The 57,671-nt window shown below is 42.1% G+C and carries 54 protein-coding genes (1 of these 54 running past the window's edge); 34 read left to right on the forward strand and 20 right to left on the reverse strand.

The features are described 5' to 3' along the window. The first annotated feature begins 180 nt into the window (after positions 1-180). Positions 181-831 (forward strand): DUF3016 domain-containing protein, encoded by a 651-nt coding sequence (locus NLF92_RS02760; protein WP_254098645.1) that lies wholly within the window; start codon positions 181-183, stop codon positions 829-831. Positions 832-843: 12 nt separating this feature from the next. Here the strand turns inward: NLF92_RS02760 and NLF92_RS02765 are convergent, their stop codons facing one another. Further along, the gene (locus NLF92_RS02765) at positions 844-2,604 is read right to left on the reverse strand and encodes an acyl-CoA dehydrogenase family protein (protein WP_254098647.1); all 1,761 of its coding nucleotides are present in this window, start codon (positions 2,602-2,604) and stop codon (positions 844-846) included. Between the two features lie 453 nt (positions 2,605-3,057). On the opposite strand from NLF92_RS02765, the gene NLF92_RS02770 reads away from it, so the two are divergent. Next, complete coding sequence (locus NLF92_RS02770) at positions 3,058-4,116, forward strand: efflux RND transporter periplasmic adaptor subunit (protein WP_254098649.1); 1,059 nt, start codon at positions 3,058-3,060, stop codon at positions 4,114-4,116. A gap of 2 nt (positions 4,117-4,118) precedes the next feature. Then, positions 4,119-7,229: an efflux RND transporter permease subunit gene (locus tag NLF92_RS02775; protein ID WP_254098651.1), complete on the forward strand. Its 3,111-nt coding sequence runs from the start codon at positions 4,119-4,121 to the stop codon at positions 7,227-7,229. Positions 7,230-7,402: 173 nt separating this feature from the next. Here NLF92_RS02775 and rpoD read toward each other — a convergent pair whose 3' ends face one another. The 4 genes from rpoD to rpsU form a co-directional block, all read right to left on the reverse strand. Then, on the reverse strand, positions 7,403-9,229 hold the full coding sequence (gene rpoD, locus NLF92_RS02780; protein WP_254098653.1) for an RNA polymerase sigma factor RpoD: 1,827 nt from the start codon (positions 9,227-9,229) through the stop codon (positions 7,403-7,405). A 350-nt stretch (positions 9,230-9,579) separates the two neighbouring features. After that, a complete protein-coding gene (dnaG, locus tag NLF92_RS02785; protein ID WP_254098655.1) occupies positions 9,580-11,361 on the reverse strand; it encodes a DNA primase in 1,782 nt (593 codons plus the stop codon). Between the two features lie 5 nt (positions 11,362-11,366). After that, on the reverse strand, positions 11,367-11,810 hold the full coding sequence (locus tag NLF92_RS02790; protein WP_254098657.1) for a GatB/YqeY domain-containing protein: 444 nt from the start codon (positions 11,808-11,810) through the stop codon (positions 11,367-11,369). Between the two features lie 100 nt (positions 11,811-11,910). Further along, positions 11,911-12,126 carry a 30S ribosomal protein S21 gene (rpsU, locus tag NLF92_RS02795; protein ID WP_010180998.1) on the reverse strand — a complete coding sequence of 72 codons (216 nt, stop codon included), beginning with the start codon at positions 12,124-12,126 and terminating at the stop codon, positions 11,911-11,913. Between the two features lie 293 nt (positions 12,127-12,419). On the opposite strand from rpsU, the gene tsaD reads away from it, so the two are divergent. After that, positions 12,420-13,433 (forward strand): tRNA (adenosine(37)-N6)-threonylcarbamoyltransferase complex transferase subunit TsaD, encoded by a 1,014-nt coding sequence (tsaD, locus tag NLF92_RS02800; RefSeq protein WP_254098659.1) that lies wholly within the window; start codon positions 12,420-12,422, stop codon positions 13,431-13,433. A 39-nt stretch (positions 13,434-13,472) separates the two neighbouring features. Here tsaD and plsY read toward each other — a convergent pair whose 3' ends face one another. Then, positions 13,473-14,051 carry a glycerol-3-phosphate 1-O-acyltransferase PlsY gene (plsY, locus tag NLF92_RS02805; RefSeq protein ID WP_254098661.1) on the reverse strand — a complete coding sequence of 193 codons (579 nt, stop codon included), beginning with the start codon at positions 14,049-14,051 and terminating at the stop codon, positions 13,473-13,475. A gap of 77 nt (positions 14,052-14,128) precedes the next feature. On the opposite strand from plsY, the gene folB reads away from it, so the two are divergent. From folB to NLF92_RS02830, 5 genes are all read left to right on the forward strand, one after another. Then, a complete protein-coding gene (gene folB, locus NLF92_RS02810; RefSeq protein WP_254098663.1) occupies positions 14,129-14,500 on the forward strand; it encodes a dihydroneopterin aldolase in 372 nt (123 codons plus the stop codon). Positions 14,501-14,515: 15 nt separating this feature from the next. Next, positions 14,516-15,019 carry a 2-amino-4-hydroxy-6-hydroxymethyldihydropteridine diphosphokinase gene (gene folK, locus NLF92_RS02815; RefSeq protein ID WP_254098665.1) on the forward strand — a complete coding sequence of 168 codons (504 nt, stop codon included), beginning with the start codon at positions 14,516-14,518 and terminating at the stop codon, positions 15,017-15,019. An 82-nt stretch (positions 15,020-15,101) separates the two neighbouring features. Continuing rightward, positions 15,102-15,899 (forward strand): undecaprenyl-diphosphate phosphatase, encoded by a 798-nt coding sequence (locus NLF92_RS02820; protein WP_254098667.1) that lies wholly within the window; start codon positions 15,102-15,104, stop codon positions 15,897-15,899. 9 nt (positions 15,900-15,908) lie between these two features. Beyond that, positions 15,909-16,274: a histidine triad nucleotide-binding protein gene (locus NLF92_RS02825; protein ID WP_254098669.1), complete on the forward strand. Its 366-nt coding sequence runs from the start codon at positions 15,909-15,911 to the stop codon at positions 16,272-16,274. 54 nt (positions 16,275-16,328) lie between these two features. Beyond that, complete coding sequence (locus NLF92_RS02830; RefSeq protein ID WP_254098671.1) at positions 16,329-17,168, forward strand: HDOD domain-containing protein; 840 nt, start codon at positions 16,329-16,331, stop codon at positions 17,166-17,168. Positions 17,169-17,363: 195 nt separating this feature from the next. Here the strand turns inward: NLF92_RS02830 and rdgC are convergent, their stop codons facing one another. Further along, the gene (gene rdgC / locus NLF92_RS02835) at positions 17,364-18,266 is read right to left on the reverse strand and encodes a recombination-associated protein RdgC (protein WP_254098673.1); all 903 of its coding nucleotides are present in this window, start codon (positions 18,264-18,266) and stop codon (positions 17,364-17,366) included. Positions 18,267-18,423: 157 nt separating this feature from the next. Here rdgC and phoB point away from each other — a divergent pair, with 157 nt between their 5' ends. The 3 genes from phoB (at position 18,424) to NLF92_RS02850 (ending at position 21,703) form a co-directional block, all read left to right on the forward strand. Continuing rightward, positions 18,424-19,110, forward strand: a complete 687-nt coding sequence (phoB, locus tag NLF92_RS02840; RefSeq protein WP_254098675.1) for a phosphate regulon transcriptional regulator PhoB — start codon at positions 18,424-18,426, stop codon at positions 19,108-19,110. Between the two features lie 15 nt (positions 19,111-19,125). Next, complete coding sequence (phoR, locus tag NLF92_RS02845; protein WP_254098677.1) at positions 19,126-20,439, forward strand: phosphate regulon sensor histidine kinase PhoR; 1,314 nt, start codon at positions 19,126-19,128, stop codon at positions 20,437-20,439. Positions 20,440-20,806: 367 nt separating this feature from the next. Further along, positions 20,807-21,703 carry a hypothetical protein gene (locus NLF92_RS02850; protein WP_254098679.1) on the forward strand — a complete coding sequence of 299 codons (897 nt, stop codon included), beginning with the start codon at positions 20,807-20,809 and terminating at the stop codon, positions 21,701-21,703. 156 nt (positions 21,704-21,859) lie between these two features. Here the strand turns inward: NLF92_RS02850 and NLF92_RS02855 are convergent, their stop codons facing one another. Together NLF92_RS02855 and NLF92_RS02860 are read right to left on the reverse strand one after the other, a co-directional pair. Continuing rightward, positions 21,860-23,434, reverse strand: a complete 1,575-nt coding sequence (locus NLF92_RS02855; protein ID WP_254098681.1) for an AMP-binding protein — start codon at positions 23,432-23,434, stop codon at positions 21,860-21,862. 113 nt (positions 23,435-23,547) lie between these two features. Further along, positions 23,548-24,030: a hypothetical protein gene (locus NLF92_RS02860; protein ID WP_254098683.1), complete on the reverse strand. Its 483-nt coding sequence runs from the start codon at positions 24,028-24,030 to the stop codon at positions 23,548-23,550. 48 nt (positions 24,031-24,078) lie between these two features. Here NLF92_RS02860 and NLF92_RS02865 point away from each other — a divergent pair, with 48 nt between their 5' ends. The 4 genes from NLF92_RS02865 (at position 24,079) to lysC (ending at position 29,671) form a co-directional block, all read left to right on the forward strand. Further along, positions 24,079-25,278 carry a PQQ-dependent sugar dehydrogenase gene (locus NLF92_RS02865; protein WP_254098685.1) on the forward strand — a complete coding sequence of 400 codons (1,200 nt, stop codon included), beginning with the start codon at positions 24,079-24,081 and terminating at the stop codon, positions 25,276-25,278. An 84-nt stretch (positions 25,279-25,362) separates the two neighbouring features. Next, positions 25,363-27,633 carry a hypothetical protein gene (locus NLF92_RS02870; protein WP_254098687.1) on the forward strand — a complete coding sequence of 757 codons (2,271 nt, stop codon included), beginning with the start codon at positions 25,363-25,365 and terminating at the stop codon, positions 27,631-27,633. A 6-nt stretch (positions 27,634-27,639) separates the two neighbouring features. Continuing rightward, the gene (locus NLF92_RS02875) at positions 27,640-28,098 is read left to right on the forward strand and encodes a DUF192 domain-containing protein (RefSeq protein ID WP_254098689.1); all 459 of its coding nucleotides are present in this window, start codon (positions 27,640-27,642) and stop codon (positions 28,096-28,098) included. A gap of 223 nt (positions 28,099-28,321) precedes the next feature. Beyond that, a complete protein-coding gene (gene lysC / locus NLF92_RS02880) occupies positions 28,322-29,671 on the forward strand; it encodes a lysine-sensitive aspartokinase 3 (RefSeq protein WP_254098691.1) in 1,350 nt (449 codons plus the stop codon). A 71-nt stretch (positions 29,672-29,742) separates the two neighbouring features. On the opposite strand, the gene NLF92_RS02885 is transcribed toward lysC, so the two are convergent. From NLF92_RS02885 to NLF92_RS02915, 7 genes are all read right to left on the reverse strand, one after another. Next, positions 29,743-31,752, reverse strand: coding sequence for a methyl-accepting chemotaxis protein (locus NLF92_RS02885; protein ID WP_254098693.1), 2,010 nt, complete (start codon positions 31,750-31,752; stop codon positions 29,743-29,745). A gap of 95 nt (positions 31,753-31,847) precedes the next feature. Further along, positions 31,848-32,654, reverse strand: coding sequence for a symmetrical bis(5'-nucleosyl)-tetraphosphatase (locus NLF92_RS02890; protein WP_254098695.1), 807 nt, complete (start codon positions 32,652-32,654; stop codon positions 31,848-31,850). Positions 32,655-32,658: 4 nt separating this feature from the next. Next, positions 32,659-33,036, reverse strand: coding sequence for a Co2+/Mg2+ efflux protein ApaG (apaG, locus tag NLF92_RS02895; protein WP_254098697.1), 378 nt, complete (start codon positions 33,034-33,036; stop codon positions 32,659-32,661). A gap of 84 nt (positions 33,037-33,120) precedes the next feature. After that, a complete protein-coding gene (gene rsmA / locus NLF92_RS02900; RefSeq protein WP_254098699.1) occupies positions 33,121-33,954 on the reverse strand; it encodes a 16S rRNA (adenine(1518)-N(6)/adenine(1519)-N(6))-dimethyltransferase RsmA in 834 nt (277 codons plus the stop codon). Further along, positions 33,951-34,934, reverse strand: a complete 984-nt coding sequence (gene pdxA / locus NLF92_RS02905) for a 4-hydroxythreonine-4-phosphate dehydrogenase PdxA (RefSeq protein ID WP_254098701.1) — start codon at positions 34,932-34,934, stop codon at positions 33,951-33,953. The genes rsmA and pdxA overlap by 4 nt, the downstream gene beginning before the upstream one ends. Beyond that, the gene (gene surA, locus NLF92_RS02910) at positions 34,934-36,229 is read right to left on the reverse strand and encodes a peptidylprolyl isomerase SurA (RefSeq protein ID WP_254098703.1); all 1,296 of its coding nucleotides are present in this window, start codon (positions 36,227-36,229) and stop codon (positions 34,934-34,936) included. Before surA ends, pdxA begins: the two co-directional genes overlap by 1 nt. Before the next feature lie 32 nt (positions 36,230-36,261). After that, a complete protein-coding gene (locus NLF92_RS02915; protein WP_254098705.1) occupies positions 36,262-38,580 on the reverse strand; it encodes an LPS-assembly protein LptD in 2,319 nt (772 codons plus the stop codon). Between the two features lie 242 nt (positions 38,581-38,822). Between NLF92_RS02915 and djlA the strand changes: the two genes are divergently transcribed. From djlA to NLF92_RS03005, 18 genes are all read left to right on the forward strand, one after another. Next, positions 38,823-39,755, forward strand: a complete 933-nt coding sequence (gene djlA, locus NLF92_RS02920; RefSeq protein WP_254098707.1) for a co-chaperone DjlA — start codon at positions 38,823-38,825, stop codon at positions 39,753-39,755. After that, entirely contained in the window at positions 39,755-40,672 is a 918-nt protein-coding gene (gene xerD / locus NLF92_RS02925) for a site-specific tyrosine recombinase XerD (protein WP_254098709.1), read from the forward strand. The genes djlA and xerD overlap by 1 nt, the downstream gene beginning before the upstream one ends. Positions 40,673-40,767: 95 nt before the next feature. Next, complete coding sequence (locus NLF92_RS02930; RefSeq protein ID WP_254098711.1) at positions 40,768-41,505, forward strand: thioredoxin fold domain-containing protein; 738 nt, start codon at positions 40,768-40,770, stop codon at positions 41,503-41,505. Position 41,506: 1 nt separating this feature from the next. After that, complete coding sequence (gene recJ, locus NLF92_RS02935; RefSeq protein WP_254098713.1) at positions 41,507-43,288, forward strand: single-stranded-DNA-specific exonuclease RecJ; 1,782 nt, start codon at positions 41,507-41,509, stop codon at positions 43,286-43,288. A 4-nt stretch (positions 43,289-43,292) separates the two neighbouring features. After that, positions 43,293-43,592 carry a hypothetical protein gene (locus NLF92_RS02940; protein WP_254098715.1) on the forward strand — a complete coding sequence of 100 codons (300 nt, stop codon included), beginning with the start codon at positions 43,293-43,295 and terminating at the stop codon, positions 43,590-43,592. Positions 43,593-43,627: 35 nt separating this feature from the next. Beyond that, complete coding sequence (gene recO / locus NLF92_RS02945) at positions 43,628-44,353, forward strand: DNA repair protein RecO (RefSeq protein WP_254098717.1); 726 nt, start codon at positions 43,628-43,630, stop codon at positions 44,351-44,353. Positions 44,354-44,399: 46 nt separating this feature from the next. After that, complete coding sequence (gene pdxJ, locus NLF92_RS02950) at positions 44,400-45,152, forward strand: pyridoxine 5'-phosphate synthase (protein WP_254098719.1); 753 nt, start codon at positions 44,400-44,402, stop codon at positions 45,150-45,152. Between the two features lie 3 nt (positions 45,153-45,155). Continuing rightward, a complete protein-coding gene (gene acpS / locus NLF92_RS02955) occupies positions 45,156-45,569 on the forward strand; it encodes a holo-ACP synthase (RefSeq protein ID WP_254098721.1) in 414 nt (137 codons plus the stop codon). Further along, positions 45,553-47,049, forward strand: coding sequence for a methyltransferase domain-containing protein (locus NLF92_RS02960; protein ID WP_254098723.1), 1,497 nt, complete (start codon positions 45,553-45,555; stop codon positions 47,047-47,049). Before acpS ends, NLF92_RS02960 begins: the two co-directional genes overlap by 17 nt. Positions 47,050-47,060: 11 nt before the next feature. Then, complete coding sequence (gene relA / locus NLF92_RS02965) at positions 47,061-49,208, forward strand: GTP diphosphokinase (protein ID WP_254098725.1); 2,148 nt, start codon at positions 47,061-47,063, stop codon at positions 49,206-49,208. A 39-nt stretch (positions 49,209-49,247) separates the two neighbouring features. Then, positions 49,248-50,096: a nucleoside triphosphate pyrophosphohydrolase gene (gene mazG / locus NLF92_RS02970; RefSeq protein WP_284700349.1), complete on the forward strand. Its 849-nt coding sequence runs from the start codon at positions 49,248-49,250 to the stop codon at positions 50,094-50,096. A gap of 178 nt (positions 50,097-50,274) precedes the next feature. Then, a complete protein-coding gene (rplM, locus tag NLF92_RS02975) occupies positions 50,275-50,703 on the forward strand; it encodes a 50S ribosomal protein L13 (protein WP_254098727.1) in 429 nt (142 codons plus the stop codon). 11 nt (positions 50,704-50,714) lie between these two features. Next, entirely contained in the window at positions 50,715-51,107 is a 393-nt protein-coding gene (rpsI, locus tag NLF92_RS02980; RefSeq protein WP_254098729.1) for a 30S ribosomal protein S9, read from the forward strand. A gap of 242 nt (positions 51,108-51,349) precedes the next feature. Next, positions 51,350-51,970: a ubiquinol-cytochrome c reductase iron-sulfur subunit gene (gene petA, locus NLF92_RS02985; protein WP_254098731.1), complete on the forward strand. Its 621-nt coding sequence runs from the start codon at positions 51,350-51,352 to the stop codon at positions 51,968-51,970. Positions 51,971-51,980: 10 nt separating this feature from the next. Beyond that, a complete protein-coding gene (locus NLF92_RS02990) occupies positions 51,981-53,243 on the forward strand; it encodes a cytochrome b (RefSeq protein ID WP_254098733.1) in 1,263 nt (420 codons plus the stop codon). Continuing rightward, positions 53,243-53,980, forward strand: a complete 738-nt coding sequence (locus NLF92_RS02995; protein ID WP_254098735.1) for a cytochrome c1 — start codon at positions 53,243-53,245, stop codon at positions 53,978-53,980. Before NLF92_RS02990 ends, NLF92_RS02995 begins: the two co-directional genes overlap by 1 nt. A gap of 126 nt (positions 53,981-54,106) precedes the next feature. Beyond that, positions 54,107-54,739, forward strand: coding sequence for a stringent starvation protein SspA (sspA, locus tag NLF92_RS03000; RefSeq protein ID WP_254098736.1), 633 nt, complete (start codon positions 54,107-54,109; stop codon positions 54,737-54,739). Positions 54,740-54,850: 111 nt separating this feature from the next. Then, on the forward strand, positions 54,851-55,291 hold the full coding sequence (locus NLF92_RS03005) for a ClpXP protease specificity-enhancing factor (RefSeq protein WP_254098902.1): 441 nt from the start codon (positions 54,851-54,853) through the stop codon (positions 55,289-55,291). 11 nt (positions 55,292-55,302) lie between these two features. Here the strand turns inward: NLF92_RS03005 and NLF92_RS03010 are convergent, their stop codons facing one another. From NLF92_RS03010 to NLF92_RS03025, 4 genes are all read right to left on the reverse strand, one after another. Beyond that, positions 55,303-55,887 (reverse strand): BON domain-containing protein, encoded by a 585-nt coding sequence (locus NLF92_RS03010; RefSeq protein ID WP_254098738.1) that lies wholly within the window; start codon positions 55,885-55,887, stop codon positions 55,303-55,305. 73 nt (positions 55,888-55,960) lie between these two features. After that, positions 55,961-56,548, reverse strand: a complete 588-nt coding sequence (locus tag NLF92_RS03015) for a phosphoheptose isomerase (protein WP_254098740.1) — start codon at positions 56,546-56,548, stop codon at positions 55,961-55,963. Positions 56,549-56,561: 13 nt separating this feature from the next. After that, positions 56,562-56,921 (reverse strand): YraN family protein, encoded by a 360-nt coding sequence (locus tag NLF92_RS03020; protein ID WP_254098742.1) that lies wholly within the window; start codon positions 56,919-56,921, stop codon positions 56,562-56,564. Next, positions 56,908-57,671 carry the final stretch of a penicillin-binding protein activator gene (locus NLF92_RS03025; protein WP_254098744.1) on the reverse strand. It continues 1,147 nt past the right edge of the window, so the window shows 764 of its 1,911 coding nt (coding positions 1,148-1,911); its start codon lies off the right edge, out of view — the gene reads right to left on this strand; it ends in the stop codon at positions 56,908-56,910. The genes NLF92_RS03020 and NLF92_RS03025 overlap by 14 nt, the downstream gene beginning before the upstream one ends.

Consider the following 57,671-nt stretch of genomic DNA (forward strand, 5'->3'; position numbering starts at 1 on the left):
AGCTTTACAGCCGAAGCCCCGTGATCAGACTTGCTCTGTCGCGGGGTAGTTCACAGGTATTTTGTTGGATTTTTGTTAATAAAATGTGACGTTCAGTAATTTGTTTTTTTCTTTCTGAACCTTCACGCATTCACCCTATCAAATACATATGCTACATTATGAAAAAACTAGGAGATAATTATGCGTCAACATTTTTTGGCAAACTTACCTGCGAGAAAATCTCATGGCTCATTTAATAGTGCCATAGCTTGCACATTTGATTTGGTATCTATGGCTTCTCGTTTCACTAAATATATCCTCGGTATCACATTATTTACGCTAGTGACGACGGCTTCAGCTTTTGCTGAAAACACACCTGAAGAGAAGCCAAATGTCCAAACTATTACCGTGGATAATGTCTCTGTGGTTTGGGGGGATTATCGAGACTTTACTGATATACGTTCACCTAATAGCTCAACAAAACGCTTTGCAAACCACACATTTAACCGCTTAACGAAATATTTAGCGAAATTAGCGTCAGATTTACCAGACGGACAACGCTTACAGTTATCAGTCACAAATCTAGATTTAGCTGGCCGAGTTTTACCCTTAAGCTTTGCAGGCTTGGGCAACAACATGAGTGAGCAACGAATAATTAAACGTATCGATATTCCCCGGATGAGTTTTACATATACCCTTGTCGATGCCTCAGGAGCGACCTTGAAGCAAGGAGAAGTCAATTTAAAAGATATGAATTTTATGGAACGTCACAATCCGTTTTTTCGCAGTGAATCATTAAAATATGAGAAAAATATGCTACGAGAGTGGTTTGTTGATTTAAACCACTCTTAGGCTATTTCAGAGTTAAGCAAAGACAAAATCATCTACAGCGCAGGCATTGATTGTTGCATGTCCAAACGTCATAGCTGTTTTGTGCTGTTCAGCTCTGGGTAATAAATACGCTAAATAAAACTCACCTGTTTTCTGTTTGCCTTGGGCAAATACTTGATTAGCGGTATTGGGTAATTTATCTAGCATCGACAGCCACAATATCCCTAGCAAGGTATACGCAACATAGTTGAGATAATCACAAGCTACCGCAGCACAATATTCTGGTGAGTTTCCTAGTAAGTCATTGGACGTTGCCAGCCAATCAGATAGGAGTACTTCAGCTTGTTCTTGATAACTTGGATCAGTGATAGCCGCCACGATTTTGCTAAATTGTGCATGAGTGGTATGCATGAGTGTTCCATTGGAGCGAGTGAGTTTTCGACCGATTAAATCTGCAGCTTGAATGCCATTGGTTCCTTCATATAACTGAGCAATTCGAGTGTCTCTCACTAATTGTTCCATACCCCATTCACGAATGTAACCATGTCCACCATAAACCTGAATACCATAATTAGAAACTTCGGTAGCCATATCAGTAAAAAAGGCCTTACAAACAGGCGTTAAATAGGCAATGACGGCTTCTGCATCTGATTTAGCAGAATCTGTTGCATATTTTTCAACATCCATTTGCTGAGCATAGAGCATAGCCAATGCTCGAGAGCCTTCGGTGAGTGCACGTTGCATGAGTAACATACGTTTCACGTCAGGTTGGCATAAAATCGGGTCAGCTTTGCTATCTGGTTGTTGTGGACCTTGTGGTGCACGAGACTGCAAACGTTCTACTGCATAGCTTAGCGCACCTTGATATGATGCTTCTGCTACGCCTAAACCTTGTAAACCTACTTGAAAACGCGCATCGTTCATCATGGTAAACATACAAGCCAGACCGGAATTTGGTTCGCCGACCAAATAACCTTTGGCAGCATCATAATTCATAACGCATGTAGGCGAACCTTTTAAGCCCATTTTCTTTTCAATGCTACCTACGGTGAGTGAATTCAATTCACCTAAGCTACCATCAGCGTTGACCATGACTTTTGGCACCAAAAATAAACTAATTCCTTTTACACCTGGGGGAGCATCAGGCAAGCGGGCAAGTACCATATGAATGATATTATCTGTCCAGTTATGGTCTCCAGCCGTAATGAAGATTTTGTTTCCGGTGATGAGATAGGTACCGTCGGCTTGTGGTTCGGCCTTAGTCGCTAACAAACTTAAGTCGGTACCAGCGTGAGGTTCAGTTAAATTCATTGTACCTGTCCACTCACCAGAGATCAGTTTGGCGAGGTAGGTATCTTTGAGTGTTTGTGAACCGTGTTTATTTAGTGCGAGCACCGCACTTTCAGTCAACATGGTAGTTAAACGCCAACTTAGATTCGCTGAATTCAGCATTTCATGAACGGGGATCGCCATCGTGTAGGGGAGATCTTGACCATCATAATCAGGGTTACCGAGCATCGCATTCCAGCCATTGGCAATATATTCATGATATGCTTCGGCAAATCCATCTGGAGTGGTTACTACGCCAGCATTGAGTTGGCAACCTTGCTCATCGCCGGTTTGATTCAATGGAGCGACGGCTGTCTCGGCGAATTTGGCTCCTTGTGCCATAATTTCTTGAGCCAATTCAGAATCCATTCCAGCGACATCTAAAGCAGTGTAATGAGCGTCGATATCTAGCCAATCGTTTAATAGAAATGAAAAATCAGTTAAAGGGGCTGTGTATTGCGGCATAATAACTCCAAGTGGTGGTTTGACCAGTTATGGGTATTGTATGCTAAATGAACGAATTTTTAAATGTAAACAATGCGTTAATTTAGTGATAAATAATTATCATTGTATTTCATATGTGTGATTGGGCGCTTAAGTTGAGCCACTTCACTTCTTGTACTTTAAAAAAGTAATAGTGAGAGAGGCAAAGTATTGAGTACAAAATTATCAAAACTTAGCTAGAAAATCCCGTGAACGGAACGGTTGTGTCGTCGCGGGGTAGTTCACATATCATCAATACAAGTAATGTGTTACAAAACTTGTCAGTTATCCGAAATTCGAGATGTAATTAAGATATGGAGCCGTACTTAAGGTATGATCGAAATATAAGATAAAAAATATAAAAATAATAAAAATCCTGTTGTAAAATCAGGTTTTTCAAACTGACTAAAATATAATTGATTCTGGAAATCCTACATGACTCGTTTACTGCGTTTCTCACCGCTATGGATAGGCGTTATTGCCTTACTTGCTTTTATCATTTACATCAATCTACCCAACGACGGACCATCCCAAAAACGGGGTGGCGGTGCGACCCCGGTAGTCACTGAAATCTTGGCACAAAAACCTTTTGCAATTACGATTGAAGCGTTAGGGACAGCCACTGCAAACGAATCCATCAACTTAACCTCACGGGTGGCTGACATAGTCACGGATATTCGTTTCGAAGATGGTCAAAAAGTCCAAGCGGGAGATGTGTTGTTGACTTTGGACTCTCGCCAACAACAAGCCAGAGTAAATGAAATCACCACTAACTTGGGTGAAGCGAAACGCCAACTACAGCGGATTAAAAATTTAGCAAAATCAAACTCGGCATCTAAGCAATTATTAGATGAGCAAAAAGCACGCGTAGATGCATTAACTGCACAACTCGAAGTCGTGCAGGCAAACCTCGCTGAAACACAAATCAAAGCGCCATTTTCAGGAACACTAGGCCAGCGCAACATTAGCCTTGGCGCTTATGTGAAGGCTGGGGAAGTCATTACTACCTTGGATGATACAGCTACAATCAAATTGGATTTTTCGGTAGCGGAAAGACACCTTCCATCAATTTCTAATGGCCAACAAGTATTTGCAAAATCCATCGCTTATCCTGACGAAGTATTTACCGGAGAGATTTTCAGCATTGACTCTAGGATCGACCCGGTAACTCGCTCAGTCGGTGTGCGCACCAAAATTGCTAATGCTGAGGGCAAGATTAAACCTGGTATGCTGCTAACAGTGACGTTACAAAAGCAGGTACTTGACACGCTGGTACTCGATGAAAAAGCACTGGTGCCCATCGAAGACAAACAATTTGTATTTGTCGTTCAAGAAGACAAAGCGATGCAGACTGAAGTCCAAATTGGTGCTAGAAAGCCAGGACAAGTCCAAATTTTGTCCGGTATTAGTGCCGGTGCAGAAGTCATTACCCAAGGCACCTTAAGAGTGCGTAACGGTTCTGCAGTAAAGGTCTTAAATAGGGCTGGAGAATAAACATGTGGTTATCTGATGTTTCTGTGAAGCGTCCAGTTTTTGCTTCAGTCGTAAATTTGATTCTTTTGGTATTTGGTTTAGTCGCCGTGACGCTGCTCTCCTTACGCGAATACCCTGATATCGATCCTCCTATTGTTTCAGTTAACACGAGTTACCCAGGTGCATCTGCCGCTATTGTAGAAACTCGCATCACCCAGTTACTCGAAGAACGCATCAGTGGTATAGAAGGTATCAAAAATATTTCTTCTTCGTCTCGCAATGGTCGTTCGAGTATTTCGATAGAGTTTAATTTATCTAGAGACATCGATGCTGCTTCTAATGATGTGCGTGAACGTATTTCTCGAGCGTTAAATAATCTTCCTGATCAGGCTTTTCCTCCAGAAGTTGCTAAGTCAAACTCTGATGAAGATGTCATTGTTTGGTATAACTTACGCAGTACGAATCTATCGGTTATGGAATTGACCGATTATGCCGACCGTTTTGTGGTGGATCGTTTATCTATTGTTGATGGTGTCGCTCGGGTTCGCTTGGGTGGTGGGCGCAGTTATGCTATGAAAGTATGGTTGGATCGCAATGCCATGGCGGCTCGAGGGGTTACTGTCGCTGATATTGAACGAGTGATTAGAGCTGAAAATGTTGAGCTGCCGGCGGGTCAAGTTGAGTCCACATCTCGAGATTTTGAAGTCCGGGTAGCGCGATCATTTTTAACCCCAGAAGACTTTTCTCGTTTAGCAGTTAAATCCAATGCAGATGGTTATATTGTGCGTTTGGCTGAAGTCGCAGAAGTGGAACTCGCCGCGGAAGATGATGAGACCGATTTCCGAGGTGATGGCGTTAACATGATTGGTTTGGGTATTGTCAAACAGTCTAAAGCGAATACCTTAGAAGTGGCTAAAGCGGCTAAAGCTGCCATTGCAGAGCTTGCGGAGACATTACCAGATAATATTTTTATTGTCCCAAGCTATGATTCATCAGTCTTTATCGAACAATCAATCAAAGAAGTATATGAAACCCTAGCGATTGCGATGTTTATGGTGGTACTCGTTATTTATATATTCTTAGGGAATATGCGTGCCACCATTATTCCAGCAGTAACTGTACCGGTATCATTGCTAGCAGCATTTATTGTGATGTACATGTTAGGGTTCTCGATTAATTTATTAACTTTGTTAGCTTTGGTACTCGCTATTGGTCTAGTCGTGGACGATGCTATTGTTGTTTTGGAAAACATTTACCGTCGCATCGAGATGGGCGAGCCACCATTACTTGCGTCCTATCGAGGTACTAGAGAAGTCGGTTTTGCAGTGATTGCGACAACATTAGTATTGATTTCGGTATTTGTGCCGCTCGTGTTCTTGGAAGGCAACATAGGTCGCTTGTTTACCGAATTTGCGCTGGCTATTGCTGCTGCAGTGGCTTTTTCTAGTTTTACCGCGTTAACGCTATCGCCAATGTTGGCCTCAAAATTACTGAAACGCAGAAGTCGCAGTAGTGGCTTTGGCGCAATGGTTGAGCGCGCATTCAAATCAATAGAGCAGCGATACGCAAACCGATTAGGGCAAACCATTAAACAACCTTTCATTGTTGTGCTATTGATTGCGCTGAGTTGTGGTGTGCTATATCAATTAAATACTAAATTACCCCAAGAATTTGTGCCAAAGGAAGACCGTGGTAATTTCTTTATTCTGATGCAGTCGCAACAAGGGGCAAGTTATGAGTCAAACGCTGAGAACTTGAAAAAGGTAGAAGACTTATTGCTCCCTTATCTGGAAACTGGTGAAGTCCGTCGTGTCCTCGTTCGTACACCAGGGTTTGGTGGCTCTGCAGGGATCGCAATTGTCGGTATGGCAGACTGGGAAGACCGGACTCGCTCTACGTTTTCACTGATGGGTGAAGTCACCGGTAAACTACAAAGTATTCCCGATGTTCGAGCTTTTGCCATTATGCGCTCATCTATTGGTGGTCGAGGGTTAGGGCGACCAGTGCAGTTTGTGTTGCAAGGGAATACGTATGAAGAACTCGTAGCATGGCGTGACATTGTTCTGGATAAGGCACGTGAAAACCCTAAGTTGCTCAGGTTAGATTCTGATTATAAAGAAACGACACCGCAGTTATTAGTTAATATAGACAAAGAGCGAGCAGCAGATCTAGGGGTATCGATATCGGATATCGGACGTACTCTGGAGACAATGTTGGGACAACGCAGAGTGTCTCGTTATTTAGATCGTGGGCAAGAATATGATGTGATTATGGAAGGGCGGGAGTCCGACTATATGAGCCCAAGTAGCATTGATAACATCTTTGTGCGCTCAGCAAGCAGTGGTGAACTCATCCCCATGGATAATTTACTATCGGTTTCTGAACAAGCGACTTCATCGACCCTGAATCGTTATAACAGGATGCGTGCAATCACTATATCTGCCAATTTAGCAGATGATTATACAGTAGGTGAAGCACTGACTTATTTAGAGAATATTGTCGCCACTGAACTTCCAGACGGGGTAAGTATTGATTACAAAGGCCAATCTCAGTTGTATCAAGATTCAGGAAATTCATTCATCTTTATCTTTGCTATGGCACTAGCGATTACGTATCTAGTATTAGCTGCGCAGTTTGAAAGCTGGATCCATCCTTTGGTGATTATGTTGACGGTTCCTTTAGCGTTAGTTGGGGCCTACATTGGCTTGTATTTAAATGGCATGTCGTTAAATATTTATAGTCAGATTGGTTTGGTCATGTTGATAGGTCTAGCTGCGAAGAACGGTATTTTGATTGTTGAATTTGCCAATCAACTACGTGATGCCGGTCAAGAGTTTACAGACGCCTTAATTACCGCAGCGACGCAACGATTAAGGCCCATCGTAATGACGGGCTTTACGACGGTATTTACTGCTTTGCCTTTGGTGCTGGCGATCGGACCTGGCTCTGAAAGTCGTGCGGTTATCGGTATGGTCATATTCGGTGGTGTGTTGTTTTCAACCTTTTTAACTTTATTCGTGGTACCTACTATTTATTATTATATGGCTCGTAATACGACTTCTCCAGAAGCATTAACCCAAGCTTTAGAGAAGCAAGATGCTGATATTCCGTATAAAAAGGGGGATGGGGTATAAGTCAGCAATAGTCAAAGTACTGCGTTTTATGCTTTGACTACTCCCCCCTCATTCGTCTTTGACATTGCTGTAACAATTAATTTAAATAGATAAAAAAAGCCCTTCATTATGAAGGGCTTTGTATTTTTCTGAATGCTCGATACATCAAGTACCAAGTAATAATTTGTGTCGGTTTACTCGTCTAAGAAACTACGCAGTTGTTCAGAACGACTTGGGTGACGTAGTTTACGTAAAGCTTTAGCTTCAATCTGACGAATACGCTCACGAGTGACATCAAACTGTTTACCAACTTCTTCCAAAGTATGGTCAGTATTCATATCAATGCCGAAACGCATTCTCAAGACTTTAGCTTCACGTGCTGTCAAACCAGATAATACATCTTGGGTAGCATCTTTCAAACTACCACCAGTAGCAGAGTCTAGAGGCTGAATAATCGTATTATCTTCGATGAAGTCACCTAAGTGTGAATCTTCATCATCACCAATTGGTGTCTCCATTGAGATAGGCTCTTTAGCGATTTTCAGCACCTTACGGATCTTGTCTTCAGGCATTTGCATGCGTTCTGATAATTCTTCCGGTGATGGTTCACGCCCCATTTCTTGAAGCATTTGACGAGAAATCCGATTTAACTTATTGATGGTCTCAATCATATGCACTGGGATACGAATGGTTCTGGCTTGGTCAGCGATAGAGCGAGTAATCGCCTGACGTATCCACCATGTTGCATAAGTAGAGAACTTATAACCACGGCGGTATTCAAATTTGTCAACTGCTTTCATCAAACCAATGTTACCTTCTTGGATAAGATCCAAGAATTGTAAACCGCGGTTGGTGTATTTTTTCGCGATAGAGATTACTAGACGAAGATTTGCTTCGACCATTTCTTTTTTGGCACGTCTCGCCTTAGCTTCACCGATAGACATACGACGGTTAATATCTTTGATATCGACAATGTCTAAACCCGTTTCATTTTCTACCGCAACCATTTTACTGATACTGCGTTCAATATCTTCCGTAAATGTCTCTAACACTGGTACATAAGGTTTCGTTGAGTTAAGGATCTTGTGAAACCATTCTGAAGACGTTTCGTTACCAGCAAATGCTTTGATAAAGTCTTTTTTGGGCATTTTGGCTTGGATAACACAGTGTTTCATAATCAAACGTTCTTGAATACGAATACGGTCCATCATACCGCGCATATTTTTAACCATACGGTCAAATTGCTTTGGTACTAAGCGAAATTCTTTGAATAATTCAGAAAGCGCTGCAATTTGTCTTTTGGCAGCAGCACTTGAACGACCTTTAGCTTCAATAAGATCGCGTGTTTTTGCATACTGACTACGCAAGGCTTCGAATTTTTCACGAGCGAGCTCTGGATCGACACCAGTATCTTCTTCTTCCTCGTCACCTTCAGAGTCATCGTCTTCCTCATCGAGCTCTTCTTCGGAAAGTTCAGAACCAATATGAGTAGCAGTAGGTGCAATATCATCTGTTTCGTTCGGGTCAACAAAACCAATAATGATATCGGATAAGCGAATTTCTTCTGCTTCGAATAAGTCCCATTGGTCAAGTAAATAAGTAATAGCTTCTGGGTATTCGGCTACAGAACCTTGAACTTGGTTGATACCGTCTTCAATACGCTTGGCAATTTCGATTTCGCCTTCACGGGTCAAGAGTTCAACGGTCCCCATCTCGCGCATGTACATGCGAACAGGATCGGTTGTGCGACCAATTTCACTTTCAACAGTTGCTAATGCTTGAGCGGCAGCTTCCGCAACTTCCTCATCAGTCGTTGTTTCGGCCATCAGAAGTTCATCAGAGTCAGGGGCGGATTCAAATACTTGAATACCCATGTCATTAATCATTCGGATGATGTCTTCAATTTGGTCTGAATCTACGATGTCATCAGGAAGATGGTCGTTGACTTCAGCAAAGGTTAAGTAACCTTGTTCTTTACCTTTGGCAATCAGGAGTTTAATCTGAGACTGCTTACTTTGCATAAATATATACACTTCTCATGCAAATCAATGTACTGCTTTTTCTACTAGCATCCTGCTTTGAGAACATTGACTCGTTGAAATTAGAAACGATACTCTTCACTGAGACGTTATCGGATAGCGAATTATAGCTAAAAACCATAAAAATGGCTAGTTAGTGATGATTTTTTTCGCATATTTAATCGGTATTTTTACAACCGGATGTGATAACTATCGACCCAAATTGGTAAAAGTCAAATCAAATTGCAAATTTAGATGCTGTCTAACGAATTTTTACCCAATGAAAATAAGGCCCTTGGGGGATATAACTTGTTACCAAAGATCCAAAAACTAAACGTTGTTGACTGGAGTTTTTACCCCTGCAATAACAATTTATTAAGTTCTTCTTTTTCGGATTGGGTGAGACCTGCGCCTCTCGATTTGGCGATTAAGCTTTCTTTGCGAGCATCCAGGTACTGAGAGATAAGACGACTAAAGCAATCTCTATACACTGTGGCATAATCCTCCGGCTGGACTAAACATTCGGATTGTAAAAGTTTGGTCAAATGTTGGATAAAAGGAGCGTCTTTAAAGTTCTCAAATAACAAAGCGGTATTCGCATGGGGCTTTGCCTGACAATAGGTAAAAACTTGATTTAATATATCAATACCTGCAATACCCGTATCAGCCAAAATCAGAGGGTTTACTTCGTTAGCTTGGACCGCAACAGGTGGGTGTTCAAGTAGCAAGCGGAGCATCATTCTTACTGGGGACTGCGATAGTTTCTGAGGGGTTTGGTATTGTATTTTACGTGGCCGCTTGTTTTGTTTGGCCTTTGCCATATCCACTTGTAGTTGATACTCATCTGAATTACCCATGTACTTGGCTAATTCTTTGGCTAGAATTTCTTTTAGATTGTCGCCCGCAACGGCTTCAATAAGAGGGCTTGCTTCCTTCTTGAAGGCCGCTTTTCCTTCCCCAGTAGAAATGTCGTGACGTTCGATTAAATTATTAAATAAAAACTGTGATAGCGGTAAGGCTTTATCAAACATTTCTTCTAGCGCTTCTTTACCAACCTGACGGACCATCGTGTCTGGATCTTCACCATCAGGTAAAAACATGAACTTAATGATTTTACCGTCTTTGAGTTGTGGCAGCGCATTTTCTAAAGTTCGCCAGGCCGCAGAGCGACCAGCTTTGTCACCATCATAGCAACACACTATTTCATCGGTGTTACGCAGCATGAGTTGCACGTGTTCTGGTGTGGTTGATGTGCCTAATGAAGCCACTGCATAATCAATTCCAAATTGGCTTAAGGCTACTACATCCATATAACCTTCAACCACGACCAAGCGACGCAAATTCCGATGTAGCTGTCTAGCACGATATAAACCATAAAGCTCAGAACCTTTGAAAAATATGCGCGTTTCAGGTGAGTTTAGGTATTTGGGACCATTATCATCAGACTCGATAACACGACCACCAAAACCAATCACACGCCCTCGACGGTCGCGGATAGGAAACATTAAGCGATTCCGAAAAAAATCAAATGTTTTGCCGTTATCGTTTTTGGTCATGAGTTTTAAATCAAGACATTGCCCGGTGGCGTGTGCGTTTACAGCCAAACGATCTGCGAGGCCTTGCCACTCATCAGGCGCAAAACCAATTTCCCAGTCTTTGACTGTTGCACCGGAGATATCTCTGTTTTTCAAATAGTCGATGATTTGTTGTTTTTGAGGATGATTACGCAACTGGTATTGGAAATACTTGGCGGCTTTTTCCATTAACGCATAATCATCATCTAACTGTTGTTTTTTCCGTTGTGATTCGGCTGGGTTATGTGGTTTCCCAGTATTTTCTCGCGGCACTTCAACACCGTGATATCGCGCGAGTTCTTCCACGGCTTCGACGAACTCCAAGCGGTCAAATTCCATGATAAAGCTCAATGCATTACCATGTTCACCACAGCCAAAACAATGATAGAACTGTTTATCTGGAGAAACGCTAAAGGAGGGGGTTTTTTCGTTATGAAAAGGGCAGCAGGCCTGATAATTACGACCTGCTTTTTTGAGTTTGACACGGTTATCCACTATATCAACGATGTCGCTACGTGCGATCAAGTCATCAATGAAATCTCTTGGGATTCTACCGGCCATAGGGGTTAACCTAGCTGTGCTTTGATCAGCCCGCTGACTTTACCCATATCAGCTCTACCTTGCATTTGGGGCTTTAACACGCCCATAACTTTACCCATGTCCTGCATGCCTGCTGCACCGGTTTGTGCAATCGCTGCAGTGATCAATGCCGTTATTTCATCGGCTGTCAGTGGTTGTGGTAAAAAGCTTTCGACAATCGCGATCTCAGCTAACTCGACGTCTGCTAAGTCTTGGCGATTCGCAGCCACATATTGTGCCGCAGATTCTTTCCGCTGTTTCACCATTTTCGTCAAGATAGCCAGTACATCTGTTTCAGTAACCTCAACTCGCTCATCCACTTCTTTTTGTTTTACTGCAGCAAGTGCCATACGAATGGTACCCAAACGGACTTTATCTTTGGCGCGCATTGCTTCTTTTTGGGCATCTTTAAGAGTAGCTAATAAAGACATTTCGATTCCTTAATAAACTGACAAAAACACAAAAAGCGGTTTAAACCGCTTTAAGTTATCCAACACTGTGATAGTGCTGTTAATATATACGAGCTAAAACTTAGTAAAGTTTTACGCGACGTGCATTTTCGCGAGAAAGCTTTTTAAGATGACGCTTTTTCGCTGCAGCTTTTTTGCGCTTACGTTCCCACGTAGGCTTTTCAAAAAACTCACGCTTACGTACTTCTGATAATACGCCAGCTTTTTCACATGAACGCTTGAAACGGCGTAGTGCAACGTCAAATGGTTCGTTCTCTCTAACTTTAACGATAGGCATTTAAATATAAACCTCAATATTAATAAAATCTTCAATCCGAGTTGTCTGACTGACCTTGGTGAAATATTAAGTTCATCAACCAGGGTATTTTATCGCCAAAAACAAGTCGTCTTGTCTAAAAAATGGTGCGCAATTCTAATCATATTTAAAACCTTTGTAAAGGCATTTATCTAGATAAGTTGTAGTTTCTGTGCTTTTTGTTGCAATACATAACGAGATGGCGGTTAAATATTGGTACTGGTATTAAATCACAGTACAATAGGTTTATATATGAGTATTTGGTAGAAGTAAGTATGCGTATTTTGGGTTTTGAAACATCATGTGATGAAACGGGTATTGCCGTGTATGACAATGAGCAAGGTTTGTTGGCACATCAATTGTATAGCCAAGTTAAACTCCATGCTGATTATGGTGGTGTGGTTCCTGAGTTAGCATCCCGTGACCATGTGCGCAAAATCATTCCTTTGATCCAAAAAACGCTTGCCGAAGCGAAGACGACAGCTGAAGACTTGGACGGTATCGCTTATACCCGTGGTCCTGGACTTATTGGGGCACTTTTGGTGGGTTCTTGCGTGGCGCGAAGTCTGGCATTTGCTTGGGATTTACCGACCGTTGGTGTGCATCATATGGAAGGGCATTTGCTCGCCCCTATGCTTGAAGATGAAATCCCTGCTTTTCCGTTTATCGCATTACTGGTATCCGGTGGTCACTCGATGATCGTTGATGTACAGGGGATTGGTCGATACAAGGTTTTGGGTGAGTCCATTGATGATGCCGCCGGAGAAGCCTTTGATAAAACTGCAAAATTAATGGGGCTAGATTACCCGGGTGGCCCTTTATTGGCAAAATTAGCCGAACAAGGTGAACCTGGGCACTATAAATTTCCTCGCCCAATGACCGATCGTCCTGGTTTAGATTTAAGTTTTTCTGGCTTAAAAACCTTTGCTGCGAATACGATTAGGGCTAACGCAGACGACCCTCAAACCCGAGCGAATATTGCTTATGCTTTTCAAGAAGCCGTAGTAGATACCTTATTAATTAAAAGTAAACGAGCCTTGCAACAAACCGGCTACAAACGTGTTGTTATTGCTGGAGGGGTCAGTGCGAATACCATGTTGCGTACACGTTTTGACTCAGAGTTAAAAAAAATAGGCGGTGCAGTCTTTTATCCAAGTTTAGGCTTGTGTACAGATAACGGTGCGATGATCGCTTATGCGGGTATGCAGCGTTTACAAGCAGGTCAAATCGAAACAGATAATGTACGTTCCTTACCGCGCTGGCCACTTGAGGATTTACCCCCAGTGTGATTCACCATTAAATACCTTAGCACAGCTGTTTATAGTGGTTTAGGTTTTCGGTTCGGTGCCTTGCACTAAGCGTAGGATGTTACTTCTGTGTTGGAAAACAATTAATCCGCTGAGCATGGCTACTGGATAAGTGAAGTCAGGTTGGAGCCAATACGCTAGGCTAGGAGCAACACCAACGGTCACTAGTGCAGCCAATGAAGACCATCTAAATATTCGATAGATAATGATCCATAGCGTAATTAAGATTCCGACAAAATCAAATCCCAAAGGGAGAAAACACCCTAAAGCTGTCGCGACACCTTTGCCACCTTGGAACTGAAAATACACCGGATACATATGTCCTAGACAAGCACCGAGAGCAACAAACCCCAATGCTAAAGGCGTTAGACCGAGATAAAAACCGACGTATACTGGCACCGTTCCTTTCAATATATCAGCACACAAAACTAGTAAAGCAGGACGTTTTCCACCCAAGCGATAGATATTGGTTGCCCCAGCATTGTTTGAGCCTTGAGTTCTGGGATCAGGGAGATTAAATAGCTTGGCAATAGGCAAAGCACTTGTGATGGAACCCAGTAGGTACGCAACAAGCACCATGAAAAGGCTTGTAATAAGCATATACTTCTCCGCCTGCTTTGCTGTAAACTATACCTCAATTTACCCCTTTTATTGTGCAATTACCACAGAGAGTCAACATGTCCGACAAGGTTCTTATCCGCAATTTACAGTTACCGGTTTTGATTGGTGTGTATGATTTTGAGCGAGATGCAAAACAACGGGTGATTTTTGAATTAGATTGTCATGTAGATTGTCGCCCAGCAGGACTGTCTGATGCTGTCTCCGATGCAGTGGATTATGCGAAGGTCACTGAAGTAATAACGCAGATTTGTGATGCTTCAGCGTATGCCTTATTGGAAGCCCTAGCGGAACATGTCTGTCGGGATTTATTGGCACAATTTACGGCAATCCAACAGATTGATTTGACCTTGCACAAACCCGATATTATGCCAAATGATGTACAGGTGGCTATTCATATTCAACGTCGTCGGACTGAGATTAATCTTTAAGTTTTTGGAATACGGATGCCGCAACAACATCACATTTTAATTAGTATTGGTTCGAATATAAATCGCGAATATTATACGCAAAGAGGATTACAAGCTTTGCATAATGCATTTGCTGAACTGACCTTATCACCCACGTATGAAACTGCTGCCGTTGGGTTTAATGGCTCACCTTTTTACAATTTAGTGGCCAGTGCATATACGGATTTATCCATTACAGAAGTTAATGCGGTATTTAAACAAATTGAACAAGACAATGACCGAGTACGCAGTGAGGAAAAATACGCAGCTCGTACTTTAGATATTGATTTACTCACTTATGATGATGTGGTCAGTATTGAACCTATTGTGTTACCGCGACCTGAGATCACTTTTCATGCATTTTGTTTACGCCCTATGGCTGACTTAGTACCAGATCTGATTCATCCAGGAACCGGGCAAACTTATCAAGCGATGTGGGACGCTTTTAGTGCTCCGGAACAAAAATTATGGCAAGTCGATATACAGTGGTCGATAAGCTAATTATCACATATTTAAAAATGACAAAAGCATGGACTGATCAACAGTTCAATAAGATATAGCAATGCAACAGGGAAGCTAACCAATGACAATGTTCGAAATTATTATCTTGGCGATAATTCAAGGGATAACCGAGTTTTTACCCATTTCTTCTTCAGCACATCTGATCTTACCCGAGACGATTTTAGGTTGGGACAGCCAAGGTTTAGCCTTTGACGTAGCAGTCCATGTGGGTAGTTTACTCGCCGTGATGATTTATTTTCGAGATGACATCATGAATATGCTGATTGACTGGTGCAAATGTGGTTTTACCAAACAACAAACAGCCAATAGCCGACTGGCGTGGTGGGTGATCATAGGGACTATTCCTGCTGTGGTGATCGGTTTTACACTGAAAGACTTCATCGAGGTTTATGCGCGTTCCGGTGAGGTAATTGCTGTCACCACCATCGTTTTTGGTTTGTTGTTATGGTACGCCGACAAACAAGCTCACTTAGTTAAAAATATTGGTCAAATGACTTGGCAACACACGCTCATTATCGGCTTTGCTCAGGCTGTGGCTCTGATTCCGGGAACGTCTCGCTCAGGTATCACGATGACGGCTGGTTTGTTGTTGGGCTACGATAGAGAATCTGCTGCACGTTTTTCTTTCTTGCTGTCGATTCCTGTTATTTTAGGGGCCGGTTTATTAGCAACATTAGATTTATTACAAGACGCTGCCGCAGTTGATTGGTCGGCATTGGCCTATGGCGCGTTGTTTTCTTTTGTATCGGCATATGCGTGTATTGCTTTGTTCCTGAATTTTATTAATCGTATTGGTATGACACCTTTTGTAGTTTATCGTTTATTACTGGGTGGCATACTTATCATTTTATTGGTCTAGGAGATAATCATGGCTGCAACCATTTTTGATAAAATCATAGCAAAAGAAATTCCAGCAACAATCCTGTATGAAGATGACGATGTCCTCGCATTTGAAGATATAGCTCCCCAAGCTCCTATCCATTTTTTGGTGATCCCCAAAAAACAAATCGTGACAATTAACGATATTACGCCAGATGATTACCCTGTCGTTGGTAAATTGTCTGCGGTAGCGGCACAAATAGCTAGAGAACAAGGATTTGCCGAACAAGGCTATAGAACTGTCATGAATTGTAACGAATACGGTGGGCAAACCGTATACCACATTCATTTACATGTACTTGCTGGTAAGCCTTTAGGTTGGCCACCGTATCAAGAAAAATTAAAAACAGTATAAATAATCATTCGGTAGGGTCGATACAGTTTTTACTTATGTAAATGGACCTTACTTATGCTCAATAATGCGCTTGCGTTAGTCATTAACGAAAAACTAGAACAGGACCTTCTAGTTTTACCTACATTACCCAATGTGGCTTTAAAAATTCGCGAAGCGACTGAAAACCCAAACACCAATGTTACGGCTATGGCTGAACTGATTACCTTAGATCCTGCACTTTCTGCACGGATTATTAAAATCAGTAACTCCGCTTTTATGGGCCGTCAGGTAAAAGTCCAGACAGTTGCCCAAGCGGTGACTCGTATCGGTTTAAGTCAAATAAAAAACATCACCACTGCATTGGCTATAGAGCAACTTTTTGAAGCTCAACATCCCCTTATTACAAAATTAATGGACCGGGCGTTAAAAGACATTATAAATGTTACGACAACAGCACTAGCAGCCCTGACCCTATATCAAACCAACAGTCAAGACAAACGTTTGAATATCGACACGATGACGTTAGCTGCGATGGTGCATAACATTGGTTATTTACCCATTCTTGCGGAAGCAGAACGCAATCCAGAAGTGTTTGCAAACCAAAAGTTTATCGATACTTTATCGCCTGCAGTGGTCTCAGCGGTATCAACCAAGATCATCGCACAGTGGGAATTTGATGCCTTGTTCGCACAAATCTCGCGCCATGCCTTTGATAGTCAAGTTACGAATACTCATGTCGATTATATCGACTTTATTCGTTTAGCTTATTTGCTGAATGGAAAACTCGATAACGACATCGCTGAGTCTGTGCGCAACAATCTACAATTAAAGAAAATTACCGAAGATTTTTCGGAGTTTGATACTCCAGAGTTCAATGATCTTGTGGCAAAAGGTAAATCAATTTTTAGTGAGTAAAGCTAGAAAAGTGGCGTAATTTCATCAACGGATGATGATTTACAATACTGATATACAGCTCGAGAGGCCGTATAGTAAAAAGGCGTAATATTTGATATTACGCCTTTTTTATTGCGCAAAGCTCGGAATCTATACTTTTATAAGAATTTAGCGAGAAAACCCCGTGATCAGAGCGAAGCAATGTCGCGGGGTAGTTCACTCTGCAGCGTCATCCAGAGCAAAGGTTTTTTGTAAAAACTTCGCCAGTTCTATCAGCTCTGCTGACATCAATGCATAATCAGCATCAAAGCGAGCTGCTTGTTGATCTTTGGGAATGTCTTGGTTTTCTTCTTTTAGAATATCCGCGTATTTAAGACGCTTGACACTACAATCTTGTTCTAGCAATAGCGTGACTCGCTCAGCGTAACCTACCGCGATTTTTTCAACCATTTTGCCATTGTCGATATGTTGGATAATTTCTTCGCTGGTCAAATCTTGGTTTTTGCAACGAACAATAGCACCTTCATCATCATGTGCTTTTAATTCTGCTTCTTGTAAGAGTTCGATTTCGGCCGGTGGAGTCTCAGTAATCCAATGGGTTAATTGTGCATGGATTGCACTGCGACACAAAGGTACCACAGGTAGAGAACCCAATGCTTTTCGCAACATCGCTAGTAACACTTCTGCTTTGCCATCCGCCGAAGCGTCGACAATGACGAGATTCTCTTTTAGGCTAATAAAACCAAACGTAAAACTATTTTTGGTAAACGCTTGAGGCAGCAAGCGCTGTACGATTTCTTCTTTCAGATCTTGTTGGGCTTTTTTACCCACTGGGGAGCCTTGTTCTTGTTCAATTTGTAATACTTTGTCAGCGAGTTCGGCATTGATCACTGCAGCAGGTAAAATACGTTCTTGTTTTTTTAAACAAAATAAGTAATTCTCGCCAACAGCATGAAATAACTCTTTGCCCCCAGGCATGGGTGGAGCGAAGCCCATAGTGGCTAACTCTTGTGAACCACAAGGACGGAACACAACGTTGTTCAAGCATTCTTGGAGATTTTCATCATCAAATGATAAGGGTTGTGTGAGTTGGTAGAGTTTGGCATTTTTAAACCACATTGTAAGCCTCATGGAAAACAGGGAAAAGGGCGCGAACCATATCAACAAAATACGGAACTGACAATTTAAGTTTTATTTTTCACGATTAGTAGTTATGTTTAATAAAACTGTCACAATAAACATGAATAATAGCACTTAGTTAACAAGGAGTAATTGTGTGCCAAAGAAAATATTGTTGGTAGAAGATGAATTGTCTATCCGTGAGATGTTGAAGATTGTCCTCGATCATTCTGGGTTTGATGTGCTAGAAGCTGCTGATTATGATGCAGGTTTGGCGCAAGTGGTAGAACCGTATCCAGATTTGATTTTGTTGGATTGGATGTTGCCAGGTGGAAGCGGCGTTCAGTTTGCAAAACAACTGAAAGAAACTCCCCAAACGAGCACAATTCCGATTATTATGTTGACGGCTCGGGGCGAAGAAGAAGACAAAATCCGTGGCTTGGGAGCAGGAGCCGATGATTATATCACGAAGCCATTTTCTCCCAAGGAGTTAGTCGCTCGTATTAAAGCCGTATTACGCCGTGTTGCCCCGACGAATAAGGAAGAACCTATCCATTATGAAGGGTTAACACTGGAACCGGTGTCACACCGTGTGTTTGCGCATGATGATCCTTTGGATATGGGCCCAACTGAATTTAAATTATTACATTTTTTTATGACGCATCCAGAACGAGTGTATTCTCGTGAGCAACTGTTAGATAATGTATGGGGAACGAATGTGTTTGTCGAAGACCGTACGGTGGATGTCCATATTCGTCGCTTACGCAAGGCCATCGAATTACATGGGCATGATCGTTTAATTCAGACTGTACGTGGTGCAGGTTATCGTTTTTCAACCAAATAGAGAGCAGCACTTCTTTTGTATTATCCTATTTCACTCACTTCGTTGATAATAAAAACGTTGATATTACTGGTTATTGCCGGATTACTAGGGCTCTGGTTTGGTGATTTTTTATTAAGTGCGGTCGTTATACTCAGTGCTGTTGTTATTTATCAGCTATATCAAATGCATAAATTTAATCAATGGGTCTGGCATCGTAAGCAATTATCTCCGCCTCGGATAAGCGGTGCTTGGGAGCGCCTATATGAGGGAGTCTTCCATGTTAATAAAAAACACCGCAAACAAAGAAAAGAATTAACCGAACTAGTGAAACGTTTTCGCGAAGGTGCTGAGGCGCTTCCGGATGCAGTCGTGATTATGGATAACGCAGGTAAAATAGTTTGGTGTAATCGGCTAGCGCGAATTGAGTTAGGTATCAAATGGCCTAATGATAAAGGCTTACGTATTGACCATCTTATTCGCAATGAAAAATTTGCTAGATACTTCCACAATCAAAGTTTCGCTGAACCGATGCAAGTCCCATCTCCCGTCAATGATAAAAAAATTAATGAATTTCGGATGATGCCCTATGGTAAAGAAAATGTATTGTTGATTTCTCGAGATATTACGCGCATAGCTCAACTCGAAGCAATGCGCGGTGATTTTGTGGCGAATGTGTCACATGAACTGCGTACGCCTTTGACCGTGATGAACGGATATATAGAAATGCTTCCATATAGTGAACTCGCTGAAGATTCTCTTGCCCAAAAAGCGTGTGTGGAAATGCATAAACAAAGTAAGCATATGCAAGACTTAGTCGATGATTTATTAATATTGTCGAGGATCGAATCCAGTGCTGAAAAGATTTATGACAATGTCATTGATATGGCTAATATTATGCGCCAGATCGAGATTGATGCCCAACGCTTAAACAGTGATAAAGGTCATACGATTACGTTTCATGTGGATCCAAATCTACAGGTTTATGGCGTTGCTACCGAATTGCGCTCGGCGATTTCTAATTTAGTATTTAACGCGTTAAATTACACGCCTAATAATGGTGAGATAGAAGTGCATTGGTATCGTTATGCAGGAAAAGCCGTATGTAAAGTGATTGATAATGGTCAAGGGATTGAGCGAAAGCATATCCGGCGCCTCACTGAACGATTCTATCGGGTTGACCAAGCACGTTCTCGCCAAACTGGGGGCTCAGGTTTAGGATTGTCCATTGTGAAACACGTTTTAAATCACCATAATTCTAGTCTAAACGTGAAAAGTCGTCTAGGACACGGAAGTGAGTTTTCCTTTTCTTTACCCCATCAATTAGTCATTCCCTTCTCAAAAACAAAATAAATTGTCTTGGTTGAGGTATGTCAATGAAGTAGGTACGACAGTGCCTATCGACAATACACTAAATTTGACTTTACCCAAACATTGGGCATAGACAAACGACCGTTCGTCATACCCGAACATCTTCGTGCATTTTAACTCAGTTGCGAAACAACATTTACAACTAAAGTTTACACTTGTTTACCGCTAATATAAGTACAAAATAACGAATTTTTCGAATTTTGCTACAGTATATATATACATGTTATGTACTTCAGTGAGACGGAGTACTGACTTCTAGCCAACCACACAAGAGTATAATGATGTTTAAGTATAATGTTACACAGGTGCCCCTGAACCGTCTTTTTTTGAGCCGTTTAGGTGCTCTAGTATGAATACTCCTAGCCTAATTATCTTTGACAAACCCGCTCTATTAGAGCCTTTATATACACAGTTCACGACGCTATTTGATATCCAAATGGTCCATTCGTTAAAAGAAATATTGCATGGTTTAAATCTGAACCATGCTGATGTGATTATCCTTACTGAAAATACTGCAACACAGAACGCCGTGGATTTAGCGTTGGAGTTGAAGCAAAGTATCGTAGCCAAAGATCTTCCTATTCTAGTTATGACATCACAAGTTACTCCAGAACGACATGCGCCATACTTGGAATACTTTGGTATTAGTATTTTAGATCTTAGTCGTGCAAGCACTCATTTATTTGAGAAAATTACAGAATTAAAAAAACGTTATCATATGGCAAAAGAGTTTCAAAAAACGTCACAAGCGACAATTCAGTCACACAAGATTGCCATTAATGCACGAATTAATGCACTTTTTGAGACGACTACAAATTCTCAAAAAAAGGTTCAATCATGTTCACTTCTTTTGTTCCAACTCAACTTGCAGAAAGTCAAAACCTCCCTGTGTAATCATAGCCAAGTCAATCAAGAGTATTTGGATACAATCATACATGCTTGTATTGTTCAGTGTATTAATGAGGGGGGGGATTATTTGGTACCTGCTGAGCAGGGACGATTTTTTGTTATCAGCCCTATGGTTGAACCTGAGCAGGTCACTCATTTGGCTGAGCGAATCAATGAATTACTATATTACACAACAAAGAGCGAAACCGCCAAGATTAGTCTAGATAAATGTGCTTTACATGTTGGCATTGTTACGACGCATTGTAATGATACCAAGGGGCGGCAAAATGTATTCGAATCAGCGGAACTAGCATTAGAAAATGCCATAAAGAATGCTGCTTTGTATTTCAGAGTGTGACGATAAAAATTTAGCGAAGAAACTTGTACACGTTAAGCAATAACATGATTTATTTGGAGGCAGTGCCCTTTTAAAACCACCGATAACCATCTATGGTAAACGTAGTTTAAAAGGGCGTTTAATATCTCGCGAAGAGACCTTGGGACAAAGAGCCTCTTACTTATCGCGTAATTCTCTACGTAATAGTTTCCCAACGCTCGATTTAGGGAGTTCCTTTAAGATATGAAATTCTTTAGGTACTTTATATGCCGTCAATAGTTTGCGACAGTGTGCTTCGATGTCTGCAATATCGACTTCACCATTGACGGAAATGTAAGCACAGACACGTTCGCCTGATTTGTCATCTTCTTTGCCGATCACTGCTGCTTCGATGACTGTGGGGTATTGCGTTAAGACATCTTCAATTTCATTTGGGTAAACATTAAAACCAGAGACAATCACCATATCTTTGAGACGGTCTACAATTTGGATATTACCATCTTCGTTATAGACACCAATATCCCCAGTTCGAAAATAGCCGTCTGCGGTCATTACTTCTGCTGTCGCTTCAGGACGTTGCCAATAGCCTTGCATCACTTGTGGGCCCTTTACCGCAATTTCTCCAGTTTCACCTGCCGGTAAATGTGTTCCATCAGGGCTTAGAATAGCAATATCAGTGCCTATCACTGGTTTACCAACGGTGCCATAGGCGACATTTGAGGCGTCGTTGAACGCTGCGACTGGGGCTGTTTCAGATAAACCATAACCTTCGGTAATTTCACAACCGGTCACATTTTTCCAAGCATCGACTGCAGCAGAAGTGAGGGCGGTGCCTCCCGAAACAGTCAATTTGAGTTTACTAAAGTCACATTTTTTGAATTCTGGGTGTTGGGATAAACCAACAAATAAAGTATTGATCCCAGCAAAAGTGGTAAATTGATATGGTTTAATCGCAGAAATAAATGCGTCAGGATCACGTGGATTTGGGATTAAAACGATAAGTGCACCACGTGAAGCGAACGCCATCATACATACGTTAAATGCATAAATATGATACAGAGGAAGTGGGCAAATCACGACTTCTTCCTTGGGGATAAAGTTTGCCCCTAATCGTTCCAACGTCTGCATACAGTTGGCTACCACGTTACGATGGGTTAAGGCCGCTCCTTTAGAAACACCTGTTGTGCCTCCTGTGTATTGTAAAATTGCGACGTCTTCGAGGTCGATAGTCGGTCGCGGCGGCATGGTATGTTTGGCACCTTCAGCTATGGCTATTGAGTAAGATGTATATTCTGGGTGTTCCGGCGCCGTATCTGGCATTAAACACTCCGTAGCAGCGGTGATGATGACCTTTTCGACAGGGGTATTGGCTTTGATTTCTTCATATTTAGGTAAAAAATCGGCCAAAATTACCAGAGCTTTGGCACCTGAGTCTTTAAATTGGTGTTCCATTTCTCTTGGGGTATACAGTGGGTTAGTATTTACTACCACCAAGCCTGCTCGCAATGCGCCATAAACCGCAACAGGGTTTTGTAAAATGTTGGGTAGTTGAATGGCGATACGGTCGCCGGGCACCAAGCCCAAACCATTAATAAGATAGCTGGCAAAGTGACGCGAAGCTTCCTCTGTTTCTGTAAAGGTAAAAGTTTGCCCAAGAGAACTAAAAGCTTGCTGTTCAGGATGTTCTGCAAAACTCTGTTCGATAAAATCGGCGATTGAGGTAACGCCTTTAGGGATGAGGGTATCAGTCATTATTCTTATTTCCTTTAAATTGCAAACATTTATCAGGTACGTATGATAAGTTAAAATAGATGAATTATTTTACAAGTAATTTACATTTAAAATATATATAAGAATAGATTTATTTACCTTTGTGATCGATATTTGACACTAGCAAAGATAATCCCACCCATGACACCAGACAATACTTGCAACACTGTGCCAACCAATCCTCTCGCGCCAGCAATAACCGTAATCTCTAAAATGGGGTACATTGCTTGTATAACGATGAACATCATTGTACCTGTAGCAAATGCATACCACTTGAGTTGTGTGAAGGGTGTATTACTTGGTTCGGTGCGCCAGGTGTCTATCCGTTTTTTTATCGGTAAAGTAAAACTCAACGACAGCAGTAGGCCCAGCAATATAATCACGCCATAAGTACCGACCAATCCGAGCCAGTCATGCCCAACAAAGCTCAGTCGAGTCGCTATGTCGATTTTGACCTCAAGTCCGGTGAGTTCGCTTAGTACCATGCTTGAATGAAAAAAAGAGGCAAGTGTAAAGGTTGTCAGCCATGCAGCAAAAAAGGCGAGGTAGGGAAGGTTAGACAAATACCGTAACATCATGACAGAATCCAAATGATTATTTAAAAATAGCATAAAGGTGAGGATTCAATGAAGCAAGTTATATGGCTGTGTTTAGTTATATTAGTTGGGCAAGTTTTTGCTACACCTCTTCCACCATCCAGCGCCACAAAAAGTGATACTAAATACGATACAAAGACACTAGTTACTGATCTATATTCACCGTGGTCTCTAAAAGTGGATGGGGCGGGACGCCTTTGGGTAACTGAAAAACAGGGTAGTTTGGTGATTGTTGAACCGAATTTACAACGACAAAGATTGGATCTCCAACTGCCTGATTTGTATCCAGCAGGGCAAGGCGGATTACTCGATATTATATTACTGGAGCCAACACTGTCACAGAAAGAGGCTCAAAATTCGGGAGCGATAGTTCAGCAGTCCATAGTACTTTCTTATGCCAAAGGGACCGCTCAGGAGAATGCGTTAACTATCGTTGTGGTAGATTTAGCGAAAATACTGGAGCCAGATGGTTCTGGATTATGGGAAGTACAAACACGCACCGAGATTTTCCAAGTATCGCCCAAGAAATCTTCCCCTGTGCATTATGCTGGACGAATGTTACTACTCTTGGATAACACCTTACTCATCAATAGTGGTGATGGGTTTGATTGGCGCGAAGATGCGCAAAGGCTGACGTCTCTGCTCGGTAAATCGTTGCGTATGACGCTGACGGGTGAAATACCGTTTGATAACCCTTTTGTGAACGCAGAAAACGTCAATCAACGCTACATATATACCTATGGTCATCGCAATGCTCAAGGTCTTACTTTGGGGCCACAAGGTACCATATGGCAACATGAACATGGGCCTGCTGGTGGCGATGAAATCAACATACTGGAACCGCAGATAAATTATGGCTGGCCGGTTATTACCTATGGCAAAGACTATTCAGGTGCCCAAATTTCTCCGTTTACCGAATATGCAAATATGCGCCAACCAGAACTGCACTGGACCCCATCGATTGCACCTTCTGCATTAATCTATCAAGGCCCAACCAAACAGTATCCTGAACTCGCGAATAGTTTGTTAGTCGCCAGCCTTAAATACCGACGAGTACACAGCGTAAAATTGCCTGAATCTGGTCAACAAGCCGGTGGCTATGACGACATCATTATTGATATGCCTCTTAGTGAGCGCATACGCGATATTTCTCATCATACTGATGGGCATATATTGTTACTAACGGATGGCGAAAATGCTAAGGTTGTTCAGTTACTAGCGCCAGAATAGGGTTTTTTATCTCTAACTTTTACAAATTCAGGTTATCAAGTATAGTTATGCAGAGATTATTAGATATTTAAATAGGTTACTAAAATGCGTGCAGGAATTTTGTTAGTTATAGGGATATTTACACTTTCGGCCTGTGGTGGTGGGGGTGGCAGTACGATTCTTCCCGCACCCGTGACACCGGACACGCAACCAGTCATTCCTTCTGTTGATATTGAAGGCCCTTATGATGTAATGGAAGGCGAGCAAGTTGTACTAACCGGTTTGACCAATATTACTGGCAACGTTGAGTTTACTTGGGTACAAACAGAAGGGCCAACGGTTACTGCTGAGACCCGTGAAAACCAACTGATTTATACCGCGCCTAAAGTGAATGTTAACGACGCTCAAAATGTATCGTTTACATTAAAAGCAACGGCCGCTGGGCAAACTAGTAGTGAGATTTGGTTTACTACAACCGTGAGAAATGCATTTACGTTTGAAGATTATGCACCTGATACATCGGCATTGGTCATGGCGGCTACGGAAAGTTATGTGCAATTAGGTGAAGTCACACGTGACACGTTGGCAAAAATAATGTCACCAGACGGCAACCCGATTCAACGTTGTTCAGGTTTTGGAACACGCGAATGGCAACTTGTTGATAATGATAATAACGGTGTGGTGAGTGCTGGAGATGTTATCACCGACCAATTCGATCGTTGTGAACCTAACAATGCAATTGATACCACATTAACAGGGACTTTGCGTGTCAGTATTTCGGAGGTAGATGCTGTTAACCGATCTGTGAGCGGTTCGATTGACGCATCAGAGGTGTTATTTACTGAGTTTTCTGGTTATGGTGACGTGATTAGCATGCAGGGCGCTATTGGTTTTGAGTTTTCAGAAGATATCGCGACCCAAACTCGAGTTAGACGTTATCAACATAATCAACCGGTAATTTTTGCACTTAATCAAATCCCATTTATCAATATCGAAAATAGTACGCTCATACAAACCGATGATTTAATTAACACGGATTATGAATTAAGTATTGATGCTGTCTTGAGCGACGTCTTTTCACTCAATTATTACACAGTTGTCACCCAACGACCTTTGACTGGGAAGTTTGGACGTTATCCAGATACGGGTGAAATCATGGCCAGTGATGGTACGAATAGCTATACTTTGGATGTTGGCTTTCCCAACGCACCAGATGAATACGGCTTAGTAGTGAATGGTGAGCGTTTTACTCAAGATTGGGATGACGTTATCAGTGCTGGATTATTTAATTTTAATGCATACTTTAGCTTCATTAGCGATTATAGCGGTGGTATTTTTGAACTATCCTCCTTTTTAGGATTTCCTGCTAATACAAATGAAAACACTGTGTTAGTCGCGCAATATTTATCAACTACGCCTTTGCAACCAGTGAATACAACGCTGGGCATGAGGGCCGCTTCCTTTCCATATACCACCGTCAATGCACAGCTTGTCACTAATGGTGGCCTATTGACCGTGACAACAACAGATGAGTTATTACCAGGGGCTGCATATCGTTTCGATTATATTGAGTTATTTGATATTTATAACACGCCGTTATTTTTTAATATTCGAGATTACGTAACGAGTGATGCCGTTATGCCTAGAGTCACAGCAACGAGCCTAGCCTATCGGGATAATGATTATCCTACGCTAGATGCGTCAACCAGTGTACTCAATGAAGGTGAGGTGGCTACTTATAGCTGGTTGGATATAGATAATGTTGGTATCACCTTTTCTGCTCCCAATAGTGCGATAACTCAGGTGATTTTACCTGAAGGTTTTACCCAAGATGTACAAATACGTCTACAACTCAGTAATGAGTTTGGTCAAACTGCCGGAATAGCAAAGCGGATTGATTATGTGCCAGCACCTGCAAGTTTTATTAGTCTAGATAGCGCCGAAGGTGAATATATTGGGCAGGGTGTACAGTGGTTTGAAAATGTACCAGGTGCAATGTCGGTTCTCAGTGGAACTGACTTGGGCTACGATACCAATCATATAGATATTCAATACAATGTTGATTTACGCTTTTGGTCAGCGCAATTAATTGGGCCAATGGAAACATTCCCGACAGTCGGGCGTTATGCAAATGCTACACGTTGGCCTTTCCAGGCTAACAATGTGGCCGGGTTCACATTTAGTGGCGATGGTCGTGGGTGCAATAGAAATCAATCGGAAGTGGATGTACTAGAGTTAGAACAAGATGAAAGTGGTTCAGTGACCACTGTCAGTATCGACTTTATTCAGTATTGTGAAAGTGACATGAGCCGACCTCTGAAGGGTAAAATTCGGTTTAATTCGAATCTCCCATTGAATCCAAATACTGAGGATTAAGTCGATATGTTGCGTCTGTTGAGTTTGGTATTTTTGGTTTGGGTCACTACAGCCTGCACAAGCGTACAAGCAGATGTGGTGTTTGGCAAAGCCCGCGTGAAGATAGGGACATTGCCAGATATCTTCCGTGTGGAGTTTGCACACAATGACCAGCAGCGGGCTCAAGGGTTGATGTATCGAGATGAGTTATGTCCTAATTGTGGGATGTTATTTGATTTTGCTGAGTCGCGGATTGTGGCTATGTGGATGAAAAATACTCGAGTAGCACTAGATGTCGCCTACTTTAGTGAAGCGGGTATTATCTCAGATATTAAAACTATGGCGCCGTATTCACTTCAGCCTCACCCCTCATCGACTGAAGTCCGTTACGCACTGGAAATGCCGGCAGGCTGGTTTGCAAAAAATGCGGTTACAGTGGGTCAAAACATCAAAATTATCTCTGCACAAAAAGTAAAGTTCAGATAATTCAGCAAGGCGGTAGGGCCTAGAAAATCAGTTCAATCCACAGGGTTTAGCAAAGTATAGAGAATCTGCTATAGACTCTATCCAACTGGTATTGTCCTTGATATAATCGAATCATGTTTACATGCTTTTTTGTGCGTTATAACAATAATAAATACAATGCACTGAAAAGTTTAAATTGAGAAAAGCACCTCGACAGCACTTTAACCTCAATTAGGAAATAAACATGGCCCCAGCTTTAACAATCGCAAAATTCGGCGGCACCAGCGTAGCAGATTATGCAGCAATGCAATCATGTGCCCGTATTATCGCTCAGCAAAAAGACACACGTGTTGTCGTGGTCAGTGCTTCTGCAGGTGTAACTAATTACTTGGTGAGTTTGTGCCATGATGAATTAGACGCTGCGGGTATTGCAGAAACCGTCGCTGGGATTAAACAAATCCAATACGCCATTCACGAATGTTTGCCTGAGTCAGTCCAAAGAACCGAACAACTTGAGAAATTGCTATCTGAATTAACCTTACTAGCTGCTCAACCTTCCTTACGCACGAATGACATGCTCAAAGAACAAGTGCTTTCTATGGGTGAAAGAATGTCTTCTTTACTGTTTACTGACGTATTGTTAGAAATGGGGGTAGCGGCAGAAGTTTTTGATGTTAAACAAGTACTGCGTACCGATGATAACTTTGGGGCAGCAAGTCCTATCTTACCTGAAATTAAACGTCTTGCTCAGGTCCATTTGGCTCCGCGTTTGGCATCTCATGTCCAAGTTACACAGGGATTTGTCGGTGCCGATGAACAAGGACGTACGACAACACTTGGCCGCGGGGGCTCAGATTTTACTGCGGCGTTATTAGCAGAAGCGTTGAAAGCGCAACTGTGTCAAATTTGGACAGATGTGATTGGTGTCTATACCACTGACCCACGGATCACAGCCGCTGCCAGACCGCTACCCGAATTAAGTTTTGAGGAAGCCGCTGAAATGGCAACATTCGGTGCAAAAGTGTTGCACCCAGCAACAATGGAACCTGCTTTGCGTCAAGATATCAAAGTATTTGTCGGTTCATCCAAGGAACCAGAAAAAGGCGGAACGATAATTGTTCGAGACTGTCAAGATGAACCGCCGTATCGGGCTATTACTCGTCGTAAAGAACAGGTTATGGTGACGGTTAAAACACCCAAAATGATGTATGCTCAGGGCTTTTTGGCTAAAGTATTTGAAATCATTGCGCAACATGAATTGAGTGTTGATTTGGTGACGACATCTGAAATATCCGTTTCATTTACCTTGGATAATCCTCCAAATTCGGTAGCTGAACGCTTAAACCGTGAGACGATCACACAGCTTCAAGATATTTGCGAAGTGACTGTTGAGCGTGGCTTTGACTTGATAACGGTGGTCGGTAACAACATGCAAACGTCGGTAGGCGTCAGTAGTAAAATCTTAAGTGCAGTCACGGACAATCAATTACGCATGATTTGTTTTGGAGCAAACCCCCATAATATGTCGTTTTTGGTTAAAGCTCAGGAAAGCGATGAAATTGTACAAAAACTACATCGCGAGTTGTTCGAGTAAGCCATTCTTCTTGGAGAACTAAAACTCACAAGCTGTCTAATTTGATTGGACAGCTTGTAAGTCTTTCTTTTTTAGACTTTAAACTCTTTAATAGCGCCTTGTAGTTCCATCGCGAGTTGCGCCACTGTGCGACTAGACTCTTCCGATTGCAACGCTCCTACACTCGTTTCTTGGGCAATACCAACAATATTACTTAGCTGTGTATTGATTTTTTCAGAGTCTGAAGAGTTATTATTGGCATTATTTGAGATAATAGAACTAGCGGTATGAGCACGAGATACTGCTTGAGTAATGACGCTGACGGCTTCTGTTGCTTTTTCTGTCTGTTCCACGCAGATTTCGGTTTGTGCTTTGCCTTGGTTCATGGCAGTTACCGCTTTTTGAGCACCTTCTTGTAGAACTTCGATCATCGTATTAATTTCACGAGTAGATTCTTGAGTACGACTTGCTAAAGTACGCACTTCGTCAGCCACCACTGCAAAACCACGACCTTGCTCACCTGCTCTGGCGGCTTCAATAGCGGCATTTAAAGCCAGTAGGTTAGTCTGATCAGCTACCCCACGGATGACATCTAAAATGCCAGTAATACGCTCACTATCTTGATGCAGCTGATTAATTACATCAGCTGCATCACCTACATCACTTGCTAAAGACTCAATAGTGCGTTTGTTTTCCATTGAGATAGCTTTGATCTTATTCGCTTGTTTGTCGGCATTTTCAATCTCAGCCAAAGTGTTTTGGGCATTAGCAACCACGCCTTGGGCCCTTTCTTTCATAGAGAAAGTTGAGTGTGCAACAGCATTAATTTGTTCTTTTTGTTCCTCAATAGCTGAGGTTGTTTGTATGTTAACGGTAGAAGTCTGAGCGGCAGCGTCACTCAATAAATTTGCGCGGTCACTGATTGTACCAATGAGTGATTTTAAATTATCAACTAATGCATTGGTATTTTTAGCCAGTTCACCGAATTCATCTTGGTTGGACTCATCTAGACGTTGGGTCAGGTCGCCTTGTGTAATTTTTTGTAAGACTTGATTAATTGCTTCTATAGGACGAGTAATGGAGTTCACACTGCGATACGCGACAATTAACGCAAAAGCTAAAGCAATAATGGCTAACCCAATAATAACGATTTGTGCTGTTGCTACAGTACTCGCAACAGCGGATTTAGCTGCTTTAACCGATACTCCAATCTGAGTGATTAACTGGCTGATTTGTGTATTAGCAGATAAGATTTTTGCTTCGCTTTGTGCCAAACTACGCCCTAAAGCTTCTTTTTTAAATAAGTAGTTTTGGTGGAGCACTGGGATCCCGTTGTTACCTCTACTAAGAACTAATACTGAGTTGAGCGATTCAATCAGTGCTGGAATTTCAGGGTGAAGATCACGCATATCGGTTAAGACATTTAAATGCGTTGCAGTGACTTCTGTGATTTTTTTTACATCCAGTGCAAGATCATTAATTAAGGCACTACTAGATATTGCGATAAGTTCTTGCATCAGTGCCGCTAAAGCCGTCATGTTGTTTTCAATACGCGTTGTTGTTTGCAGTAAAGCGGTGTCAATATTTGCCTCTGAAAGTGCATCATTGATATCAAATGCATACATTGAAGCTTGGTCCGCTTGTGCTTCTAAATCAATATATTGTGCTTGAACTCTTTTTCGTTGTTCTAGACTTTGCAACTTTGTAGCGAAAATATTCGAGGTAAGCTGTTCAAATTGATAAGCATTTTTCTCTATATCAGAGGTTAATGCCACTAACTCCGAGTTTGAGCTGACGGTTTGTTTAAGTTTTTGTAAATGTTGATTGAACGTATCTTTAAGTGTGGTAAAGGAGTTATTGAGTTTACTGACTTCTTGGATCGAATCTGAATTGACCGCTCGCAAGGCATCATCATTCATGTTTAGGAACTCGATTTGTAATTCTTTGGCACTTATTAGAGATGGGACAGCAACGTCATTTACTGAGCTAGAATTAGTTTGAATATTTGAAATAAAAACGCTTGCAGCGATACTGATAGTTAACAGTAATCCACACGTAATACCAAAACCAAATTGCAAACGACGAGCAACTGAAAAGTGCATGATTTCTTCCTTGAAATTTAATAAACGTAAATTTAATTAGAGATAACATTAATTGGAAATAAAGTTTCTTCCTTATCGACGTTTTTTGACAATGCTTAAGCGTTTACATGAAATGATTTACGTGCAGCTAAATTTACAGCAGTGAGTTTGTTACCCCAGACGTAGCCTGTATCCGTAGCAATAAACTGAGTTGAGTCAGTATGCCCCTGAAGACTCGCCCAATGTCCAAATATAACGGTTTGCTGAGCCGTTAGGTGAGGGTTGTACTTTTGAAACCACGGTTGCAGTATGTCAGGAGCGCTGGCTGGTGCAGTTTTGCAAGCAAAGTCCAAGGCGAGATGGGGAGTAAGGTACCGCATTCGAGTACAAGCGTTAATAATGAATCGAGACCTATCCATACCGCTCAGTTGACTACTCCATGTGTCAGGGGTGTTGCCATACATATGACTCAAGAGTTTGACGTAGTGCTTACTCGTTAATTGTTTATTGATGAATTTGCTCGCTTGCTTAGCATCTTCGAATGACCACATAGGATACAGTCCAGCATGGACAATGAGTGTATCTTTTTTCCATGTTTTGACCAACGGAAATGACCGTAACCAATCGATATATTGGTCAATGTCTGGGTGTTTAAGTAATTTCCCTAGTTTGTCAGAAGCTTTAGGTTTGCGTAATCCAGCATGAATAGCAAGTAGATGAAGGTCGTGGTTACCTAGTACCATAGAAAAGTGTTCACCCAAATCATGGCAATATTGGATAACCGACAAGGAATCTTCGCCACGGGCTACAATATCACCAACGGCAATTAATTTATCTTTTTGAGGACGAAACTGTATTGATTTTAATAGTCGAGTGAAACCTTTATAACAGCCTTGGATGTCACCAATAACATAAGTAGCCACAATGTTAGTTCACACTATTAGCTTTAATAAAACTGAAAATGGGCACTGGGACGAGGAACATATTCCCGGTAGGATCTTCAAATTCAAAATGCCCTTGCATGGAACCTACAGGTGTATCAAGTACTGCACCAGAAGTATATGTGTATTCACCATTGGGTTCTAAAATGGGTTCTTCGCCGACAACACCAGCGCCACTGACTTCATGCGTTTTGTTATTGCCATTGGTGATCTGCCAATAGCGGTTGCGTAATTGCACCGTATAATGGGAAAGATTACGCATGTGGATGGTATAAGCAAAAGCGTAGCGATTTTCCGCTGGAACTGATTGATTTTCTAGTAGCTGTGTCACTACAGAGATTTTAATATCATCAGCAAGGGTCATAAAGGCTCCAAACATGCAACTTATATCAATTTAAAAAACTATAATGTTGCATGTTATTTAGCTCGTTTCAAGAAAAATACTTGATCAATTTTTAGTGGCGTTTGACACAGAGTCTACTGTCGCCTCATCTATCACCGCATGTTCTGCTATTAATGCAAAAGTCGCTAAAGATAAGTTTTCAGCGCGTTGTGTTGGTTCAATACCAAGTTCACTGAGCTGTTCAGCACTGATGACGGTTTTCAAACTATTACGAATAGTTTTACGACGTTGATTAAACGCTAATGCTGTTACTTTTTCTAGCATAGCTAAATCTTTCACCGCAACAGGTGGTGTGGCATGAGGAATTAAGCGAACCACCGCACTATCGACCTTTGGTGGTGGTGTAAATGCTTCGGGTGGGACCTCTAACACGGGCATCACTTGGCAATAATACTGAGCCATGACGGACAAACGGCCATAATTTTTATGCCCTGGACCAGCACACAGACGATTTACGACTTCTTTTTGTAGCATGAAGTGCATGTCATGAATAATGTCGGCATGCGCAAACAGATGAAACATCAATGGCGTGGAAATATTGTAAGGCAGATTGCCAAATACTTTTAACTTGCCTGTGCGTGCTACCTGAGTAAAGTCATAGCGCAGTGCATCGGCTTCAATAATAGTGAGTTTTTCAGCCATAAATGGATGATGTCTGAGCCGCTTTGCTAAGTCTCTATCTAATTCCACCACTGTGAGGTGTTTGATTTGCTCGCAAACTGGCTCTGTCAATGCACCAAGGCCTGGACCAATTTCTAGCATGGTGTAGTTATCATCTGGTTTGATAGCACTTACAATTTGGTCAATCACATATTCGTCATTTAAAAAGTTTTGACCAAAACGTTTACGGGCTTTGTGGCCTAAGTGAACATTACTCATGCTTCTCGATTCGCTAATTTTATGGCTTTTAGGATGGCTTTTTGTAAACTGCCCGGATCGGCTAAGTTTTTGCCTGCAAGGTCTAATGCGGTGCCGTGATCTACTGAAGTCCGAATAAAGGGGAGTCCCAGTGTGATATTGACAGCTTCACCAAACCCTTTGTATTTCAGAACGGGTAAACCTTGGTCGTGATACATGGCTAATACAGTGTCAGCTTCGTCTAAATATTTTGCATTGAAGATGGTATCCGCCGGTAGAGGACCAGTAATATTTAGACCTTCAGCACGTAACTTATCCAATGCAGGGATGATTACATCTATTTCTTCTCGACCAAGGTGGCCATCTTCACCAGCATGTGGATTTAGTCCACAAACAAAAATTTTGGGCTCTTTGATACCAAATTTTAATTTTAGGTCGGTGTTGATAATATGAATGACTTTGTCTAGACGTTCGGCTGTGATCGCACGAGAAACATAGGCCAGGGGAATATGAGTCGTTGCAAGTGTGACTCGTAAGCCATCTGTTGAGAGCATCATAACCACATCTGAAGTGTTGGACTGTGCAGCGAAATATTCAGTATGACCGCTAAAAGAAATGCCAGCTTGATTGATAATTCCTTTGTGCACAGGACCGGTGACAACCGCATCAAAATCACCGTCCATGTTTGCTGCACATGCTTGTCGTAAAGTTTCTACGACATATCGGCCATTATCTGGTGATAGTTCACCTGGGGTAACAGGAGCGTCACAGGGAATATGCTCAACGTAAAGACTGCCTTGAGGCGCTTTTTCGGTTTGTCCAGTGTATGCAATCAACTGCGTAGTAACGCCTGTCAGTTTGGCGCGTTCGGTCAACATTTCTATATCCGCAAATACCACTATTTGTGCATCCCAGATGTGTTCAGCCATTTGTAATACTAAATCAGGTCCAACACCAGCTGGCTCGCCAGGTGTTACCGCAATACGACTTAACTTTTTCATTAAGATGTTCCGTCATCTAAAATTTCGATATACGCAGATTCACGCATTTCACGCAACCAACTATCTGTTTCTTCCGCAAATTTACGGTTGAAAATCAGTTGGTAAGCTTTTTCTTGTTGTTTTTTATCTGTAGCATCATCAATGCGACGCTCCAGTAACTCAATTAAGTGCCAGCCATGTACTGAACGAATCGGTTCACTGATTTCGCCTTGGGCTAATTCTGCTAAGGCATTTTTGAAAGCGGGAACATACATTTCTGGATCCGCAAAACCCAGCTCACCACCTTTGAGGCCAGAACCTGGATCTTCAGAGTGTTTCTTGGCCAAATCAGCAAAAGTCGCAGTACCATCGATGATTTGCTGTTTAAAGTCTTTGAGCATTTTCTCGGCTTTTTCTTCACTTAAAATAATCGAAGGTTTGACCAAAATGTGACGGGCATTGACTTCTTCAACAGTGGATATTTCAATACCACGAGTTTCCATAATTTTTAAAATGTGGAAACCCGCACCACTGCGAATAGGACCAATCAATGAATCAACGGGGCGACCTTGAACCACTTCAGCGAATAAGGTAGGCATAGCATTGATGTTGAGCCAGCCCATATCACCACCTTCAAGTGCTTTGGCACCGGATGAAGAGGCAATTGCAATTTTTGCAAAATCAGACCCGTTGTTGAGTAAATTAATGACTTTGTCGGCACGCTCACGAGCATCTGCTATGTCTTGATCTGTTGGCTCTACTGGGAATCCAATTAAAATATGACCTAAGCGATATTCCGCCTGAGCGTCCCCTTGCTCTTTGATTAATTCCATCAACGTTGCGATTTCTTGCGGCGTGATATAAATACGTCGACGGACGTTGGCTCGACGTACTTCACCGGTAATTAATTCTTTTCTAATCGTTTCACGATATGCGTCATAACTCATACTACTCGAGATGATATCTTGACGCAGTTGTGCCACTGTTCGGTTTTGGCTTTGGGCGATATTGGCGATAGTTTGCTCTAATTGTGGGTCAGACACTCGAATCCCCATCCTATCGGCCATTTGCATTTGCAAGTTATCTGTAATTAATTTCTCAATGGCTTGGGTTCGTAAAGCACGGTCAGAAGGCAGAGATTGGTTATTTTTCGCTGCGTTATCTTTTACGGTATTGACCAATTCATCAATCTCACTTTGTAAAATAACGCCTTGGTCGACGATCACTGCGACTTTATCTAACGATTCTTGAGCAAGGGCGGAGACCGAACTCAACGTCAGTATGACAGAACAAATTAATGCGGATAAAACTCTCATAAATACTCTTTGTTATTATTACTATGTATATCTTAATGAATGGAATAAGCCTGACGATAGCCAAACATTCCGTTACGTAACATGCTAGTGCTGTTATTTTGGGATGATATCCCTTTAAATCTAAACTGCAATGCTGCCCCAGAATCAAATTCAGCTTGGGAACTTAAATCGTCCAAAGCAAAACGATTGGCTAACTGTCGATAAGCCACGACTCTTAATGCCCAACAACACGATTCATATTCAAGACCAAAATATGACTCAATAGTTCGGTTTAATTCTTGATCTTTATACCATCGTCCAGCCCACTGCCAGTTTTTGTTGATTGGCCATGTTGCACTCACCCCCAGTTGATTGATGGTTTCATTCGATAAATCTCGAATATAGCGCTGTGATAATTGCACGAGGCTGTTGGCGTCTCTTCGGTATTCTAATGACAAGCTACTGCGCTCTACTTTATCAGTTTGTGCAGCTAATTGTAATTGTGAATCGACAAACCAGCGACTAGAGATGCGAAAATCAAATTCAGCAGCGACAGACGAACGAGCGTTCGAACGCTCTTCTGCAAGCACTTTAGAGTCCGCAAAATAAAAAATTTGGCCTAAACTCACGCTTGCTCGTTCGATATTATTAGCATCCAAGAAGCGGGAACTCACTGCTACTGTGAGTTGGTTATTATCAACGATCCGGTCTAACCCCGTAAATTCTTGACCGCGAAACAAGCCGCTGACCGTATTTAAAAGTGGTGCAGAATCGTACAGCCCAATGTCTGATTGGTCTGCGAAACTGGTATATAAATACTGGATTTTAGGTTCTAAAGTGACAATAGAATTTGGCCCTGTTAGGGTTTGTGGCCGCTCAAAAAATAAAGCGCCAAACAACTTTGCTTGCCCAATGTTACGTTGCTTAGTGGCAGCTAGGTTATCAACTCGGAGCCCATTGAAAGTGTTTTGCATATTGCTATCAAGTGCGTTATCGGCCACTTCGATGTTTAAATTATGTTGCTCGTAATAGGTACTTAACAGCCCAAGTTGGGCGTTGAATTCAAAAGCGTCTTGGTTTTCTCGATACGCAATGGTTGGATGCACATGAAAACGACTTGCCTCGGGCAAAGCATTATTGGTATTCGTAAAATAGGTGATTTCTGAGTCTAGGTTAAACTGCCACTGATGATTTAAAGGATGTGAATAAGAAACAGTCAATTGTGGCAAGGCGCGATAATTATTGGTTTGCTCGCCAAGTACAGTGAAATCAGCCAAGCGTAAACTTGCAGTGAGTGACTCACTCAAGTAATCCAAACGCAAGTTTTGTTGCACATAGGTATCTGCGCGGTTAAAGAAATCTGAACCAAAATCAACAATGTAATTAGCATCACTGATCTCATTAAAATCGATATCAACAAACCAATGTTCGCTCAGTTGCGCTTGGTGTTGTAGACGTACAAAATAACGTTCATCACCGTTTGTTTCATCATCTGATGGCAAATATTCCAATTTGATGGTGCTGGAGCTGGCCGCGTTGAGATGACGCAGTTCCGTTTCTAACATTAGGCCTCGGTTGGTTAACAAGCGTGGCGCAACTGTCGCGTCATAATTAGCTGCTAAGTTAAAGTAATATGGTTGGGTAATATCTATCCCATTTTCACTAGAACTACTAATTTTAGGAAACAATAGCCCAGATTGACGTGCCGATGTGACAGGGAAAGCAAAATACGGCAGATACATTACCGGAACGCCTTTGACAAAAAAGCGTGTATTATAAGCTTGCCCTAGGTTACCGGTTTGACCTAAGTTGATTTCTGATGCTTTGATAGCCCAGTCGTTGTTGTTTAGCGGGCAAGTTGTAAAACTCACATCATCTAAAACAATACCTTCTGCTGCAGACAGTCTGATATTTTCGGCGTCGCCCCGACCCGCCAAGCTACCGAGTTGATACTGTGCTGACGTCATGGCAAATACCGCGTTTTGGGTATCTAACTCAATTTTTTCGCTCAGGACTTTTATCTGTGGCGAAATAAAACTGACATCGCCAGTGGCTAATACTTGTAAACCGTTGTTGTTCACTTGGGCTTGTTGGGCAAAAATGTTCGTATCTTGGTTGATGATTTGGACGTCACCGCTGAAATCTGCTGTTTGATTGGTAACGATATTTGCGGCATCCGCTAACACTTGTACGACATCTGTCGGTGATGAGGTAATCGCATATTCAGGCACTGTGACGAGTGCCGGAGAGTAACACTGGGCCGTTAATTGTTGTCTCGCGTTTGGCATGGGTTGGTTATCAGTTACACTGAATGATGCCAGCGTTGTACGGTTTGATGAAGCGCTTTCTTGAGGTGCATTTGGTCCAGCCAAAACTTGCCATGAGAGTAGCCAGAAACAAGCTGCACTCAGACAATAGGAGAAAAATTTGGACTGTTTAACAGGCATGGCATAACCGGACAATAAAAGTTAGTGCGCAATTTTATAGATTTGTCGTGAAATTACCAATAAAAGCAGCACATACTTACTAAATAATCGGTATTTAAAACCAAAGTTGGCCTTTCCTGTGACTAAGGATACAATGAAAGCATACATGATGAAGGGAAAATAAAACGATGCAAATAATGGGCAAGATTCTGGGTGCTGGTTTTGGTTTTTTATTGGCAAAAGTGCCTGGTGCAGTATTAGGCCTCATCGTGGGACATTTTTTTGATAAGTCTCTGCAACAAAATTTCTCAGGTAATGCGAGTTTTGCTCAGTTCTTTTCGAGTAGCGAAAAACTTCAATCGAGTGCTATTTTTTTCCACGCTTTATTTTCTTGTTTAGGGCATATTGCCAAAGCTGATGGTGCGGTAACACCTTCTGAGATAAAAATCGCGACCCAGCTTATGGATGATATGAAGCTTCAGGGGGATGTGCGCAAAGAAGCTCAACAAGCATTTAGAGAAGGCAAAGACAGTGCCTTTCCAATCGACGAAATCCTCAAAGATCTAAAGCGCGATATTGATGGCCGTAAAGATGTCATGCGGGTGTTTTTGGAAATTTTAATTGAAGCAGCTTATGCGGATGGCGAGTTATCCCACAAAGAAATGCTAGTGCTAGAAAAAGTGGCGTCAGAGTTACAATTTTCAGCCAAAGAATTAAAAACATTGTTAAAACAATATGCTGCTGAGATCCGCTTTCGACAAACGAAGGCCGCTTATCAGCAAGCGCGACAAGATGCGCAACAACGTGCCCAAGAGCAAGCGCGTGCGTGGCAACAAAAAGCCCAACAACGTTCACAAGAATATTCTCAATACCAAAGAGAGCATGCCAATGCACAAAGTTATACTGCGCAAAATCGCTTAGAAGATGCATATAGTATTTTAAATGTGTCTGCTAATTGTGATGAAAGAACATTGAAAAAAGCATACAAAAGAGCAATGAATGAGCATCACCCCGATAAACTTGCATCGAAAGGTTTACCAGAGCAAGCTCTAGAACGAGCAAAAGCAAAAACCCAAGATATTCAGGCGGCTTATGAACTTATCAAAAAAGAACGGCGCTAATGACAGATAGCATCAGTCTTTCAGCACAAAATACCGCGAGTATTGATGAGTTTGTGCAGATGTTATTTTTGGAAAAAGGCCTGAGTGATAATACATTAAGTGCGTATCGCTCTGATTTGTACAAGTTGTGTGAGTTGTTGCAAAACCAAAACGCCAGCTTCAACCTCTTAGACATTACGGAGCACGAGGTTCGCCAGTATTTGATTTATCGTGAACGACAAGCCTTGTCCGCCCGCAGTACGGCGCGTTTTTTGTCTTCTTTGCGCACATTTATCAAATACTGTATTAGTCAGAAAATTCGTGCTGATGACCCCTTACGTTTAATTAAACCACCCAAACTCGCCGTGGCTTTACCGGATAGCTTATCCGAACAACAAGTCGAAGACTTATTAAATGCCCCTGATTTAGACGAGCCAGTTGGGTTGCGAGATAAAGCCATGCTAGAGGTATTGTATGCAACCGGTTTGCGGGTGACAGAGTTGGTCAGCTTGCGGATTGATCAAGTATCATTGACCCAAGGGGTTGTGAGAGTTGTGGGTAAGGGGAACAAAGAGCGTTTAGTGCCGCTAGGTGAGACTGCGGTAGATACCTTGCAAGCATTCATGAAATTTGGTCGCCCAGCATTATTAAAGCATCATAGTGATATTGTTTTTCCGAGTAAACGCGGCACCAAAATGACACGGCAGACGTTTTGGCACCGGATTAAGATTTACGCAAAACTAGCTGATATAAGCGTGCATTTATCGCCACATACATTGCGTCATGCTTTTGCTACTCACCTATTAAATCATGGCGCGGACTTGCGGGTAGTGCAAATGCTCCTTGGCCACAGTGACTTATCCACGACACAAATCTACACGCATGTTGCCACTGAACGTTTGACTCATATCATCCAAGATCATCATCCTCGGGGCTGATTGGTAGCTTTTTTATAGCGATGTGAATACAATAAAGTCAGATAACGGTCTGTGTTAGTATCTTGACTAAACACCTCTTAAAATAAAGGAATTTTATGCACCTTAGATATTTACTTACGGTACTTTTGACCCTAACAGTAGGATGGATGGTAAGTGCCAACTCACAGGCTGAATCGCAATTATTAAGTGATGATGTCGTAGCTGAGTTTGAAGCTAAAACTCAGCTGAAGGTCCTCTCACTCGCCAATGCACCGCTTAATGAGCTCGTTACATTGACTACATCGAGAGGGATTTTTTATCTTTCCCAAGATGGTCAGTTTTTGGTAAATGGCGCCATTATTAATTTGCAGGAAGGTTTTCGCAATGAAACCGAACAAGCAATGGCAAAGTTTAGAGTAGACCAAGTCGCTAAAATTGCAGATTCCGGGATCTTGTATCTAGCCAAGAATGAAAAGTTTAGAATAAATGTGTTTACCGATATCACTTGCGGTTACTGCCAAAAATTGCATCGAGAGCTAGAAGATTATCTAGCGGCAGGTATTTCTGTGAATTATCTCGCTTACCCACGTCAAGGACTGAACGGTGCGGTGTACAAAGATATGGTTTCAATTTGGTGCGCCAGTGAGCCACAAAAAGCCATGACCAGCGCAAAATTAAACAACAATGTGGTCCAAAAAAGCTGTTCTACACAAGTGGCTGAACATTACCGGACAGGTGGTGCATTAGGTGTTAATGGGACACCTAATATCATCCTTGCTGATGGGAGTCTCATTCCTGGATACCAACCTGCCAAGGCGCTTTTAGCGGAACTGAATAAGCGTTTGGGTAGCTAATATGGCACTCCCTGTGGTCACTCAAAGTAACGCAGTTGCACCGGTATTACTGGCGCAATGTCAATCTCAATACGGCACTTACGCAGGCATCGTCGCCCATGTATTAGCACAGCGCAATATTGATAATTTAGACGACATGCAAAATAGTGCTAAGTTTTTGCTGCATTATCAAGGTTTGCAAGGCATGCATGCGGCTGTTGCTGTGTTGAGTGCAGCAGTGATGACACAAAAACGCGTTGTTATCATAGGCGATTTTGATGCTGATGGTGCGACCTCGACCGCATTGTGTATGCTGGCATTTCGCGCCATGGGGTTGCCGCATATTCAATATCTAGTACCGAACCGTTTTGACTTTGGCTACGGCTTATCGCCCCAAATTGTGGATGTGGCTCACACTGAAATGCAAGCTGAAGTAATTATTACCGTTGATAATGGGATCGCTTGTCATGCTGGGGTGCAACATGCTAAGTCTTTGGGGATGCAAGTGGTAGTGACAGATCATCACTTACCAGGTGCGGAATTACCGCCGGCGGATGCTATTGTGAATCCGAACCGCAGTGATTGTGGTTTTGATTCAAAAAATGCAGCAGGGGTTGGCGTGGCCTTTTATGTGTTAAGTGCTTTACGTGCAGAACTGCAACAACAAGGGTGGTTTAATGAGCACCGTCCGTCTCCTAATTTGGCTAGTTTTTTGGATATTGTTGCCATTGGTACCGTGGCAGATGTCGTTAAGTTGGATCGCAACAACCGAATTTTTGTACACCAAGGTTTGCAACGTATCCGACAAGGTATTGCGCGTCCGGGTGTCCTTGCATTGTTCGCTGTTGCAGGTAAAAAACTACAAAATGTCACATCGACTGATTTGGGATTTGTGATAGGACCACGTTTAAATGCAGCTGGTCGTTTGGATGATATGAGTTTAGGAATTGAGTGTTTGATTTGTGACGATCCTAATCAGGCCCGTGATATCGCATATGCACTGGATAAAAAGAATGTCGAAAGGCGCTCGATTGAGTCTGATATGCGGGAACAAGCAGAGGCGTCATTAGCTAAAATTCAATTAACAGGCACAGATATTCCGCATGGGTTGGTGCTGTTTGATCCAGACTTTCACCAAGGCGTGATTGGGATCCTTGCGGGCCGCATCAAGGAACAATTTTACCGACCGACAATTGCATTTGCACAAAACGATGAGACTGAACTAAAAGGTTCTGCGCGTTCTGTTCCTGGTGTACACATTCGTGATGTCCTTGATGAAATTAACACTGAGACACCAGGTTTAATTACCAAATTTGGTGGGCATGCAATGGCGGCTGGACTGTCGTTAGATCCAGCTGGCTTAGCGGATTTTTCTGTGGCGTTTGATCGAAAATGCCAAAAACATATGTCTGGTTTACCCACGACCGCTCAGATCTTTTCTGATGGCGCGTTACCAGAGACATATTTTTCTTTAGAGTTTGCTGATCTTCTGCAGCTTTTAGGGCCGTGGGGGCAAGGATTCCAAGAGCCTGTATTCGATAATGTGATGCAGATCGTACAACAAAGAATTGTTGGCGAAAAACATTTGAAGCTAGTGTTGCAAATCGGAACGACCGTTGTCGATGGGATTGCATTTAATGTGGATTTGGATACCTGGCCAAACCCTGCAATCACCCAAGCTCACGTGGCTTTCACTTTGAGTATTAATGAATTTAGAGGCCGACAAAGCGTGCAATGTATGGTTCTTGATTTATCGCCTGAGTTACCAACAGCGTCAGCCCAAAATCGTTCTTTAGAGGCATAAGTAGATGGCTTTTAATGAACGCGACGGTTTATCGCCTGACATGGCTAAGTTGTTAGACAAACACCCAGAGTTGACCCAGTCCACCAGTCAAAAAGTGACGTCACATGTACAGCGTGAAGAAGATGATTGGATTATTCATACTTTGTTGATAGAGGGGACTGACGTGCCTTTTTATTTCAAACGTAAAAAACGTTATAAATCGTTACATGGGGCTCGGGTTAATATTACGTACTATCCTGATCCGACTGAAATAGCAGGCATGGAGTTTGAACGCTTTAAAATAGTCCGTATAAAACGCTTATAACAAATTACCAATAATATTGTCTAACAAGGTCAAGCATGGCTAATCAGCAGATACATGGTTACATTTTACATCGTCGCCCTTATCGCGAGACGAGTTTTTTGGTCGATGTATTTTCGATTGAGTTAGGCAAATGTCGTTTTGTGGCAAAAGGTGTACGCAGTCCTAAATCCGACCGTAAAAGTGTTTTACAACCTTTTCAATACGTCCAATGTGAACTCTCTGGCAAAGGTGAAATGAAAAACCTCATACGGGCTGAAGTGCTTGAGAAACCGCATCAATTAACCGCAGAAAGGTTATTTTGTGGTATGTATGTGAATGAACTCATCAATCGCTGTCTTCCTGAACACATTCTTTGCCCTGATCTACTTACCCAGTATGTTGCTTGTTTACAGCAACTCCAAGCATTATCTGGCAATACTGTAGATATAGTAAAAGCACGGCAGGAGCAGATTTTGCGTGAGTTTGAATTGGCTTTGTTAGACGAATTAGGGTATTTGCCTGACCTTGGTGTGGATGCACTCTCCCAAGAGTTTATTCAAGTGGACCAAGCTTATGTCTTTCAACCTGAAATTGGTATTGTGGCGGCTCAACATTATCCGCACTTGCGTCAATTTTCTGGAGCACTTTTAACCGCTGTTCTTCAACAAGAATGGTCAGCACAAAGCTTGCAGCTTGCCAAATATCTCACTCGTTTTGCTCTATCTCCTTTACTCGGCAATAAACCGCTGAAAAGTCGTGAATTATTTGTAACCCAAAGTTGAATAAGCGATAATCTAACTTAACCATATCACTGCCAGAGAATTACCCATGAATGAAGTACTTTTAGGTGTCAATATTGATCATGTAGCGACCTTACGTAACGCCCGTGGTACGTCTTATCCAGATCCGGTACATGCCGCTGATATTGCAGAAAGAGCTGGCGCTGATGGTATTACGGTTCACCTGCGTGAAGACCGTCGTCATATCAATGATCGGGATGTTGAAATTTTAGCGCGCACGATTAATACTCGTATGAATCTAGAGATGGCTGTAACCGACGAGATGCTCGCCATTGCACTCAAAACACAACCCGCATTTTGTTGTTTGGTACCAGAAAAACGCGCCGAATTGACTACTGAGGGTGGCTTGGATGTTGCGGGTAACTTAGCACGCATGCAAGATGCTTGTGGGCAACTGGCTGAAGCGGGTATTTTGGTATCGTTGTTTATCGACGCTGAAGAAAAACAAATTGAAGCTGCGCAGTCTTGCGCTGCACCATATATCGAAATTCATACCGGTCAATATGCGGACGCACCAACGATTGCTTCTGCCGAACAAGAATTGGCCAAGCTGAAAACCGGTATTACCTACGCCCATTCATTGGGTTTGCACGTAAACGCTGGGCATGGTTTGCATTATCACAATGTCAAACCCATCGCTGCGTTACCTGAAATCATCGAGTTAAATATTGGTCACGCTATTATGGCGCGAGCCATGTTTGATGGCTTAGCGAATGCGGTTAAAGATATGCGCAATATTATGCAAGAAGCACGTACCCAAGCACTTATCGAGTTGCGTTAAGATATGGCTATTGTTGGGCTGGGTACGGACATTGTCCAAATAAGTCGTTTTGGTACCATCAACCGGGAACGTCCTGGTGTCGCCAAAAAAGTACTCACATCCGCTGAATTTGAAACATTTGCCCAAACCGCTCATCCACAACGCTTTTTAGCTAAACGTTTTGCTGCCAAAGAAGCGGCCGTCAAAGCCTTGGGTACCGGTATCGGTCATGGTGTGAGTTGGCAGGATATTTGGTTAACGCACACGGATAAAGGCCAGCCACTGTTACAATTTGCCGGTGGCTTTGCAAAAATAGCATTGTCTATGGGGGTAACGAGTAGTTTTATCTCTATTAGTGATGAACAAGAGTATGCGGTTGCAACAGTCATTTTAGAAGCAAATACTGCAGAAGGTTCAGCGCATGGCACAAATATTTAAGCCTAAAAAAAACACAAAACGCAAAGCGCACACTCCAACTCAAGTCTCCAGTTCCTTCACTGCAATGACACTACACAGCCAGGCTATTGATCGAGACCATGAGCCTGTTGTTATTGCCAATGGTGCTTTACCCGGGGAAACCTGTCAGGTCAATATCACACAAAAACGCAAAAATGTTTGGTTGGGTGATGTATCCAAAGTGTTAGAGCCAGCAACAATTCGTAAAGTCCCAGACTGTCCTCATGCTCTGGGACACTTTGCTGCACAAACCCCACGTTGTGGAGGGTGCCAATTTGCATATGTCGATGCAGAAGCCGGTTTAGCTTTAAAACAAGATACGTTAAGTCAAGCACTTACCCGAGAGTATGGCATCAGCAAGGAGGTTTGGACTCCACCTGTAGCCTCTCCAGAGGCTTACCGCCGTAAAGTGCGCTTGGCAATTGATGCGCGTAACGCTAACGCACCAAAGATTGGTTTTCGTCAAGCCCAATCCAAAGCTGTCGTGCCAATAGACCACTGTCGAGTGGTCATTCCTGAGTTACAAGATGCATTGAGTTTATTAACCCAGCAAACTTGGACTTGGTTAAATAAAGTCGGGCATATTGAATTGCTGCATGTCCGAGAAGGTATTGTCGTTGTCTTTCATGCGGCAAAACCACTTCCGTTGCAAGCCTTCAAAGAGATGAGTTATTGGCGCACTCAGTTACGAGAGAAACTCGCTAACCCATCGTCAATGAGGCTATCAACGAGCCAGCAGAGTACTGCGGGCACGACATCAGAGGAAGCGGTTGAAGATTCAATACACTTTGTTATAAATCGCAAAGCACTGGATGTGTCTAATGCGGCAATAACTTGGCTGAGCAGCCAAAATTATGGGGTGTTAGAGCAAAGTTCACAATGCGTCACTCCGGCGTTTACACTATCTTCTGCTAATGATTTGGCGATCCCAGTGCAGGTAGATGATTTTATGCAGGTGAATTCGGTGGTTAATACGCATATGGTGTCAGCCGCAATCACTGCATTAGCCCTCGCTGCAGAAGATCGTGTGTTAGATTTGTTTTGTGGCAGCGGTAATTTCACTTTGCCCATAGCCAGTACAGGCGTATCAGTACTCGGTGTGGAGGGAGTTGCGAGTATGGTGGACCAAGCAAACGCCGCAGCACTGTCGCAAGGGCTGACTAATGCGAGCTTTATCCATGCCGATTTAACTGAGTTAAATGTCATACCTGCTATTCAATCTTTAGCACCGAATAAATTGTTATTGGATCCAGCTCGCCAAGGTGCGCATACCATTTTAGCAAATATGGACCTCAGCGCGATCGAACGCATTGTGTATGTTTCTTGTCAGCCACAAACATGGTTGACAGATATTGGTGTTTTATTAGATAGTGGATTTGTCTTGAAGCAAGCGTATTGTATGGATATGTTTAGAGAGACGACACATACAGAATTATTTAGTGTCTTGGTAAAAAGTGCATAGGGAAATACCACATGGTCACTATAAGAAGTGTACAGCAACCCGATAGGCCAGACTTCCAAAGTTGGTTGTCAGGGTTAATGGTTTCTGATGAAACGAAAAACAAACTCATCAATCTGACGGAAAACCCAGAAATTCTTTTAATTGGCCAAGAAATGGTTGAAATTTTGGCCGAGTTGAATATGGATGATACGACGCTCCAAGCTGCGTTAGTGTTTCCATATTGCGAACAACACAATCTTTCCAAACAAGATATCGAAGACGATTTCGGTATTGAAATCTCTGACTTATTAGAGGGCGTGCGTCAAATGGACGCCATTCGAGCCTTGCATGCAAAACATCAACATGATGAACAACAAGTCGACAATATTCGCAAGATGCTGATCGCTATGGTCGCAGACGTTCGGGCGGTAGTCATCAAAATGGCTGAACGTATTTGCACATTGCAACAGGTTAAAAAGGCAGACGAGGAAACGCGAGTTTTAGTGGCGCGAGAGTGTTCTACGATCTATGCACCCTTGGCCAATCGCCTGGGTATCGGTCAGCTAAAATGGGAATTAGAAGACCTGGCCTTTCGCTATTTACATCCTAAAAGATATAAGGAAATCGCGGCGTGGTTAGATCAAAAACGAGCCGACCGGCAGACTTACATTGATGACTTTTTAGCTGAGCTAAGCGCGGCTCTCCAAGCTCAAAACGTCCAAGCTACCGTATATGGGCGACCTAAACATATTTTTAGTATTGCCAAAAAGATGCAGAAGAAAAATCTCTCTTTTGAGCAATTATTTGATATTAGAGCCGTCAGGATAATTGCGGCGACGTTACAAGATTGCTATGCCGTACTGGGGCATGTGCATGCGACTTGGCAACATATCCCCAGTGAGTTTGACGATTATATTGCCACGCCGAAACCCAATGGTTATCAATCTATTCACACAGTGATCAAAGGACCAGAAGGGCGTACGATAGAGATTCAGATCCGTACGCAACAAATGCATGATGATGCTGAACTGGGTGTTGCTGCTCATTGGAAGTACAAAGAGGATCACAAAGCCAAGGTCTCTGCCGCGGAAGAAAGAATCAATTGGTTGCGTAAAATCTTGGCTTGGCAAGAAGAAGTCGCCGAGTCTGGTGACATTGTCGAGGAGTTTCGTTCTCAAGTTTTTGATGACCGAGTGTATGTTTTTACACCTTCAGGTGATGTCATTGATTTGCCAGTCGGTTCAACGCCGCTAGATTTTGCCTATTATATTCACTCGAATGTGGGGCATCGTTGTATCGGCGCCAAAGTGGATGGTCGTATCGTCCCATTTACTTATGAATTACAATCCGGTGATCAAGTTGAGATATTAACCGGTAAGCAAATGAATCCATCACGAGATTGGATGCATCCAGGACTCGGCTATGTCTTTTCTTCAAGAGCACGAGCCAAAATCCATACTTACTTCAAAAAGCTCGATAAAGGGCAGCATTTAACAGCTGGTAAAGAACTGTTAGAGCGTGAGTTGAATAAAGTTTCTTTGGTTCTCAAAGACGTCAGTCATGCGGTTGACAAATTTAACATGAAAACGGCGGATGATCTCATTGCAGCTGTTGGTGCAGGTGATGTGCGTGTCATGTCATTGGTCCGTTATTTACAACAATTATTGCAACCAGAGCCTGAGCCAGAAAATATCCCCATTAAAAAACGCGCTCCTCGCAAAGGCAAGCAAAATACGGTTGAAGTGGAAGGGGTGGGGCACTTGTTGAGCCAACTAGCGACATGTTGTCAACCGATTCCAGGAGAACCTATATTAGGATATATCACGCAAGGACGAGGTGTAAGTGTTCATCGCACAGATTGTAAACAATTAACACACTTGTTGAGTATGCACCCTGAACGAGAGATAGAAGTGAATTGGTCGGGTGAGTTAGATGCCGGCTTTGCGGCAGATATTGTGTTAAAAGCACATGATCGGACGGGAATACTAAAAGAGATCACCACCGTACTCGGAAATGACAAGGTGCCGGTACTAGGTATGCAAACTGCTTCTGATGTGACGCACAATACCTGTGAGATTCAGTTAAAAGTCGAAGTCAAAGACGTTCACCGTTTAAGCCTATTGCTCACACGTTTGCGTAAAATACGCAGTGTGATAGATGTGTACAAAATCAATAGCTAAGCATTAAAAGCAACTTAGTGATAATCAGTCGGAGCGAAATTGAATTTACACCAAACTAAAGAAACTACTGACTTAGATGCGTTAGTCAATACTGATCCTGTGGCTGGATTATTAGCCATCATGCGTCAATTACGTGATCCAGATGATGGCTGTCCATGGGATCTACAACAAACCATGCAAAGCATTATTCCGCATACGATTGAAGAAACCTATGAAGTGGCCCATGCGATCATGCATGAACAGCCAGAAAATATTTGTGATGAGTTAGGCGATTTACTGTTTCAGGTCGTGTTTTATGCACAGCTAGGCCAAGAACAGGGGTGGTTTGCGTTCAACGATATTGCGCGCACAGTTTGTCAAAAATTGATCCGTCGTCATCCGCACATTTTCGATGAAACCAGTGCGTTGACTCCAGCAGAAGTTGAACAACAATGGCAAAACATAAAGGCAACCGAGAAAAGTGCATCAGCTTCGACGTCCGTGTTGGCCAATATCCCTGTGGGGATGACACCGTTGTTACGCGCTCATAAAATACAAAAAGCATGCGCCAAAGTAGGTTTTGATTGGCCTGATATATCCCCCGTTTTTGCTAAAGTACAAGAAGAAATTGGCGAAGTGTCAGAAGCCGTAAAAGAAGCCGAAGCCTTGGGGCATAATGAGCACGTGCATGAAGAAATCGGAGATTTGTTATTTGCGGTTGTAAATTTAGCAAGGCATGCAGGCGTGAATAGTGAACAAGCCTTGTTGGATGCCAATGAAAAATTTGCCAGACGTTTTATGCAGGTCGAAACAGCAGTAAAACATAACGGCAAAATCTTAGCAGAGCAATCACTTGATGAACTTGAAGCCCTATGGGTGGATGTTAAAGCGAGAGAAAAGCAGAAATAATCGAGATAAAAAGCTTTATTTTTCTACATTTTTACGTATAATTCTGCGCCTGCCCAGTTACACCCATCTGTGGGAAGATGGAAGAATCATTGAACTCGAAGGGGTTTGTTATTGATTTAGCGTATTTTTACATGGTGTAAAAATATTCGTAACGATTTAATTTTCGGGTGAAAATAGAATGAAAACTTTTGTTGCAAAGCCAGAGACCGTAGAACGCGACTGGTATGTAGTTGACGCTGCAGACAAAACTTTAGGTCGCTTAGCGGCTGAAATAGCACTACGTTTACGTGGTAAGCATAAGCCAGAGTATACACCTCACGTTGATACTGGTGATTACATTGTTGTTGTGAATGCTGAAAAGATCACAGTAACAGGTAACAAATTTAAAGATAAAGTGTATTATGCTCACTCTGGTTACCCAGGTGGTCTTAAAGATACAACTTTTGAAAAGCTAATCGCTAAGAAGCCAGAAATGGTTTTAGAAGTAGCGGTTAAAGGCATGTTGCCAAAAGGTCCATTAGGTCGTGCAATGTTCCGTAAACTTAAAGTTTATGCTGGAACAGAACATAACCATGCGGCTCAACAGCCTCAAGTACTAGACATTTAAGGAGCGAGACAATGGCAGATACTCAATACTACGGCACTGGTCGTCGCAAAAGCTCTACCGCTCGTGTTTTCTTACGTCCAGGTACAGGTAATATCGTAATCAACAAACGTCCAATTGATGTTTTCTTTGGTCGTGAAACTGCACGTATGGTCGTGCGTCAACCGTTAGAGTTAGTTGAATTAACTGAAAAGTTTGATTTATACGTAACTGTTTCTGGTGGCGGCATCAGCGGTCAAGCAGGTGCTATTCGTCACGGTATCACTCGTGCATTGATGGAATATGATGAGACGTTACGTCCTTCACTTCGTCAAGCAGGTTTTGTAACCCGTGATGCACGTAAAGTTGAACGTAAGAAAGTGGGTCTTCACAAAGCGCGTAAGCGTCCACAGTTCTCAAAACGTTAAGCGTTTATTCAATATCAAAACCGCTCATTCGAGCGGTTTTTTTTGGTTTAAAATATTGTTAAATAAATGTTTTTATTGATTTTGCTCAATATTTTTGTCACTAAAGATCCCGTATGTAAAGCAGATAACCCATTAAAGACAAATGTCTTAGAAGATATATGCAGATAAACACTATATTGACTTGTTTTTAGTGGGTGTTTTCTTTAATATTTCGCGCAGAATTATTTTTGGAGTAATAGCGGATGAGTAATGTATCAGTTGATGCAAAACAAACAGCCTCAGACAATCAGCCAGAAAATACTAATCGTCGTAAATTTTTAACAGTTGCGACATCAGTAATTGGCGGGATTGGAGCGGTTGGCGCGGCAGTTCCTTTTGTTGCATCTTGGAATCCAAGTGCTAAAGCAAAAGCAGCAGGCGCAGATGTGGAAGTCGATATCAGTGGTATCGCACCAGGTCAATTAATTCGAGTCATGTGGCGTTCTAAGCCAGTTTGGGTAGTACGTCGTACACCTGAACTTTTATCTTCGTTAGAAGCACATGAAGACCAACTACGCGATCCAAATTCAGAAAATGAACAACAACCCGCTTTTGCGCAAAACCGTTACCGTTCTTTGAAAGACGAATATTTGGTTTTAGTGGGTATTTGTACTCACCTAGGTTGTTCACCGCAGCATTTAGCTGAGGGCGCTTTTGCCGAATATGCTGAAGGCGTTGCGGAAGGTTTCTTCTGTCCATGTCACGGTTCTAAATTTGATATGGCAGGACGCGTATTCGCGGGTGTACCTGCACCACTAAACCTAGTTGTTCCTCCGTACCAATATCTTGATGACAACACGTTGTTGATCGGTTCAGAGGCATAAGGATAATATTATGAATGCATTATTAAATTGGTTTGAGCAACGTATCCCATTGATGCGCGTTGCTAATATGCACGCAATCCAGTATCCAGCACCAGTCAATATGAACTTCTGGTATGTATTTGGTTTCCTAGCGACCATCGTTTTAGTAAACCAAATCGTGACAGGTATCTGGTTAACTATGAACTTTGAACCCTCTGCCGAACGTGCTTTCGCTTCAGTCGAATACATTATGCGTGAAGTAGACTACGGTTGGTTAATCCGTTACATGCACTCAACAGGTGCATCTGCGTTCTTTATCGTGGTATACATGCACATGTTCCGTGGCATGATTTACGGTTCTTACCAAAAGCCTCGTGAATTATTATGGGTCTTCGGAATGCTTATTTACTTAGCATTGATGGCTGAAGCTTTCATGGGCTATGTTTTACCATGGGGACAAATGTCTTACTGGGGCGCACAGGTAATTGTATCTTTATTCTCTGCCATTCCAGTCATAGGTCCAGATTTAGTTGTATGGATCCAAGGTGACTATGTTATCTCTGGTGCAACACTAAACCGCTTCTTTGCACTACACGTTATTGCCTTGCCATTGGTCATTGTAATTTTAGTATTCTTACACATCATTGCGTTGCACGAAGTGGGTTCAAACAACCCTGATGGTATTGCGATTAAGCATAAGAAAGGTAGCCTTTCAGAAGAAGAAAAAACCAACTACGAAATCCATGAATATTATACTAGCAAGTACGATATTGCGGATGATGTTGTTCCATTCTTCCCGCACATTGTATTGAAAGATTTGGTTGCTTTCTCCATTTTCTTAGCAGGTTTTGCATATGTCATGTTCTTTGCGCCAGAAATGGGCGGTAAGTTCCTTGAGCATCCTAACTTTGAAATTGCTAACCCGTTAAAAACACCAGAACATATTTTCCCTGTTTGGTACTTCACGCCTTTCTATGCGATTTTGAAAGCTGTTCCAGATAAGTTATTCGGTGTTTTAACTATGTTTGGTGCTATTGCTGCATTGTTTGCTTTACCTTGGTTGGACCGTGGTAATGTTCGCTCATGGCGCTATCGTTCTGGTCTCCACAAGTGGAACCTAATTATCTTTGCTATTGTTTTCATTTTCCTTGGTTACCTAGGTGGTACGCCACAAGAAAACTGGAAAATCATTGCGTCACAGATTGCTACTGTAATGTATTTTGGTTTCTTTGGTTTACTGTGGATTTATAGTAAAAATGAAAAAACCAAGCCAGTACCAACGAGGATCCGTTAATGAAAAAATTATTGTTAGCTATTGCTTTATTAGTACCGAGCTTAGCTTTTGCAGCAGGTTCTTTACATCCTTTGGATAAAGCGGATTATGATTTAACGGATCAAGCATCATTGCAAAATGGTGCCCGTATCTTCATGAATTATTGTTTAGGTTGTCACCAACAACAGTATCAGCGTTACTCGCGTACTTTTGCAGACTTAGGTATTCCAACTGATTTAGGTACAGAATACTTGCAGTTTACTGGTGAAAAACCAACTGACTATATCACTTCACCTATGCCACAAGCCGACGCTGCTGTGTGGTTTGGTGCACCACCACCAGATTTAACATTGGTAGCTCGTGTGCGTGGTGCCGACTGGTTGTATACGTATTTACGTACTTTCTATGTCGACGACAGCAAAACGTTTGGAGTGAACAATTTGGTGTTCCCAAATGTTGGTATGCCTCATGTTTTACAAGAGTTACAAGGTACACCACGTATCTCTTATGAAGAGGCGATGGTTGATGGTGAAATGGTCGAGCGTTATGTTGGTATTGTTGCTGATGGCAATGGTGAACTAAATGCTGAAGAGTATGACAAGGCTATCTTGGACTTGGTGAATTACTTAGAGTATACCGGTGAGCCTTCAAGATTAGAATCTGAAGCCTTAGGTAAAGGCGTTTTGATTTTCATCTTCATATTCTTTGTTTTTGCATACTTACTGAAGAAAGATTATTGGCGTGGGATCAAGAAGTAATATTTGCTTACTTCATCTCAGTTAATTTTCTGATATAATACCAAAAGGGGCAACTGCGCCCCTTTTCTATTTATAACGAATTCCGATATTCATTATGTACGAGAGTACATTACAGGAGAAAGCTACATGGGCTTAGCAGCTAACAAACGTTCAATAATGACATTGTTCTCAGATAATATTGATATATACAGCCACCAGGTCAGAATTGTTTTGGCCGAAAAAGGTGTCGGTGTCGATATCTCTTATGTTGACCCAATGAACTTGCCCGAAGAGTTATTAGAATTAAACCAATATGGCACGTTGCCTACTTTGGTTGATCGTGATTTAACGTTGTACAAAGCAGATATTATTATGGAATATCTGGATGAACGTTTTCCGCACCCACCACTCATGCCAGTTTATCCTGTAGCACGTGGTGAAAGTCGCTTATTGATGCACCGTATTGAACAAGATTGGTATATCAAAGCCGGTCACATTTTCCGTGGTGATGGTGATACAGAAGCATTACGAAATGAGCTGCGTGAAAACTTACTTGCACTTGCTCCTATTTTTGCTAATACACCTTATTTCATGTCTGAAGAGTTCAGTCTTGTGGATTGTTATTTAGCACCATTGTTATGGCGTCTTCCTGCATTGAATATCACTTTAACAGGTAATGGCAGTAAAGAAGTATTGGACTACATGAAGCGTATTTTTGAACGCAGTTCATTTATTGCTTCATTAACTGACCAAGAACGTGAGATCCACGCACCACTCTAAATTGATGTAGACACATACTGTTGTGAACAGTGTGTGTCTACTTTCTCAGTCTAAAAGCTAACGTTTTAAGCAAAGTGATACTATACAATGAATTCTACTGACGAGCATAAAATGACATCTAACCAGCCTTATATGTTGCGCGCATTTTATGATTGGATCGTCGATAATGATTTAACTCCGCACCTAGTTGTGGATGCCTCGTTACCTAACGTATTTGTACCAATGCAATTTGTCCAGGATGGTCAAATTGTTCTGAATGTATCGCCATCTGCTTGTGTCAATTTTGCGTTATCACCCGACGGAATATTCTTTCAAGCACGTTTTGGTGGTAAACCATATGAGATTAGTATGCCCTGTCATGCCGTGTTGGCTATATATGCACGCGAGAATGGGGCGGGAACGGTTTTTACTCCTGAAGATAGAGAGATTGACGAATCGGCCCAAGAAAGCCCTTTAGAAGCGGTTACAGACACCCAAGAGCATGAACCAGTACCTGAAACGGACAAGCCAGTTAAGCCGAAAGGCAAACCGACACTCACCGTTGTCAAGTAAACTCACGACAACTAAATAATCTCAAACACACGATTTACGCGCACAACGTTGTTTACATTACGTGCTATATCTACAGCTATCGTGGCTTCTTGATTCGTCACTAGTCCCATCAAAAAAACTTCGCCATTGTTGACAATAACATTCATGTTAGACGTCGATACTTTATCATCAGCGATGAGTTTTGCGCGAATAGTATTAGCAATAATGATGTCTTTGGCTTGTTGTTTCGCACTGGCCAATGGCGCAATACGAATCTGATTATGATATTTTTTGATATAGGTATTTTGTTTAACAGCCGCATCAATTTGTTTAAGCCATTTTGCATCAGTTACCTGTCCAGTAAGTAATAACTGGCGATTAAACAACTCAACATCAATGTTACTTTCAGCACTTAAGCCTTCAATCTTAGTAATACGGTTACCAATGGACAATGCGTTGTTTGTATCATCGATTTGGGTACCTACACTACGCGGATCAGAAGATGAAGATGCGCCTACTGCAACAGCAGAGCTTAAAGCAACCACCGTACAACCTTGCAGAGTAAATAATGTCGTTAAGCCTAAGGCTAGCAAACTGAATTTTATTTTTTTACGCATAATACTTTCCACAGATTTTCAATTAAGCAAAGGAATTAATAAAACGAGTTCCTCGAAACCAAATGATTGTAAATTAGTTATCCTGAGGGAATAAGCTATCGTCAATGCATTCACATAAGTTGTGAATGGCGAGTAAATGCACTTCTTGAATTCTGGCTGTACGATTTGAAGGGACACGGATTTCCACATCATGCGCACTCAAAAATCCAGCCATTTCACCACCATCTTTGCCAGTCAACGCGACGATGGTCATATCACGAGATAATGCAGCTTCCATGGCCTTAATCACGTTGGCCGAGTTACCACTAGTCGATATCGCTAAGAGAATATCGCCAGGTTGACCTAGTGCGCGTACCTGCTTGGCGAACACCTCTTCATAACTATAGTCGTTCGCGATAGAGGTAATCGTGGAACTATCTGTCGTTAAAGCCATTGCAGGAAGACTTGGACGGTCCCGCTCATAACGGTTTAATAACTCAGAAGAAAAATGCTGAGCATCACCCGCTGAGCCCCCATTGCCACAAGATAAGATTTTATTCCCGCGGATCAATGCTTCAACCATCATGTTTGCTGCCGCAGCAATCGCTTCAGGTAGAACTTCACTAGCGGCTATCTTGGTTTGGATACTTTCGGTGAAATTTGCTTTTATGTTATCAATCATGTGCGTTCTCTTATTAAATTGAAGTAAGCCATCTGGCTTTGTTGCCATCAATAGCTACCAAATCAATGCGATGCTCAACATGATTTGGGTTGAGATTATATTTTGCCATAAAGACATAGATGGCTGCAGTTAATTTTCTTCTTTTTTGTGCGGTAAATTGCTCTAGTGCAGTCCCATGCGAACCCTTTTTTCTGTATTTTACTTCGACAAACACCCAGGTTGCTTTGTCACGCATGACCAAGTCGATTTCACCACATTTTGCGCTAAAGTTCTGAGTCACTAATATTAAGCCTTTACTTTGTAGGTAACGGGCTACTTTTTGTTCAACAAGTAACCCTCTAGCATACGCAAACTGAGCGTTATTCTGTGCCACTAGTGATAATCTGTTGATTTTTAATCATTGCTCTAGGCATGTGTCGAGCGACTGTTTTTCGCTCATCTATGTACAGATCCCCAGTTAACCCTGAATATACAAGACCAGGTACTTGCGCTAATTTATGTGCCGAAAAAAGTAAGCTGTAAGCATCATGTCCAAAGGCAAATAAACGCTTATCCGTTGTCGATGCGGTTGGAAATAGTGCGCTATGAGTCGCGTATAATGGATCTTCTTGACGCTGTAATAACCACGGAATATCAATGAATTTGACGTTTTGTAGATCTCTTAGGGAGTTCTTATTTAGCTTGTGATTATAACTACGAGAGGTGGCATAGACTGGTAGGATGGTACTCGAAAAAGAAGAGATACTAGACTCTATCATAGGATTAATTAATTCGGTTTGTTTGGCATTGGCAAAGACCACAAACGCATCAATATCGCGTCGATTACGCGTCACACTGAATAACTCGCCGCCGAGATATCGTTCTATTTTATTGGCTCGCTGTTTACTATCTGCTACTCCCAAAACTTCAGTGATGGCTTTTCTGAGAGATTTGTTGTCAGTAAAGGTCAGAGTGAGTAAACGGTTGTCAGCTTGTAATCCCGCCCAACGCTCGCTAAACGCAGCAGCCATTCTCGTTGCAGTGGAATCATTGGCGTGAATCAGAATAGGCTGTTGATACTGGTCGCGAAACATTTGTTCTGCGATTTGTGTCGCTTCATCTTCAGGCGCCAGTGCGAAAAAAT

It is taken from the genome of Opacimonas viscosa, assembly GCF_024199005.1.
Lineage (GTDB): Bacteria > Pseudomonadota > Gammaproteobacteria > Enterobacterales > Alteromonadaceae > Opacimonas > Opacimonas viscosa.

Bases quoted from the DNA above. Each gene is read 5' to 3' on its own strand.
- NLF92_RS02875 (WP_254098689.1), top strand. From the start codon at position 27,640: ATGTTGCGTCTGTTGAGTTTGGTATTTTTGGTTTGGGTCACTACAGCC.
- NLF92_RS02760 (WP_254098645.1), top strand. From the start codon at position 181: ATGCGTCAACATTTTTTGGCAAACTTACCTGCGAGAAAATCTCATGGC.
- relA (WP_254098725.1), top strand. From the start codon at position 47,061: ATGGTCACTATAAGAAGTGTACAGCAACCCGATAGGCCAGACTTCCAA.
- recO (WP_254098717.1), top strand. From the start codon at position 43,628: ATGGCTAATCAGCAGATACATGGTTACATTTTACATCGTCGCCCTTAT.
- petA (WP_254098731.1), top strand. From the start codon at position 51,350: ATGAGTAATGTATCAGTTGATGCAAAACAAACAGCCTCAGACAATCAG.
- plsY (WP_254098661.1), bottom strand. From the start codon at position 14,051: ATGCTTATTACAAGCCTTTTCATGGTGCTTGTTGCGTACCTACTGGGT.
- NLF92_RS02865 (WP_254098685.1), top strand. From the start codon at position 24,079: ATGAAGCAAGTTATATGGCTGTGTTTAGTTATATTAGTTGGGCAAGTT.
- pdxJ (WP_254098719.1), top strand. From the start codon at position 44,400: ATGAATGAAGTACTTTTAGGTGTCAATATTGATCATGTAGCGACCTTA.
- folK (WP_254098665.1), top strand. From the start codon at position 14,516: ATGCCGCAACAACATCACATTTTAATTAGTATTGGTTCGAATATAAAT.
- NLF92_RS02820 (WP_254098667.1), top strand. From the start codon at position 15,102: ATGACAATGTTCGAAATTATTATCTTGGCGATAATTCAAGGGATAACC.
- NLF92_RS02790 (WP_254098657.1), bottom strand. From the start codon at position 11,810: ATGTCTTTATTAGCTACTCTTAAAGATGCCCAAAAAGAAGCAATGCGC.
- dnaG (WP_254098655.1), bottom strand. From the start codon at position 11,361: ATGGCCGGTAGAATCCCAAGAGATTTCATTGATGACTTGATCGCACGT.
- NLF92_RS02995 (WP_254098735.1), top strand. From the start codon at position 53,243: ATGAAAAAATTATTGTTAGCTATTGCTTTATTAGTACCGAGCTTAGCT.
- rpsU (WP_010180998.1), bottom strand. From the start codon at position 12,126: ATGCCTATCGTTAAAGTTAGAGAGAACGAACCATTTGACGTTGCACTA.
- NLF92_RS02825 (WP_254098669.1), top strand. From the start codon at position 15,909: ATGGCTGCAACCATTTTTGATAAAATCATAGCAAAAGAAATTCCAGCA.
- NLF92_RS03010 (WP_254098738.1), bottom strand. From the start codon at position 55,887: ATGCGTAAAAAAATAAAATTCAGTTTGCTAGCCTTAGGCTTAACGACA.
- apaG (WP_254098697.1), bottom strand. From the start codon at position 33,036: ATGACCCTTGCTGATGATATTAAAATCTCTGTAGTGACACAGCTACTA.
- rsmA (WP_254098699.1), bottom strand. From the start codon at position 33,954: ATGAGTAATGTTCACTTAGGCCACAAAGCCCGTAAACGTTTTGGTCAA.
- rdgC (WP_254098673.1), bottom strand. From the start codon at position 18,266: ATGTGGTTTAAAAATGCCAAACTCTACCAACTCACACAACCCTTATCA.
- NLF92_RS02850 (WP_254098679.1), top strand. From the start codon at position 20,807: ATGAATACTCCTAGCCTAATTATCTTTGACAAACCCGCTCTATTAGAG.
- tsaD (WP_254098659.1), top strand. From the start codon at position 12,420: ATGCGTATTTTGGGTTTTGAAACATCATGTGATGAAACGGGTATTGCC.
- rpoD (WP_254098653.1), bottom strand. From the start codon at position 9,229: ATGCAAAGTAAGCAGTCTCAGATTAAACTCCTGATTGCCAAAGGTAAA.
- NLF92_RS02770 (WP_254098649.1), top strand. From the start codon at position 3,058: ATGACTCGTTTACTGCGTTTCTCACCGCTATGGATAGGCGTTATTGCC.
- NLF92_RS02940 (WP_254098715.1), top strand. From the start codon at position 43,293: ATGGCTTTTAATGAACGCGACGGTTTATCGCCTGACATGGCTAAGTTG.
- lysC (WP_254098691.1), top strand. From the start codon at position 28,322: ATGGCCCCAGCTTTAACAATCGCAAAATTCGGCGGCACCAGCGTAGCA.
- NLF92_RS02830 (WP_254098671.1), top strand. From the start codon at position 16,329: ATGCTCAATAATGCGCTTGCGTTAGTCATTAACGAAAAACTAGAACAG.
- NLF92_RS02765 (WP_254098647.1), bottom strand. From the start codon at position 2,604: ATGCCGCAATACACAGCCCCTTTAACTGATTTTTCATTTCTATTAAAC.
- rplM (WP_254098727.1), top strand. From the start codon at position 50,275: ATGAAAACTTTTGTTGCAAAGCCAGAGACCGTAGAACGCGACTGGTAT.
- NLF92_RS02960 (WP_254098723.1), top strand. From the start codon at position 45,553: ATGGCACAAATATTTAAGCCTAAAAAAAACACAAAACGCAAAGCGCAC.
- recJ (WP_254098713.1), top strand. From the start codon at position 41,507: ATGGCACTCCCTGTGGTCACTCAAAGTAACGCAGTTGCACCGGTATTA.
- NLF92_RS02870 (WP_254098687.1), top strand. From the start codon at position 25,363: ATGCGTGCAGGAATTTTGTTAGTTATAGGGATATTTACACTTTCGGCC.
- pdxA (WP_254098701.1), bottom strand. From the start codon at position 34,934: ATGAAAAAGTTAAGTCGTATTGCGGTAACACCTGGCGAGCCAGCTGGT.
- surA (WP_254098703.1), bottom strand. From the start codon at position 36,229: ATGAGAGTTTTATCCGCATTAATTTGTTCTGTCATACTGACGTTGAGT.
- acpS (WP_254098721.1), top strand. From the start codon at position 45,156: ATGGCTATTGTTGGGCTGGGTACGGACATTGTCCAAATAAGTCGTTTT.
- NLF92_RS02990 (WP_254098733.1), top strand. From the start codon at position 51,981: ATGAATGCATTATTAAATTGGTTTGAGCAACGTATCCCATTGATGCGC.
- NLF92_RS02930 (WP_254098711.1), top strand. From the start codon at position 40,768: ATGCACCTTAGATATTTACTTACGGTACTTTTGACCCTAACAGTAGGA.
- NLF92_RS02885 (WP_254098693.1), bottom strand. From the start codon at position 31,752: ATGCACTTTTCAGTTGCTCGTCGTTTGCAATTTGGTTTTGGTATTACG.
- NLF92_RS02860 (WP_254098683.1), bottom strand. From the start codon at position 24,030: ATGATGTTACGGTATTTGTCTAACCTTCCCTACCTCGCCTTTTTTGCT.
- rpsI (WP_254098729.1), top strand. From the start codon at position 50,715: ATGGCAGATACTCAATACTACGGCACTGGTCGTCGCAAAAGCTCTACC.
- sspA (WP_254098736.1), top strand. From the start codon at position 54,107: ATGGGCTTAGCAGCTAACAAACGTTCAATAATGACATTGTTCTCAGAT.
- NLF92_RS02775 (WP_254098651.1), top strand. From the start codon at position 4,119: ATGTGGTTATCTGATGTTTCTGTGAAGCGTCCAGTTTTTGCTTCAGTC.
- NLF92_RS03005 (WP_254098902.1), top strand. From the start codon at position 54,851: ATGACATCTAACCAGCCTTATATGTTGCGCGCATTTTATGATTGGATC.
- folB (WP_254098663.1), top strand. From the start codon at position 14,129: ATGTCCGACAAGGTTCTTATCCGCAATTTACAGTTACCGGTTTTGATT.
- NLF92_RS03015 (WP_254098740.1), bottom strand. From the start codon at position 56,548: ATGATTGATAACATAAAAGCAAATTTCACCGAAAGTATCCAAACCAAG.
- xerD (WP_254098709.1), top strand. From the start codon at position 39,755: ATGACAGATAGCATCAGTCTTTCAGCACAAAATACCGCGAGTATTGAT.
- djlA (WP_254098707.1), top strand. From the start codon at position 38,823: ATGCAAATAATGGGCAAGATTCTGGGTGCTGGTTTTGGTTTTTTATTG.
- NLF92_RS02855 (WP_254098681.1), bottom strand. From the start codon at position 23,434: ATGACTGATACCCTCATCCCTAAAGGCGTTACCTCAATCGCCGATTTT.